Here is a 57,026-nt window from a genome sequence, read left to right as displayed (position 1 = left end):
ATCCCGGGTACCTTTGAACATGGGATAGGCGTAACGTATCGGCTGTTGAGTCACCGCAGCCCACGAACCGACGCGGCGGATGCGTCCGTTGCGCTGGATAGTGCGCACCGGGCTGGGGTCAAGTTCATAGTGAATCAAGTGGCGACAGCAACGATGCAAGTCGACGCCCTCGCTCAAGCGATCAGTTGCGACGAGAACATCTGGGCCGAACGGGCTGTTGAAGAGCGCGAGCACGATATCGGGCTGGCCGGTGTAAAGCGTTTCCAGCGATTCGCCCTGGTCGTCTTGATCCCATGCGCCCATTGCCCGAAAGCCTTCATCCAGCCTTCCGGGGAACCGCGAGCCAAAGCAGGCTTTTCCGATGGAGTTCAACACTGCTCGGGTGGACTTCGACTGCTTGTCAAGAAGCGTGTCACTCAATCTCCTCGCAGCATCGCGGATCGTTGGCACGTCTTTGGCGGAGTGACGTGGCCTCGTATTTTCGAATTGTTTGGCAAGTTCTTCCGCGGTGCGCGCCGGTTCGCCAATCCAGGTAGTCAATTGGGCACGCAAGCCAGGCGAGCAGAACCAGTCGATCAACGGGTTTATGAGTGAATCCTCATTTGGCAGCAGCGTCAGCTTCCATGCTTCCCTCCACACTTCCTCGGATGGGCTGTCACAGGGAACGACAGTTCTCAGACCGATTTCGAGCGCGCCAAGCAATTCGCTAGCGGTTGCGCGATGGTGGCAGAACACCAGCACTTTTTCGCCTCCATCAATCACCGGTCGGATCGCTTCGCATACAGCAGCAATCTTCGGATGGGGATGTGTCTGTTTTTTCAGCGATTCCTGCGCTGATCTGATGTGCTCGTGCAATGCATCATCAGCACGGGCCGATACCCGCTTGGCGGCGCACGCCAGTTCAATTTCAATGTGCTGCCAACCGACGTGAAAACGCGGGTCGTTGCGACGTTCGCCTTTACGCTCTGGCGCCAGTTGAAGAATACGGTCCACCCGCAAAAGAAGCTGAACGTCCTCGTCTGAAGCTGGTGGTGTTTGAATCTCCCATGATTCCCCGATCTCACCATAATGTTTCTTCTCGCTAGGCAGATCTTCCACGCTATGGCGAATGATGTAGGTTTTTATTTCTTCGATCGCCTTTTCCGCTGCTTGGACAAGGCGGGCGGCTTCGCCTTTTGCGTCGTGGCCATCGCCCAAGGTGTAGAGACGTTCCAGATCGTCCGCATACCGTGTCACGGCATCAAAATTCGTCGCGCCGACGAACTTCAGCAAGCTGACAAGTTCTTTGATGCGGATGCTGAATGGCGTGGCTGTGAGAATCAGCTTGCGCTTGGCACTGCCGCCAAGTTTGTTCAGGGCATCGCTAAAAGCGCTTTCTTCGCCTTTCGCGCGGTGTGCCTCATCGATGATCATCAGATCACATCCCGTTTTCTGTTCGCGATTCGTGTGGCTTTTCACCAGGTCAAAGTGCGTCGTGACTTGAATCCTGCCATCATGCAACCTCTTGACACTGCCCTGCTTGCCCTGCTTGATCCGGTCCGCGCTCGCGCCTTTGATGTCTTTGAGCTTCTCTGCCCAGTCTTCGAGCTCCTTTGCCCAGCGTCGCCGAAGCACATCGTTGGGGGCGTAGATGCGCACGCGTTTGCCCTGGCAGGCGACCGCCCAAGCGACAAGCGCACCAACGGTTGTTTTGCCTAGGCCGACATCATCGGCCAAGAGCACGCCCCGCCCATCCTGCATGCATGTGAGGATATGTTTGGCTGTTTTGAATTGGCGCTTTAATGGCTCAAGCTTGAGCTTGAGCGAGCTGTCGCTGTTGATATAAGCATCGGGTTTGTCGAGAAAGCGCCATTTCCGCCCGTCGAGTTTGAGGTCATCCATCAGGTTTTTTCTTTGAGGTTGAGACGCCATTCCAATTCCTCTGCAACGAGCCTATCGGCTGCTTCAATGCTGCGTGCGAAGTAGGCCTGCAGTGCCCGGCCGTCCGCATACACAGACTCGTACGATATAGGGTCGTTTTCCGCGTCAGTCAGGACATTTTGCCACGCATCGACAATTCCGAATCCCTTGCGTGCCACTGTCAACGCCATTACCGAGTAGTCAGCAGGCTGCGCTGCAGAACCATGGGACTTTGGGTTGCCAGGTCTGATTGCCAAGCTTTCCTCGGCGTCTAACCCGCCATAACGCTGCAGCAGAAACGAATCGCGCAGCTTCTGTTCAGCGTCGGGATCGAGGTCGGTTTCGGGTAGTGGGGTCTTCTTGAACTCTTCCGATGGCCGAAGATCAAGGACATTGACCTCAAGGATCGAATTCTCTTGCGTGAACCGTGCGTAGTGCGGCGTATTTTCTGCGTCATTCCACGGAAATGAACCAACGCCATCCATGATCGCTACTGGTTTCTCGACCGGGGCCTTGCTGAAAAATAGAGAGGCTGTGATTTTTGTATCCGGGCTGGAACTGCGGACGTGCAGAGTAACCACCTCGTCTTTCCAAATCGCTTCTGCCCACTCCAATGTTGACGTGCTTTCATCCTCATCGGATTTGTCAACATAACAAGGCGGATCGGACGTATCGAAGGCTTTGTCGATCGATTTGATTGCAGACCAATCGGTCTGGACAACCACGCCAAGCTCGAAGTTGCGTGGGGCCGTCTTTCCACATCCCCATGCAGCAGCGCTCCAATTGGCTGAGGTTACCAGCAGATAAAAGTTGCGTTGCCTGGGTTTGCGCAGCAGGTACAGCTTCGCATGACTCCATCGCTCATCTTCCTTGCGGTGTTGTTCGCTGAGCCAAGGCTCAGCCGGAATGCGCTGGATTTTCACGCGATTGGCCAGGAGTTTTTTACACGCTGACTCTGTCAGGGACCACCCCGGCCTTGCCGCCCATGGATGGCTTTGGGCGATCCACTTCAAATGCAGCTTGTCGGGGCTAACGCCTGCATCGTCACTCCAAGCCTTGATGGTTTTATCGTTCCATTCGCCAATCGTCGGCGTGAGGATGTGCATCTCGCTCGGGGTGAACTGCTTGAGCTGTTTGGCCGCACTTTTGCCGCCAGGGGTACTGACAATGAACGTTACGTCATCGGGGCATTTCGCACGATCGAGTGCGCCGATGAGTCGCTTAAGACGCTCGTTGGCCGTATCGCCAGCCGATTCTGCGAGCGCACTGAGGAATGGCACGAGCTCGCCCCAGGTGGCTGTTTGCTCTGTGGTGTTCAGAGGTACCGTCACCTGCCAGCCGGCTTGCACCTGATGTTTGAATGCAGACTCGGTGAGATTGGTCGAGGAGATGTGCAGTTCAAGTTGATCAACGGCCCCCTTGAACTGCCAGTGAAATGCCCACAATTTGGCATGCTGGACGGCACGTTCTTCGGCACCGACCGTGAAGTGGCTAACGTAACGCCACAGCCACGGGTATTGCGAAGTCTCACGCTCCCCGCGTGGGGGCGACGTGAGTATGGTGATTCGGTTGCGGAACGACTCAAGTGTTGTTCCCAGTTCGCCAAAAAACAGTTTGCGTTCCTTAACCTCCAGCGACAGCGAGTTGTTCATGCCTAATAATGAAGGCAGCAGATGTTCCACCAGCAAACCCTCATCGGGCAGGTCGAAGGCGGTCATCCACGCCTCTTTGAGCCGCCCTCCTTTCGGCGCAGCCGGAAGAACTTCTTTCCAGTCTGGATCATTCATCGTCTGCTTCCTCATCGCCGGAATCTTTTGGGACGATTGCGTCATATGCATTTCTCATGTCACCGACACCACACTGTGCTGCCAGACGCACTAGGGGAAGCAGTCGAAAGCGGTAGGCAGACGCTGAAATACCGTTGTCGGCAACGAGCGGCTTTAGCTTGTCATCCTGAATGCGGAACCAGCGCCGCCCCCCCCATATTCTTCGTGGTGTAGAGACAGGGCACGAATTTGATCGGTGGGCGTCTTGGCTTTTGATAAAGATTCGGCAAGCGCTGTCACTACGTCGTGTCCTTTCGGGAAGCCGCTTTGTTGATTCGACTTCAGCCACGCACACCATTCACGGCCTGCCTTAAGAAGTGGTTCCAGCCCGTTAGATTTCATAGACCCGGCGATGGAATCGATGGTCGGCGTCTGGCTGTCTTTGTTTTGGTTGATCTGAATCCACATCGCGCGCATTGCATCCATTGCCGCGTCAGCGAAGCGCGTGAATGCTGGGAGAGAAGAGAGAGTGTCTGGAAAATTTTTAGCGAGCACATCGCAAATCTCGGCGTGTGTCTTTGCGTTTTCCGCACGGGCAACAATTTCCGCCATCTTCAAACGCGTTGAGTCCTTGTCGAATATCGCAGCGCGGAGGATCTTGCGTTCCTCATTTGGCAATAGTTCAAGGATGGCTTCGTTGGGCGTCGGAAGAAATTGCCTGGATGATTTGCAATTCCAATCTTTCCAGCCATTTTCGACCCAGTAACGAGCTTCATTACCAGACCAACTCCCCCATCTAGTGCTTTTAAACTGTTCTTGTTCAAGCTGCGCGCTCTTGGGAAGATTCTGGTTGACAAGTTTTGCGAGCTTTTGCCCCTCGTCCCCAAGTGTCCATCCGTCGCCCGTCGTCAGCCCCGGCATGCTGCGCAACGCAACGCGGTAGACCCCGTATGTGCCGATTTGCCGATAGCGCCGAAATTGATCGGCCGACATTGTGAAGTTTGCTGGGCGTTTGCGCTCTTTTAGATTGAGCCAGCGCTGCACACCTCTTTTGCCGCGTAGCTGACCAGTAGTTTGTCCTGACTCAAGCGTGCGAGCGACCCACAACAGTTCAAGCGGGCGCAGCCATGCGTAGCGCGCCTTCTGGCCGTCGCGCGTTGAGAGATCGCCCCCTCCGGCCTTGCGCCAGGCAACCCCCGACCATTGCAAACACCACGAAAGGATCGCTATCCAGCGTGCATCCGAGGTGCCATTGCTCAGGCCAGGAGCGATCAGGTCTGCGAAATGGTCTGCGATTAACCGAAACCCGAGTGCATCGCCACGCCGGATCGGGACTGGATCCCAAGGGGCAGTGAAATACCAGTTTTCATTCATTGATTTTTTGATCCGAAAAGGGCATTGAGAGTCGTCCGGTCGATGTATCAATCCGAGGAGTGCGTCACGAGAGTTTGGCGCGTTCTGCTTCAAAGGCGGTTAGGCGTCCCATGATGAAGGCATAAGCATCGGGCAGGTTCTGGGTGAAATACAGCGAATCCGTCCCCGAAAACACATGAAAGCCGGACGACACCTCTTCATAGAAAGTGTCTCCCTTAATGCCCTTGCATGCGGAGTACGAAATGATGTTGTAGATGACGAATCCGGCGGTACCGCCGATGGGTTTGAGAGTAAAGTGAATCATCGTAAAAACTCCACCACCCGCACCATCGCCAGCGTATCCCGCTCGCAATAGGCTAAAAGCGACTTGCGCTTGGATTCTCTCTGATCAGCGTCGATTTTCTGCGACAAGATGTGTCGAAACGCCTCCTGCGCCATCATGCCGCCAGCCACCTCCAGATCGTCATACGCCAGATCCGGAGCAATGGTCGGCAGCACATCCTTGATTGACCAGGAGCCCCTCATGTCGGGGTGGTAGTAGTGCTCGCGGACGAGAGGCCACAAATCGACCATGCGGCCAATGAGTTTTTGAATCTTGGTGGCGAGTTGGGGATACATCTCGGCCAGTTCTCTTAACCGGCTCTTCTCGAAGGTTTGATTCCACACCAGCACGGGGCCGGTTTTGCCCACGGCGTCAAGCAGGGTGCGGATGAATTTCGGACGGGGATCATCATGACCTTCCGCCAGAAACGCTTGATGTTCCACGCTGCCATCAGCCTGCTGAATATGGCACGACCACTGGAAGGGAACCTGCTGATAGGGCCGGGTTCCGGCCCACAGCGGAATGGCGGGGTTGAGGGTTTCGAAGTCGATGTAAATGCGTGGGTACGGCAAAGCGCGCAGGGTTTCGCGAAGCGAAGCGTCGATATAAGGCTTGCCGCTGCGGGTGGCGGCCCACACGCGCACATGGCGTGGGTTGGTGAGGCGTGCTTGGGGCACGTCGCGCAAATCGGCATAGCCCTCGGCCTGAAGTTGTGCCACGAGTTTGCCGCCATGCGGAAGGATGTGGACCGGGTAGCCCTCCTGAGGCAAGATGCAATGGGCCTGGAACGGACAGGGAAAGGGATCGGTGCATTGCGCGCCGGGTTCAATCTTTGGCTCCCGTTTCATGCTCAACGTCTTGCGCGCGGCGTCGATCCACTGGGGCACCTGGGGTTGCAACGCGGCCACGGCGTCGGACTGGTGTTGTTCGATCAGCAGTCCGTCGTAGTTGTCGCCTCCGGGATAGACGAACGCGGTGTTGATGTGGGCAATGCCCTCGCCGCACAGCGGCACCCCGGCCTGACGAAACACCCAGCTCTGGATGGCGGCGTCTTCCACCTGATTGTCCTTCACACGGGCCGAGGATTTGACCTCCACCATGCGCCAGCGCCTCCCCTGGGGAATGAGCACGTCGGCCTGCACCAGCACGCCCGCGTGTTGCACCGTGGCTTCGAAGATTGGGCGGCGGGGTTTGGCGGCCAAGGCCAGCGTGGTCTGGTGCAGGGCTATGCGCAAGTCTTTGATGTCGATGAGAACGCCGTCGGGCACCAGGCTCTGGGCAATGGCGCCGACCTTGTGGCCGGTCTCCATGGCAGCCTTGGTCGCCGTGTCGTCCAAGAGGTCGCGGCGGTTGACGGTCAGCCACAGCCGTTTGGGGCATTGGCGGTTGCTGGTAATGCGGGATTTGCTCAGACCGTGCGACATGTTGTGCTCCGAAGTGTTCAAACGAAACCAATGGCTGCCTTGTGGCCCTGCTTGAGGGCGCATTCGGCACTGAGCGCCTCCACCAAACTGCGTGCGCTGACCATCGGTTGGAAGCGGTGGCAACGAATCACGGCGGCAAAGTCACCCGGCGTGAGCAGACCCAGTCGGTCAAGATGCTTGCGCAAGCCGGGCTCGGGCGACGGCAGATCAAGATGGCTGCATTGACGCCGCAGCAAGGCCCAGGCTTGCTCGGGAGTGAGGTAGTCGAAGCGGGCCTTGAGGTCGAAGCGGCGCAAGGCGGCTTCATCCAGGTCATCCATCAGGTTGGTGGTGGCGATGAATACGCCGGAGAAGGCTTCCATTTGCGTGAGCATCTCGTTCACTTGCGTGACTTCCCAGGAATGCGTAGCCCCACGCCGCTCCTGCAGGAAACTGTCCACCTCGTCGATGAGCAGCACCGCGCCATCACTCTCGGCTTGCTGGAAAGCCTGCGCGATGTTTTGTTCGCTCTCGCCCAGCCACTTGCTGAGCAGGTCGGAGGCGCGCTTGACCAGCAGGGGACGATCCAGCCGCCGGGCCAGCCAGCGAGCGTAGGCGGTCTTTCCTGTTCCTGGTGGGCCGTACAGACACAGGCGGGCACTGCCGGCCTGCTGGATGCCGGCAGCCATGGCGGCCAGATCCGTGTCGGCGTGGATGAAGGCGGGGTCGTAGGTGTCCGGCANGGCCCACACGCGCACATGGCGTGGGTTGGTGAGGCGTGCTTGGGGCACGTCGCGCAAATCGGCATAGCCCTCGGCCTGAAGTTGTGCCACGAGTTTGCCGCCATGCGGAAGGATGTGGACCGGGTAGCCCTCCTGAGGCAAGATGCAATGGGCCTGGAACGGACAGGGAAAGGGATCGGTGCATTGCGCGCCGGGTTCAATCTTTGGCTCCCGTTTCATGCTCAACGTCTTGCGCGCGGCGTCGATCCACTGGGGCACCTGGGGTTGCAACGCGGCCACGGCGTCGGACTGGTGTTGTTCGATCAGCAGTCCGTCGTAGTTGTCGCCTCCGGGATAGACGAACGCGGTGTTGATGTGGGCAATGCCCTCGCCGCACAGCGGCACCCCGGCCTGACGAAACACCCAGCTCTGGATGGCGGCGTCTTCCACCTGATTGTCCTTCACACGGGCCGAGGATTTGACCTCCACCATGCGCCAGCGCCTCCCCTGGGGAATGAGCACGTCGGCCTGCACCAGCACGCCCGCGTGTTGCACCGTGGCTTCGAAGATTGGGCGGCGGGGTTTGGCGGCCAAGGCCAGCGTGGTCTGGTGCAGGGCTATGCGCAAGTCTTTGATGTCGATGAGAACGCCGTCGGGCACCAGGCTCTGGGCAATGGCGCCGACCTTGTGGCCGGTCTCCATGGCAGCCTTGGTCGCCGTGTCGTCCAAGAGGTCGCGGCGGTTGACGGTCAGCCACAGCCGTTTGGGGCATTGGCGGTTGCTGGTAATGCGGGATTTGCTCAGACCGTGCGACATGTTGTGCTCCGAAGTGTTCAAACGAAACCAATGGCTGCCTTGTGGCCCTGCTTGAGGGCGCATTCGGCACTGAGCGCCTCCACCAAACTGCGTGCGCTGACCATCGGTTGGAAGCGGTGGCAACGAATCACGGCGGCAAAGTCACCCGGCGTGAGCAGACCCAGTCGGTCAAGATGCTTGCGCAAGCCGGGCTCGGGCGACGGCAGATCAAGATGGCTGCATTGACGCCGCAGCAAGGCCCAGGCTTGCTCGGGAGTGAGGTAGTCGAAGCGGGCCTTGAGGTCGAAGCGGCGCAAGGCGGCTTCATCCAGGTCATCCATCAGGTTGGTGGTGGCGATGAATACGCCGGAGAAGGCTTCCATTTGCGTGAGCATCTCGTTCACTTGCGTGACTTCCCAGGAATGCGTAGCCCCACGCCGCTCCTGCAGGAAACTGTCCACCTCGTCGATGAGCAGCACCGCGCCATCACTCTCGGCTTGCTGGAAAGCCTGCGCGATGTTTTGTTCGCTCTCGCCCAGCCACTTGCTGAGCAGGTCGGAGGCGCGCTTGACCAGCAGGGGACGATCCAGCCGCCGGGCCAGCCAGCGAGCGTAGGCGGTCTTTCCTGTTCCTGGTGGGCCGTACAGACACAGGCGGGCACTGCCGGCCTGCTGGATGCCGGCAGCCATGGCGGCCAGATCCGTGTCGGCGTGGATGAAGGCGGGGTCGTAGGTGTCCGGCAGGCGGTTGGGGTCGCTCGCCTTCACCCGTGCATGGCCTTGCGCCTGCAGCGTGTTGTTCACCAGTTGCAGCAGCGCTGTGTTGCTTTGGCCGGTCGGGATGCGGGACTGGATTGTTTGCAGCACGGACGCAGCGCGGGTGAGCACGGCGGGCGCCAGGTCGTTGCTGGATGCCAGTGCGCGCAGGGTGGGCGCATCGGCCAGCTCCCCGACGCATTCGGTAGCGATGGTCTCGCGCACGCGCTGCGGCGGCACAGGCAGTTCCAGCACGAAGTCGAAGCGGCGGATGTAGGCGGCGTCCAGGCTGCGGATGGAATTGGTCAGCCAGAAGGTGGGCACGGGGTTGGCTTCCAGACTCTTGTTGATCCAGCCCTTGCGCTCGCGGCCGCCGCCAGATCGGCGGAACAGGCCGTTGAACATGGACGGGGCCTCCTCGGTGTTGAACACATCCTCGATTTCATCGAACAGGATCATCACCCTGCGGCGTTCCAGGAAGCGCTGCGCTGCGCGATAGGCACGCAAGCGGGCTTCGCCGCCAATCGGGTCACCCTCGTCATCCTCGGTGGACACTTCAAAGAGATCACAGCCCAGTTCGTGCGCCAGGGTGCGGCTGAGTTCGGTCTTGCCGGTGCCGGGCGGGCCGTAGAGCAGGATGTTGACCCCGGGCTTGTGCTGCGCCTGGGTTTCCTGCAAATACCCCTGGAGCATCTGCAGGTTCAAGCCCAGATGCGGATAGTCGCTGAGCTGCAGCTTTGACGGCGGGCTGGGCGTGACGACACCTCGTAGCAGCGACAGCGGCTCGGTGTCTGGGGCGAGGATGGCATCGGCGAAGTTGTCGGACAACAGATCGAGCTTGCCTTTCAAGGTGCAGTGACCATTGCGCGCCAAGGTCAGCAACCCGCAGCGCGCCAACTGGCTGCTGGAAGACAGGGCTTGTTTCACCTCAGACTCGGGCAGACCCAGGAGTTTTTCCAGGACACCCAGGGTTCGGGATGTCGATAATTGCCCCAGACTGTCCGCAGTATCGTCCAGGTCGCGCACGGCATGCAAAAGGCTGGCGAACTCCAGAATGCGGCACTCGGTTGGGGAAAGGTTCACCAACGCGGCCAGCCGCCCGATGTTGGCGACGAGGGCTTCGGATGGCGTGAGCTTGTGGGCGGTGCGCTCGGCACGCTCCCACATCTGTTTGACCAAGGTACTGGCCTGACGGGCTTGGGCATTGAGGCTGCCGCCATCGTCAATCGCAGAGGATGAGATGCCTAGCTGGGTCAACAGGTCGGGAACACCGATCGACTCCCGGATCAGAACACGTAACCCACCCATGGGGACCAGCATGCGCAGCATCCATAAGTGGACGATGGGCTCCTGGGGGCTGTTGTCACGCCCGATCAGGGACTCGAGTTCATGGCGGCTGCGTCGCATGCTGTTCTCCGGTGGTGTGAGAACATTGTGCGAGGCTGGTGCGACAGGATATGTCGCGAGTCGATGTCGTCAGTTAGGTCCTTGTTCCGCGCATGCACCATGCGGATACATGCCGGGTCAAGGCTGATCAGGTGTACGGGGGGTATGCGAGCCACGAGCCTCGGATCGAGTGTCTCGCACGCGCGCCCGGCCTTGGTCTTGCCTCGCGTGGTGACCGGTACTTCCCCGTACAGTTGCATCGTCCGTCCAGACATCGGTCAAGGCACTGACTGAGACATACCGGTCGCCAGCACCTCGATGGCTTCCGCGCGGCGCTGCCCCGGAACTCCGAACCCATGGCGACGCTGAACTCGACCGGCCTGGGCGCGCTGATTCATGAACCTGCCGTGACCACCAACCGCCTGCTGGAGCGCCTAGGGCTGCAACAGCGCAATGCCCGTGGCGACTGGGAACTCACCGAAGCTGGCATGCGGCACGGCGAGGCCTACCCCTACACCAACGGCCGCCATTCTGGCTACCAGATCCTGTGGAAGCCGTCCGTCGCCGTCATCCTGCGCGACCCACAGTTCAACCTTTACATCCAGTGAGCGCGGCCATGACACCACTTGAATCCAGCCTGGTCGATGCCGGCAAACAACTCAAGATCGCACAGTCCAGCGCCATCGTGGACCGCGCCATGCGTGCGGATGGCGCCGTTGGCCCCGATAAGCGCGCCCGGTATCTCGAAAAACTGGGGCGGATGCGCAGGCGTGGATTTTTCTCGATCGAGGAAACCAACTTCGGCGGTGACTCCGGCGGCCACCTGCTGCAGTTCATTGGCGCGCCCGTCGCCGCAGCACCCGCCGCCAACCCGCCCCGTGACCGCAGCGGCCTGGGTTGGGTTGGCACATCGGCATCGACCTTCAAAACGCCTGGAGCCGCCGCATCCGTCGCTGAACCCATGTGTTCACGCTTTGCGCCCCCTTGCCATAAGCCCTCAGCAACTCTCAATCCCCCAGGAGCACCACCATGGCCCAAGCCAACCCTTACCTGAATGCCCGCCGCGAGTGGGATGAACGCTACGGCGATCAAATCTCCCGGGCGCGAAGCTGGCGCATCGCCGCCATCGCCGCGCTGTCCGTGGCCGCTGTGGCCGTCGTGGGTGTTGCCTACATCGGTGCCCAAAGCAAGATCAAGCCCTTCGTCGTCGCCATCGACAGGATGGGCAGCCCCATCGCGGTGGCGACCCCCAGCGACGGCTCCGGTGTCACCCAACGCATCATCGAGGCGCAGCTCGCCAACTGGATCGTCAACACCCGCATGGTGCTGCCCGACCAGAGCGCGCAGCAGACCCTGCTGAATCGCAGCTACGCCATGTTGTCCAGCAATGCTGCCAACACCCTGAACGACTGGTTCAAGGCTCACAGTCCGTTCGGCGCCGCCGACACCGTCAACCCCCAGGTCAACAGCGTGCTGCCGACCGGGGCCAACACCTATCAGGTGAACTGGACCGAGACCAAGGCCACTCCTGGACAGAACAGCACGACCACCCACTGGAAAGCGCAGATCACCGTCGGCGTGGACGCCAGGCTGGCTGACAAGCCGCAAGTGATGCTCGACAACCCGCTGGGCATCTTCATTCAGTCGCTCAACTGGACGCAGAGCGTGTCCTGATTCCACAAACCCCCATTCTGGAGAACCCCCATGAAACGCACTCTCGTTGCCGCCTCTCTTTTTGCGCTCTTCACATCAGCCTTCGCTGCTGACCAACCCGTGATTGGCTTTGTGCCTGTCCGGCGCACCGCCAGCACACCGGCGGTCGGCACACCTGACAACGGTCGCACCAGCCACGAACTGATTGATCAAACCCCACCTGTGCCCCTGTCTGACCGCGCCACCGACGCCGCCGCGCAGCAATGGCTGCAAACCGGTGTTGCAAACGACATCATCGGCACCAACGGCTCCGTCATGTACGCCTACGGCCAAAGCCACCCGACGATCACCTGCGCGCCGCTGCATGTCTGTGTCATCAACCTGCTGGCCGGGGAGCACATCACCAGCCTGAGCATCGGCGACTCGGTGCGCTGGCTGGTGCAGCCGACCGACGCCGGCAACCGCCCCGTGGTGATCGTCAAACCCACCCAGGCCGGGTTGGTCACCAACCTGGTGGTCACCACCGACGCTGGCCGGGTGTATTACATGACCCTGGTGAGTGATGCGCACAACTATGTGCCGCTGATTGGGTTCTATGACCCGCAGGCGCTGGTCATCAATCTTCAGCAGCAAGCCGCGCAAGAGCGCGCAGCCGAGCAGGCCAAGGTCGAAGCACACCAACAAGCCGTGGTCGCGCCTCTCGGTGACATCGACCCGGCCAAGTTGGATTTCAACTTCCGCTGCAAAGCCGACGACAACCATGCCGATCTGGACAACGCGGATCTGATGCCGACGCGCGTGTTCGCCGGTGGCGGCCACACCTATCTGCAGATGCCCAGCACGATGAAATACACCGACGCACCTGCCGTGTTCAACACCACGGGCGGCAGCACCGAACTCCTGAACAGCCGCCTGGTGCATGGCTATTACGTCATCGATGGACTGCCGACCCGGTTCAAGCTGGTGCTGGGCGTGGGCAAGAACTCCCGCGCCGTCACCTGCCATCACGAGCAGGTGAACGCCGGATTCTGGGCACGTTGATTCAGCAAACCCAAGTCAACACAGGGGCATAGACATGAGTGAAGCAATCCAACCCGTAGGCGCCATCGAGGGTGCAGCCTTGCCGCAAGCCTTGCCACCCATTGCCGATGTCATCGGCCCCGGCAAGGTCGCCAAGGCGGGCAAGAACGCCAAGGGCATGAAGCTCAAGGCCGACCCGAAGCAGGGCAAACGCCTGTCGAAGAAAAGCAAGACGCTGATCTTCGGTGGACTGAGTGCCTTGTCGGTCTTGATCCTGGTCGGCATCGCCACGTCGGGCAACAAGGCTGCCGCTCCAGCAGGAGCGCCAGCCAGCAGCACGGATCAGGTGGGCATGACGCAGGCCCCGGCGCCAACGTCGGCGCAGCAGCGTGCCTTCAAGGTGCGGGCGACGGCGGCGAATGCTGGCGAGGGGGGCTCTATTCCGTCCGTTGTCGGCGGCACATCGGCATCGTTGGCGCCCCGTGGCGCGAGCGGCGCCGATGCTGAGTTGACACAGGGCGTGGCGCTGCAGGCTGGACAGACCCCAGGCCCGACGCCTGCCGAGAAATACCGCCAGTGGCTGGTGGACAACCACTACAAACGGCTTGAGGGCCTGGTGCTGGCCTCGCAGAGCGCCAACCTGGCGAAGACCAGCGCGGGATCCATGCAGTCCTCGCAGGGCGGCGGCCCGTTCGCGCAGCAAGCCAGCCCGACCGGAATCCTGGCCTTGCAGAAGAAACTCACCGAGACCTTGGCGCAGAACCCCCGGGCCGCGAACGACCCCAATGTGCGCAAGCTGTTGGCGTCTCTGGGCGGCATGGGTGGACTCCCCGGCGCACCAGGCGCAAGCCAGCGATCCGGCAACCAGGGCTTCCTCGATGTCCAGCAGCACCAGGACGGCAACGGCTATCTGGCTGCGGTCGTGCAGCCCAAAGCCTCGAACCACGAACTGTTCGCCGGCTCGGTCATCCCGGCCGTGCTGCAAACCGGCATCGACAGCGACCTGCCCGGCACGATCACCGGCATGGTGCGGCAGACGGTCGATGACAGCCTGAACCCCGGCATCGTGCTCATTCCCCAAGGCACCCAGGTCATCGGCGCCTACAGCAGCTCCGTGGCCTACGGTCAGAGCCGCGTGCTGGTGGCCTGGAACCGGCTGATCTTCCCCAACGGATCGATGATCGACCTGAAAGGCATGGTCGGCGCGGACGGGCAGGGCGAGAGCGGCCTTGGCGACGAGGTGAACAACCACTTCACGCGCATCTTTGGCAGCGCCATCCTGATGAGCCTGCTGGGTGTCGGTGCGCAGTTGAGCCAGCCGCAGAATGCTGGCGCCTTCAACACGCCGAGCGCCAGCGCGCAGGCGGCAGGAAGCTTGTCGCAGCAACTCGATAGCGTCGGCACGAACCTGCTGAACAAGAACCTGAACCTGCAACCCACCCTGAACATCCGCCCGGGCATGACGTTCAACGTGCTGGTGAACCGGACAATGATCCTGCCGCCGTATCCAGGGAATTGAGAGGCGAGACTGTGCCTCCGCAACGACGGATGCAAGGGCTGTGGGTGGACGAAGACGGGCGTCTGGATCGCAACGACCAGCCCCGTCTTCGTTATTGTTGCGGCAGTGAATCGATGGAGGCCAGGGCAATCGCTTGTCCAGCTTGCATTGGGTCCAGCGCCTGGAGCGGCTTGCCGGCCCTGAACCTTGGCGACCGCATGGCCGGCGCCATGAACGTTTCGCCGGATCGCGGGTTGCGCACCATGCGCGCCCGGCGTTCGGAGGCGCTGAAGGCTCCGAAGTTGCGAATCTCCACGCGCTTGCCCTCGGCCACGGCCTGCATGATGGCGTCCAGAATGACCTCGACGCTTTGCTCGGCATCCTTGCGTGCGAGGTGAGGGTGGCGCTCGGCAAGGCGGTCGATCAGTTCGGAGCGGAGCATGGTTGGAGTGGAAGGGGGCGGGATTTTCTCGACACTCACCTGGCATGACACCGGGCGTACACCATCAATCGAGCAAGGGAACCGAGAACGCCAAGCCATTGATTCGTGGTCTTGGCGGTTCTCGATTCAATCGTTCTCAGAAACGGTGGTTTATGGACAGGATTTCTGTGAAGTAGTTCACGGTATTGCCCAATCGATTCGAGTTTCCCGATGGTCGGCATCGAGGATCCATCTATGCTTTCTCCAAGGAACAGGCACCTTCGCAGGCGAACGCCAGGAGATAGCCGNCAGTAGTGTCCGGTTAAATCTCGAACAGATTCAATTGGTTAGCGATCGAGACCAGTTCGGGTTGGGTGCGATCGGGCTGCAAGGCGCATGAAAGCTGGGTTTTCTCGAAAACCGAGACCGACAGAATCTGTAGACATGTGTAGAGCGAGGCATCGAGGTGAAGCTCCTGTTTGATGATGGCAATCAGCACGTAGGTGGCGATGGCACACCAGATTTGCGTTTTCACCGCGTTCTCGCTGGTGCCCAGAAAACGCTTGATCCGCAGATGCTGCTTGATCCATTTGAAGAAGAGTTCGACCTGCCAGCGGCTCTTGTAGAGTGCGGCGATCGTCAAGGCTGGCAGGCTCGTGTTGTTCGTCAGGAAGATCAGCGTCCTGCCCGATTCGGGGTCTTTGAAACGAATGCGGCGCAGATGCTCGGGATAGTCCCGGCTGGCGTAAAAGCCGTTGAAGCGGATGCTCTGATCGCAGATCACCCCCGTGCTGCGGTCGGTGGCAGCCGAGTACACCCGCCGCGCGTCCATGCCCTTCTTGGCTCGCGTGATGAAGAAGGCGCCGGCCTGATGCAGTGCATACAGCCGCGCGAAATCCACGTAGCCCCGGTCCATCACGTAGAACGCTCCAGCCTCCACGGGCAGGACGTCGAGCACGTTGACATCGTGCAGTTTGCCGTCGCTGATGTGAATGAAGGCGGGAATCGCCCCACGCAAGTCCAAGAGCGTGTGCAGCTTGATGGCGGCCTTGGTGGAGCGAAATGGTGCCCAGTCGAACAAGCTCAGGCACAGATCGATGGTGGTGGAGTCCAGCGCGTAGACCGTGGCGTCGAGCCCCAGGTCCGAAGGCTCCTGCGCATACAGCGCCCGTGCCCGGGCGATCAACCGCTGCGCCAGCGCGTGATAGATGCGCCAATCGCGCTGAGTCAACGCATCGGACAGCGTGGAGCGCGCAGGCACAGCTTTGATCCCCATGTGGAACAGCTTGGTCTGGTTGGCCGCCAGACACGCCTCGATGTCGCGCAGCGATTCGCGCCAGGTGAGTTGCGCGAACGCCAGGACGCGAAACACATCGGCGCACCCCAGCGTACGCACACCGGCATCGCCCTGGTGCCGCTCGATGATGCGACCAAACGTCTTCCATGGCACAAACTCCATCACCTGCGCAAACAGCGTCTTGCCGATGTTCATGCATCACCTCGGGTCGTGCAAACCCGTCAGCATCGCAAATCGGCAAACCGAAATTCAAATCGTGGACACCCATGAATCGCTCAAAACCCGCGTCAACATTGGCTCGGCGGCTCGCTGACATCCAATCAACCGGACACTACTGACCGCCGGGGGGTTCCAGCCCTATTTGCGGGCCATCGACCAGCGCCAGTTGATGCCGCGGGTGACCGATCCGGGCACGCACGCGCAACAGCTTGCCTACTTGCGTGCCTGGCGCAGCGAAACAATCGAGACGACGACCAGCTATGCCGGCAACCCCGCCGTGGCCGATCTGCACGACGCCGCCCAGGCCGCCGGCATCCGCAGCAGCGCGGCAGTCCCGCTGAAGGATGCGCAGGGCCATGTGTTCGCCGTGCTGATCCTGTTTGGCCGCTACCCCGGCGTGTTCGAGACCCCCTCGGCGCGAACGTTTCTGGCGGCTCTGGGCCTGCTGGTGAGCGAGCGGCAACATGAGACCTCGCGGGAACAGCAATTCGCGCCGATCTCCGCCGAACGCCGGCATGCGCTGCGGGATCGCCTGTATCGCGGGGCTCTGGAGCTGCACTACCAGCCGGTGGTGGATTTGCGCTCCGGCAAACCCGATCTGGTCGAGGCCCTGGCGCGTCTGCGGCTGGAGGACGGCACGCTGGCCAGTCCCGCGGAGTTCCTGCCCGGATTCGGCGAAACCGAGCTTGTGCGCCTCTTTCGGGATGGATTGCACCAGGCCCTGACCCAGCTTCAAGCTTGGGACGCGCAGGGGCTGAAGCTTGTCGTGAGCCTGAACCTGCCCCCAGCCGTGCTGATCCATCCCGAGTGCTCCACCTGGGTGCAACAGGCCTTGCAGGAGCATGGGCTGGCGCCGTCCCGCCTGCGTCTGGAGCTGTTGGAAGCCGAAGAACTGTATGACGTCTCCAGGCGGGATGCCGCCATGGCGGCGTTTTCCACCTTCGGCGTGCATCTGCTCATGGATGATCTCGGCGCGGGCTACAGCAGTCTGCTGCGCCTGCGCACGCTGCCCTTCTCCGCGGTGAAGATCGATCAGGGGCTGGTGCGCGAGGCTCCGCGGGATCCCTTGCGGGTCATTGGCTTCATCGGCTCGCTGGTGCGTCTGGCGCAGAGCCTGGACTTGCGTGTGATCGTGGAGGGGCTGGAAAGCCCGGCGCTGGTCGAGACCGCGGCCATTCTGGGCGCCACCGCCGGCCAGGGCTATGCGCTGGCGCGTCCGATGCCGGCGGCCGAGGTGCCGGGATGGATGCAGGGTTTTGAGCTCCGACTGGATCCGCAGCATCCGCAGACGGCCTTGGGCGCCTTGGCCGGGCACTGGAGTTGGGAGCATGGGGTGCGGTACGCGGGGGCGCGCGCGATGCATGACGAGGGCACTTGTGCGCTGGGCAGTTTCATCGTGTCGCAAGGACTCGGCGGATCCGCTCTGGATAGCGCCCACCGGCAGATGCATCAAGCCGCTGTCGAGCACGGGCCCGAGAGTGCCCAGTACCGGCAGTGGGCGCAGCGGGTGGTCGCCGCGCTGATGGCGCTGAGCAACGGGTCCATGGGAGCACCGACAGATTAAGGAGGCCATCATGGTTTTTCCTTCCGGAAAGTCCTGGGACCCCACGTCCCAGCAGTTCGACTACGACCCCAACGATCCGCGGGTGCAGGAGCTGTTCGCCCAAATCGAGGACCTGCGGCTGGAGAACCGGGGGCAGTTCAAGCCGGAGCGGGTGCAACTGCGCGGGGCCGGACATGTGGCGGGGCCGTTGAAGGATGGGCAGGGGGCCCTGATCGTCAACGACGATGGCCAGGGCGCGATCACCTTGCTGGCCTCAATGCCCCTGGAGGAGCATCAGTCGTGCTTTGTGAGGCGCCATCTGGGGATGCCCGGGGAGAGCGAGCGCCTCTACGATGTGCTGCGCTGCCGCCTGGGAACACGACCCCAGGATGCCGAGAACAGGATCTGGATCGCCGATCTCAAGGCGATCTCCCGTCATGGGCCCAGCATGAAATTGTAAAAATTGGGCTAAAGAAACCGACCCCAAACTCTGGGAATACGGGAGTTCGAAAACGCTGACGCCAGCATCGGAGTCGTCGAAAACAGCGAAAAAGTGAAGCCTCGCGTGTGATGTCGTCCAACGAAGCTTGAAATCGTCGGCAGAAACCCATGATTTGAATCCTGGCGGTTCACAAGTGCGAAATGCAACGGTGCCAGAAACGAGACGTATTGCGCCATTCTGTCCCGTTTTGCGGGCACCAGACCGGCCCCCACAGAGGGAAAGCGTGCAGTAGGCGCGGTGCCGGAAACGTAAGGCAATAAGTTGAACAGCCCAGCTCAAGCAATCGAAAACGCCGTGATCTCCTTGCCCGCCGCCATCTTCGCAGCCAGCCACCGCGGACGCTTGCCGCGTCCCGTCCAGATCTCACCTGTTGCAGGGTGGCGGTATTTCACGGGCGCGGGGCTGCCCTTGCGAAAGCTGGCGCGCTTGCCGCCCAGGTCTTCCGTGGTGATGCCGTACTCGGCCATCTTCTGTCGGATCTCGGCCACCACGCGGGCCAGTTCGGTGCGACGGGCAGCCTCGGCCTGTGCGGTGAGGGCGGCAATCTGGGCTTGCAATTCGGCGTAGGTGGGCATGGGCTCGCTGTTGTGTTGATGGATGGGATGTTTCACTCTCAGCCTATCGATGGCGCTGGTATTTAGCAAGATCAGATCAGGGGCCCCTCAGCCCGCCTTGACCACCGCCAACGCCTCCCCGCACGCCGTTGACCGGGACGACTGCCGCTCGCGCTTCATGCAACAATTCTCCGCAGTGCCGGTCGCGCGTGGCCGCAGCGTCCCCCGCACCCAACGCGCATGGACCGCATCCATCGTCGCGTTGCGCTGGGGGCTCATGTCGTCCCGTGCCAAGGATCCCACCATCGGCAATCGGCTGATCAATGCCTGGAGCGAAACGGCAGCCAACACCTGGATGCAGCCCCCGCCTGCGCGCATGCCGGCGATCCTGGAGGGCGACGATCGGATCGCTTGGCTCGACAGCCCGAACATCCTCGACCCCTTGCCGTCCCCGTCCATAGCATGAATGCGCGCCGCATCGCCCACCTGGACATGGACGCCTTCTTCGCCTCGGTGGAGTTGCTGCGCTATCCCGAACTGCGCGGCCTGCCCGTGGTGGTGGGTGGCCGTCATGACTGGCATCCCACCCTCCAGGCCGACGGCACCCACCGCTTTGCCCGGCTGCGCCAGTACGTCGGCCGGGGTGTGGTGACCACCTCCACCTATGAAGCCCGAGCCTTCGGCGTGTTCTCCGGCATGGGCATGATGAAAGCCGCCCAGCTCGCCCCGGACGCCATCCTGCTGCCGGCCAACTTCGAGGCCTACCGCCATCACTCGGCCTTGTTCAAGGCGGCGGTGGCCCAGATCGCACCGCTAATCGAGGACCGCGGCATCGACGAGATCTACATCGACCTCACCGACCTGCCCGGTGACACTCACACCCTGGCCGTGCGCATCAAGCAGGCCGTGCACCAAGCCACGGGACTGACGTGCTCCATCGGCATCACCCCCAACAAGCTGTTGTCGAAGATGGCCTCGGAGCTGGACAAACCCGACGGCATCACCATCCTGACCGAGACGGACATGCCCACGCGCATCGGGCCACTCTCGGTCAGCAAGGTGGGCGGCATCGGCCCCAAGGCCACGCGCAAGCTCAAGGACCTGGGCATCCACACCCTGGCCGATCTGGCAGGGGCCGATGCCGGTGTGCTGCAGCAGCACTTCGGCGCCACCTATGCCGCGTGGTTGCAGGATGTGGCGCAAGGCATCGACGATCGGCCCGTCGTCACCGTCCGCGAGACCAAGTCCGTCAGCCGCGAGACCACCTTCGCGCGCGATCTGCATCCCCGCCATGATCGCGCCGCGCTCTCCGCGGTGTTCACCGAACTCTGCCAGCGCCTGGCGGATGATCTGCAGCGCAAGGGCTTGGTCAGCCGCACCATCGGCATCAAGCTGCGCTTCGAGGACTTCCGCACCGTCACGCGGGATCTGTCCCTGGACGTGGCCACGGACGAGGCCCCAGTGATCCGCCGTGCGGCCGGGCAGTGCCTCAAGCGGATTGCGTTGCAGGGGCGGATACGGCTGCTGGGGGTGCGGGCCAGTGGGCTGATGACTACGCAAGATCAGAAGCGTTCAGGCCCATTACAGAGGCAGCTTGAATGGATCGATGGGGTTCGATGATGGCCAGTGCGCTTCCGGACACTGGCAGGACACGGTCAGGGCAGCAGTGGGCGGCTCCAGTATTAAAGCAGCTTGGCGGCAGCGCCTAGCCACCTTCAAACCCCGCCAGCTTCCACAACCAGTCGCTCCACGCCCGCATCATCTATGTGTGCTCTTCAAGATGCTTGGTGCGGTTGTAGGCCCGCCCCAGGGGGCACGCACGGAATGCGCAAGCTGCGCCTCGATGACCTCGGGATGGACGCGTAATGTTTCATCGAGGACTGCGCTGCACCGCAAGCACTTCAGCACGCTCCACCACCCCCCAATTCCTGCTGTCAAACGAATCTTTCGGCAACCCTGAGCCATACGTCCAATACTGCCCAGGCCTGAGCCTCGTCACGCCGAAATCCACCGGCAGCATCAAGCCAGGCCAGTCCTTCGGATGCGCAATCGGCCGACTCATCGGCAACATCCGTCCGTTGATCGTCACCCCTGCCGCCGTCACATCCACCACGTCGCCCGGCACGCCGACCACCTCCTTCAAAAAAGGCGCACCCTCGTTCGGACACGAACCCGAAACCATGAATGGCTCCAGCTTCACGCGCGGGCAGAAGGAGATCAGATCGCCGCGCCGGATCACGGTGCCTGCAGCGACCGGCGTCATGCGGTAGACCCCAACCGGCTCACTCGGCGTGAGGTTGACGCGCCAGCCCGTGGCCCAAGCCGAGCCGATCGCGGACGCCACAACCGCGCCGGCGATCAGCGGCCAGCGCAAGCGGTTCCAGTGGGGACGGCGAATGTTGAGGTTCATTTCGCCCCTTCAATCCTTGCCCCTGCCCGTCTCCACCGGCGCCGCAATCGCGCAGCGCGCGGCGAACTCCGGGTCTTCGTAATAGATGATCTTCTTGGCATAGATCGGCGCATGCCCGGCGACGAACACCAGTTCGTCCTCGGGCGGCAGGCGCATGCACTCGTCCGCCGTCAGCAGCGGACGCGACACGATCTGCTCGTTGGTGTTGACGTTCTGCAGCACCACGGCCAGGCGGTTGCCCGAATACTGCCGCTGGGTGTGCTCCACCGTGGCGGTTCCCGCCATCTTCGACAGCAACTCCGCCGTCTCGAGCTTGTTGGGCGCGTAGGCGATGCGGATGTGGCAGTTGCTGATGATGGATTCGTCCTTGGTGTAGGCCGCATACAACTGGCTCAGGTCCTGCACGATCAGCAGCGCCTTCATGCCGTAGCCCGCGATGAACGCGAGAGCTTCCTGGAACACGTCCAGCTTGCCCAGCGAGGGGAACTCATCGATGGCCAGCAGCAGCCGGTGCGGATAGCGCGACTTGCCACCGCCGGCGTCGAAGTCCATGCTCTCGGTCAACCGGCGCACGGTCTGGTTCAGAATCAGGCGCAGCAAGGGCTTGAGCCGATCCTTGTCTGACGGCGACACCACCAGGTACAGGCTGGTCGGCTGCTGCATCAGCGACTCCAGGGTGAAGTCCGACACCCGCGTGTTCTCCGCCACGATCGGGTCGCGGTACAGCGACAGGAAGGACAACGCGGTGGACTGCACGCCCGACGCCTCATTCCCCGCCTTGTTCAAAAACGACTGCGCCGCCTGTGCCGCGGCCCGCCAGCCATGCGCGGAAAACTCGTCGGCCAGGCCGTCATTCAGCATCGCGTGCGCCGTGTCGCGGATCGCCGTCATCACCGCGGCAGGCCCCTCCATGCGCTTGCCGCCACCATCCTGGTCTTCCGCCGCTTCAGCCAGTTGCTCGGCCAGCTCGCGGATCGGCCCGCCGTCGGACAAAATGGACTGCACCGTCGCCAGCGACTTGTCCTGGATCGGGTCATACAGCAGCACGAACAGCACGATCCCGGTCATCAGATCGAAGCCGGTCTTGGCCCAGTGATCGTTCAACCCCTTGCCGTCGGGGTCGACGATCATGGTGGCGATGTTCTGCACATCCTTGATCAGATTGCCGTCCAGCCGGATCTCGGCCAGCGGGTTGAACCGCGCCGACCCTGGATTGGCGGGGTCGAACTTGATGCAGCGCTGGCCCAGGGCCTTGCTGCGCCAACCCGCCGTGAAGTGCCAGCACTCGCCTTTGATGTCGTTGACCAGCACCGAGTGCTTCCAGGACAGCAGGGTGGGCAGGATGATGCCCACGCCCTTGCCTGAGCGGGTCGGAGCGAAGGCCAGGATGTGTTCCGGCCCGGCATGCCGCAGATACTGTTCGTCGTAGTTGCCAAAGAACACGCCGCCCGCGTTTTTCTCGCTGGGCAGCAGGCCCGTGGCTTCGACCTCTTCAGGTTCCGCCCAATGCGCCGAGCCGTGCAGATCGTTCTTTTCGCCCGCCGCCTTGCGCGTGCGCCGGAACGCCAGAGCGACCGGCATCAGCAAAGACAGCAGACCGCCCACACCCATGATCAGGTGCGCGTTCTCGAACACCTTCATCACCGCCAGACCGTACTCCAGCGAGTTGAATTTCCACGTCCAGATCAGGATGTCGAACGGGAAATACACGGCAGGCGCAAGCATGGGTTTGCCCAGCATCGGGCTCCATTGCAGCGCCCAGGCGGCGTATTCGGTCGCCGCCCATAGGGACGCCAGCACGATGAGGGTGAACAGGCCCAGGGCCGTCCAGACGAAGCGGGTGATGTCCTTCTGCGCGCGGGGGATGTGGTACAGATCGGGTTGGTGTGCGCTCATGTTCTTTGCCCCTGATATTGGATATGAACTCTCCGGCCACTAAGCGCCTTCAAAAACCAACGCCGACTTCTTCTGATCGGCGTGGGCGTGATGGTTCGCGCTTCTGCTCGCGCTCGACGGCCTGCGGCGCGGCTTCCGCTTCCCGGTAGCTCGATTTGCCGCCCAACCCCAACCCGTCAGCAAGAACGCCATCCAGCGACAGCGACCGCATGCCGCGCGTGCCCGCGACGTAGAGCAGGTTGGCTTCTTCCACGGACCAGCGCTTGTGGCCTGGCGTGCGAAAGTCGCCCGCCAGCCGCACATCGGCCCACTCCAGCCCCTTGCACTTATGAGCGGTGGAGATCACATGCGAATCAGGTTTGGCAACCCGCGCCGTTTTCTCCAGCATTGCGGCCAGTGGTTCGATGCGGTCGCCGTCTTCGGTGAGCTTGAACAACGCCGCGAGGTCATCGGCTTCCGATGCGGCATGCATGACGAGTTCCTGCCACCCCTTGAAATGGCACAACTCGGGGTTGCCCGTGCGGTCGTTGTCACGCAACTCCCGCATGCCATTCAGCAGCCCGACGATCTGGGAGACGCCGCCGGCGACGTGCGCCCTGGACAGATCGGGGGTCAGCATCAATTCACGCACGACCGAAGCGTTGGTGCGGCAGAGCGTTGCCACCCGCGGCTTGCCGCCATGGCTGAAATCGCGGCCTGCCGGCGCCTTGCCGGTGAGCCGCAGATCGGAGCCACAGAGTGCGAGCGCGTGGTTGGCGAACTCGGCGATCTCAGGCCCAAACCGGAACGACTCCGTCAGCCTGGCCTCGTGGTCGGTCTGGATGCTCTGCATGGCGTTGACGGCGTCGCGCCAGGCATAAATCTGCTGGTTCGGGTCGCCGACGTAAACCTTCTGCGCGGGTTGGTTGCCGACGATCTGCAGCATCAGCGCATTCGCGTCCTGGGCTTCGTCGAACAGGATGAAATCGGCGGCGATCTTCGGATTCGACAGCGCCCACACCTTGAGATAGGTGTCGTGCTGCGCGGGGAACGCATCGCGCGGATTGCGCATGCGCTCCCATAGCCTGTGCGTCGCGGGCAGCAGCGTGCCCGCGATCTCCCGCGCCGCACTCCAGTCTTGCGGCGTCGCGGCCTCGCGCTCGATGCCCATGATGGCCAGCATGCGGCCAGCCGGCGCGTTGTCCTTGCTGATCTCGGCCTCCGCGCTCATGCAATGCCGGCGCACCCAGTCCAGCATGAAGTAGCCCGCCGTCGCCTGTGAAATGACCAGCCTGTCACCGTCCTTGTTCTTGCCGGGCAAATCGATCATGGAGCGGATGCCGCCAGCCTCGGCGGCCATTCCGGCGGGCAGGCGCGAGCCGATCTTGGTGCGGAACCCGGGGTCAACATGCCGGAACGCCAGGGAGTGCGCGGTCGAGGCGGAAACGTTCGGCGGCATGCGGCGCTTGGCGTCATCGGCCATGGCGGTGTTGAAGGCGATGTAGAGGCCACGCCTGGAGGTGGATTCGCCGATCAGCTTGAGGGTCGAGGTCTTGCCCGTGCCCGCGCCGGCGATGATCTTGAGACTGCCGCTGGCGTTGAACGCTGCGACGGCATGCGCTTGCTCGTCTGTTGCACGCAGTTTGTCGCGCCCCAGGGCGGCGATCACGCTGGACGTCGCGGCATTGCGCTTGAGGGCGCGGCTGGTTTGGGGTAACGCCGTTTGCTGATCGATCTGCTTGTCCATGCCGCCTCTCCATCAAGAAGTTCCGATAGAGGGTTATTGCAAGCATCCGCAAATGGAGGAAGCCCGCACGCGGCGCTGTGAACTTGCTTCGGGTCGAGGACCGCTACGGCCTAGCGCCTGGCGCTACCAAAGCGATGAAAACGCCGGCAAGCTCACCGGCAGCGCGGTCTGGCGCAGGGAGGAAGCCGCGCGATGAGACAGAATGGCTCCGATTGATGGGCCTGATCGCCGGGACCCGCAAACCCTGAAAAAGCCCGCCGGCACATCACGCGCGGGCGGGCTGGTGCAGACTCAGGGCTTACGGGCAGTCGCCTTGGCCAGAGGCCAGTCCGCGGGTGCCGCCGTCACAGATCGTGCCGCTCATCACCCAGGTCATGGCGGTGCTGCCCATGGTCGGGGTGTCGGTGAACTTCAGCGCCGTGCCAGCGCTTGAAGTGGCGCTGCTGGTGCCGGTGATGACGCCAGCATTGCCGCCCGCGCCGACCGTCACGCCGATGGCGTTGGCCGTGGGCGTCACGACCGCAGGGATGCCGTGGGCACCCTGAACACACTGCGCCAGGTTGCCCGTGGTCTGCGCGCACAGCGCAACGTCCGTTTTGAGACTTTCGATCTCGGAGACGGTGCCCGACGCGTGCGCGCGGCTGGTGTAATTGCCGTACATGGGAATGGCGATGGCCGCCAGGATGCCGATGATCGCCACGACGATCATCAACTCGATCAGGGTGAAACCCTGTTGCTGCTTGTTGTGCTTCATTGGATGCCTTTCGAAAGGACGGGCGACGTTGCCTGCACGGTTATGGTGTGGACACGGCAAACCGGATCGCTGGCGATCGCCGACACGAAAAACCCGCCGCAGCGGGTTGAGGGATGGCGTGGAAACGGGATCGCGCCGAAACCGCCGAAACATCCCCCAGCTTTAGCGCTCAACCCCCCGGGTCTTGCTGGCGCCAGCCCGTGGAACCCGCTCCTCCGGCTCCTGCTTCTTCGTGGCGGGCTGCTGGCCCGGCGCAGTCGCCGATGACGCGCTGGCGCTCCAAGCGCCATCTTCGCCCCGGACGATCTCGGTGTGCTGGCCATCGGCAGCCACGGCCTGAAATTGGGTCGAGCCCAACTTCTCAGCCACGCCGATCATCGTCTCCGCGCTCGGCCCGGCGTACAACGACGCGCTGTGCTCATCGAACACCTCGTAGCGCTCGGCTTGGGGGATGTTGGCAAGGTCGGGCCTCTTCACAGGAGCCGCGCTCACCACCAGCGACCGGGCGGCGCGCACCCGCTCCACGTCAGCTTCAGGCATGCCGACATAGCGGGCATAGTCGTGGCCGCTGGGGTCGATGTGCAGGGTCTGGCGATCCGGCGCGGTGACCTCGACGACATGGCGCTGGTCGCTGCCGTCGTCCAGGCGCTCGACGCCACCCTTGCCAGCCAACCAGGACTGTGACTTGAAGAAATCCGCGGTGAACGCGTCGTACTCCGCCGCGGAGAGAGCCTTGGTGTCAACCACCTTCACCGCATCCGACCCTTGCGTCCCGGCACCCGGCAGGTTCACCACGTCGTCGCAGATGTCTTCGACGTTGCTCACCTTGCGCCAGAACATGGTTTTCTGGGGCGGGGCAAGCTCTTGAGCGGCTGGTGGATCGGCGGTATGCGCCCGCCGCACCTCGCTCTGGAACTTGTCCATCGCGGCGTCCAGTGCGGCTTGGCCCTCGTGCGCCGGCTGGTGCGCATCGATCACACCCGCCCACAGCTTTTGCAGCCCCGGATACTCCGCCAGCACTTGCGCAGGCGGCATGGATTTGCGCAGGAATTCAGGCGATTCAGGCTGATTGCCGTACAGGGCATTGTTCACCTCGCGCGCATGCACCTGGCGCAATGCGCCATCGATCGTCGGCCCATCGGCAAAGCCCAGCGACTCCTTGCCCATGAACACTTCCCATTGCCGCCCATGGCTCGGTCCCAGCTTTTCAGCATGCGCGATGCCAGCGAACTCCGCAAAGGTCAACGCATGAGGTTCTTGCGACAAGTCAATAACCTCCGGCCCGACAAGCTGGCCGACAAGCTGACCATCAATGCGATCGATCTTCTGCAACAAGTCCTGTTCCTGGCCCAGCACATAGTCCACCGCCTTGCCCGCCTCGGACGCCGCCCGGAACATCTCGTTCTTGTCCTGCTTCAATGCCTTGGCCCACGACTGCAGATACGCCGTGTGCTGGTCATCGTCGTGCGGGATGCCGGTCTCGGCCGCCATGAAGGCCGAGAACAGTTCGGCCCGCAGCTCTTCGCGGGCATAGCCCTCGGAGCCGAAGCGGTGGCCGCCGGTGATGCCCTCGCGGTTCAGGCGCTTCTCGGCGCCGGTGGCGTGGCCCATCTCATGCAGGGCGGTGCCGTAGTAGCCCTCGACACTCTTGAACGTGTCGTGCGGAGGCAGGGCGATCAGGTCTCCGGCCGGGGAGTAGTACGCCCGCGATCCCTGATGCACGAAGCGCACGCCGTCTTCCTGCATCGCCGTCATCAACTGCTCGCCACGTTCCAGCACAGGAATGTTCTGGCGCGGCGCCAGCGGCTCCAGCTTCAGCTTGTCGCACTGCTCGGCATTGAAGACGACGTAGTTGCGCCCCACCAGCAGATCCAGCGCGCGCTCGGCCTGCTTCCAGGAGTAATCCTTGCTGTCATGCTTGACCGTGAAAGACGCAGGCGGAACAACGGCGCCGCCGACCAGATGCACGCCGGCCGCATCGACGCCGCGCTTGCGATCGACACCAACGATGCGCCCCTGGTGAACAAGCTCCACATCGCGCCGCTGCCAGAACGGCTTGCTGTCCCAGCGCTCGATCATGACGCCTTTCTCGCCCTTGCGCACGTGGCCGCCGAGATCGTTGGACTGCTTAACCGTCACCCAGCGTGGATCGGCGTAGCCCTTCTCCAGCATCACCAGGCCCAGGATCACGCGATTGCCGCCCTGGTAATGCTTGCCCGACACCGCGTTGCGCGGCAAGCCTTGCAACGTGTGCCAGGGCTTGTTCCACGGCAATGATTGGCCGGATTCGATCGCCACAATCACCTTGTCGGTGAACTCCTGGCGGAAGTCACGTGCCGGGGCTTGCCCTGGTTCAATCCCTTCTTTTGCCCCTGCTGTTGGGTTCTCCAGATGGATGACCGGCTCGGGCTGAACCACGCCACCGGCAAGGTCCACCAGGTTGACACCGGCGTCGTCATCCGTCCTGCGTGCAACATCGGGACGCGGAAAATACGCAGGCTGCGGGCTCGGCAGATCAACCGACACCGCGCCGTCCGCGCCGAACGTGACGCTGCCGTCCGGCAACTCCCGGAACGCCGCAGCGATGACCCGTGCGTTCGCGGATCGATAGCGCTCGCCGATGATGTCGGCGAACTGGGGGAAGGTGTAGGTTCCAGGCCCCTTGTCGGCGACCAGAAACGCATAGGCCTGCACGCCCAGGCGCAGGTCGGGGTTCAGTTCCTCGATGGGGATGTTCATGTCACACCCCCAGGCCGACAGGCTCGATGCCCAGATCCAGGGCGTCCAGCAGCGCTTGGTCGTGCGTTCGTTCACCGCCTTGCGCCTCGTCCTGTTCGTTCACGGGCGCCAGGTCGTGATCGACGACGGCACCCAGACGTTGCGCATCACGCGCGGGGATTTCAAGGGTTACGGGTTTCATCATTTGCTCCTGTTTCACAAAGCGATTGACGCGCTGGATGAACACGCTGATCTCGCGCTCGATGCGCCAGGGGATGCTGTCCTGCCAGTCGTAGCCCGACAGGTTGCGGCCGACCCACTCGGCCAGCAGCCGAACGAGCCGGTCATCCTGGACGAGCGACTGGCGCACCAGCGCCTCGCGCTGCGCTTGCGTCCGTTCGCGCATGGCGATCAGAGTCCGATACCCTGGCCCATGTCCATCGTCTTGCCGGTGCGCCCGGAGCGGAAGACGGCGGGGCCGGGAAGTGCGACCTCTTCCGACTTGATCTCGCGCTTCTCGTCCTTGACCTCGCGGCCTTCCTTCTTGGCGGCGACAGCCTCCAGCTCTTCATCGACGTTGCGCACCCGCAGGCTCTTGGCGTCGGCATCCTGTTCGGCAGCCTGCCCCTGCGCGCGTTCGGCCTCGTGCGCCCTGGCGATGCTGGCGGCGACCTCTTCGTTTTCACGGGCGCGTTCGCCTGCGGTCCTGTAGGCCACGCCGATCACCGGCGCTAGCTCAGGACCGAGCGCTTCGCGGGTGCGGATCACGCGGTCGTCGCGCACGATCACCACGTCCCGCGCCAGTTCAGTGAGTGCGCCATCGCGGGTGAGGTTGGGCGCCAATTCCTTGAGCTTGCCCAGGTCGACCCCGCCGTCCGGCTTGCGCAGGTCAGCTTGCGCCAGCACGCGCAGCGCGGCATTCTGGGTTTCGCGGAACGCGGCCCCGGCAGCCAGCACCCGCTCGGCAGGCATCACCACCACGCCGTCGCCGTTGGGGGTCACCCCCAGCTTGTCGGCCTGCTCGATGGTGAGCGGATCGGCGCGCAGTTGCACCGGGCCGGTGCGCTCGGCAATCGGACGGGCCACCGCCAGATCGCCGGTGATGCCGCGCTCGACACTGGGCACGACCGCGCGCTTGAGCTGTGGGTTCAGGTCGCGGCCTTTCTTCCAGGCCATCAGCACTTCGGGTTCGCTGTTCTGCAGCGGGTAACCCAGACGGCCTGCGATCTCGGCGGCCTTGACCTTGAACGCCAAGTCGCCGGTGAGCATCAAACCTTTTTTCAGATCGAACTTCTGTGCCGAAATCTTCAGCGCCGCCCCGATGTCGCGATCATCGTTGCGCTGCACGTCCAGGCGGGAGCCGCGATCATGGATCACGGTGCGCAGGCCGCGCTTGTAATGAATCTGGCCGTCCTGGTCGATGCTGTGCACCAGGTCGGCCAGGGTTACGGCCTTGGGTGGCACACCGCCGAAGCCTTCGATGCCGGGATCAGGCGCTTTCCTGGCTTCTTCCAGCAAGGACTCCAGAACCGGGTCGCCAGGGTTGTCCTGCGCCTTCTCGCCCAGGAAATCGACCCAGCGGGCCGGGCGCGGCATGGTCTTGTCCATGTCGCGCGCTGCGGCATCCTTGCGCGCCTCGAAGTCTTCCACCAGCGCGGCGGTTTCTTTCGCCAGGACACTGTCATGCAGATGCGCAGCCACGCCCTCGGCGGTCAGGGATTCAGCCCGCTTGGCGCGGGCATCCTCGACGTCGCCTTGCAGCTTCATCCAGCGTTCGCGCCAGTCGGCATCGAACCCATCAATGGCGGCGTTGCGCTCGGTGCGCGCCGGGGCGCTCAGTTCCTCGTACTCGTGCAGCAGATCAAGGCGCTTGTGTTGCTCCACCGACAGGTCGGGGTCGGCAGCCGCCGGCATGGGTGTTGCGGCCACAAGATCAGGGGCAATGGAAAACGTGGCGGCAGGAACTTCCTGCGCTTCGGGTTTCGGTTCGGCGTCGGCTTTGGCCTGGTCAACCAGGTTGTCGAGGGTGTCGAGTGCGTTCATGGGGTTCTCCGGTTTCCGACATGTGCGGGTGATGGGCTTATGGTGTGGACACGGCAAACCGCTACCGCCCCACTTCCGCCTCGGGCTGGCGCTGCGCGACCACCGGGCGGCCGTTGCTGAGGGTCACGGTTGTGAGCGTCACCGTCGGGATCGGCACCTTGTCCCACTTCGCCGCGTTCAGCACGGGGTCGCGGATGGTGCGCTTGGCAGCGCCCTGGACCGACCGATCGCGCTTGGCTTCGTCCAGCATGTTCTCCGGCGCGGGGAACAGCTTGTCGCCCCATTTGCGGGCTTCGGCCATCACCCCCAGCAGGTTCTTCTGCTCCGGGCCATAGTCGATCTGCGCCACCTTGCCATCCACGGCCTTGGCCGCCTCGCGCGCCGCGAGCCTGGAGGCGTGCGAGTTGTCGGGCACGACCACGATGTCCTTGGCCTTGAGCGTGTTCTTGGCGAACTCGGCCACGGCCTTCATGTTCTCCGGGGTGAAGGCCGGCATGACGATGGCGCGCTCGCCGGTGGCGTGGTAGATCGCCAGGGCCGAGGCGACGGAGTGCGTCACCACCACCTGGCCACCGAATTCGGCGGGATCGGGCGCGTCCCTGGCCGTCATCGGCTCACCCATCATCATCTTGAAGCGCATGGCCTCGGTCACCGGGATGATGGAGAACGATCCAGAGCCGAATTGCGAGCCGGGATAGACCGCGGCCTTGTCGGGGTTGACCTCGACCTTCTGCGCACCGTCCAGGCGCATGGTGTCGCCCTTGATGCGAAACATCGGCACGACGAATTGCGCCGGCTGACCGCGCATGGCGGCGGCCATCGCCTGGCGGGTGGACTCGGGGCTTTGCCTGCCGAAGTCGGCTTCGAATGCGGGGTTTTTGAACATGGTGGTCTCCGGGGTTCAGCGTTCGATGCCGGCGGCAAGTTGGCGGGCGGGCGTCATGCTTTTCATGCCTGGCGTCCATGGTTTGGCATCCGCAATGGGCGAGAAGACAACCTCATCGCTCGACGGGTAGAGGCCGCGCGCATGAGCGTGGGCGTCGATCAAGGCGTTCAGGATGTTGGTTTGGCCCGGCTGGTACGGCGGCGACGCGACCTTGACGCGCTCACCCAGGGTGCGGGCGGCGTCACGGGCCGCAGCGCGCGACAGATCGCTGTTGTCCGGCAGGATGACGACCTCCTTGCCTTGTGACAGTGCCCATTGGGCAACCGGCCGGATGTTGAGGTGGTCGAGCGCGGCGATCGCGATGCCGCTTCCCAGGGTGTTGACCGCCAGCGCGGACGCGGCGCTGTGGGTGACCACCATGCGGTCCAGGATGTCGCTGAGCCGCAGCGCGGTTTGCGCGACATGGCCCTTCGTGCCGAGACGGTTGTACAGCGCCGGGAAATGGCCCGCGACGGCGAACGCCCCCGCCGGGACGAATCCCAGCGCTGTCGTTTGCAAGGTCCCGCGATGCGGTCCCTGCTGCAGGCGCAGATCCTGCACCGCGACCAGGTCATACCGGGCGCCATCCACGGACGGCGCGATGACGGGGAAGGAGAACTGCGCGGGCTGCTGCGCGAGCGCGGCCGTCATCGCCACGTTGAAGTCGCGAGCGTTGAAGGATTTGAGTTGTTCGACAATGCGCTTCTGATCCATGGTTGGCTCCAGTTGATGGGGGGTGGTCTATGGGCTTCAGCGCTCGATGTCGTTTCCGCCGAAGCGCACCTGCGCTTGACGAAAATCGATGCGGCCACGAGAAACTTTTTGCATTGGTGTGACGCATTGCGCAGCCTTCAGCGGATCGAGAATGCTGTGCATGATGAAGTCGTACCTTGCGCGTTCCGCGGCCTGCGGATCTGGCGTTGGCCGCGCTCGGCCTCGCTCGTCTGCTGCTTGTATTGCGTCGATAAGCCCATGCATCAGGTTGATTTGCGGCGCCGTCGGGTCCATGCCGGTCACCTTGCCGCTGACGGCGCGGGCCGAAAACAGCGCAGCATTGCGCGACGCGGGGGTGTTGTCGGAAAACAGGACGATGGCGGCCTTGCTGCCCAGCACGCTTCTGGCATAGGCCGCAGCCGGGAACATGTTGTCTGGGGTGATCGCGCACAGTACCGGCTCGCCGGTGGCGTGATGGATCGCCAGGGCTGATGCCGCGGAATGCGCGATCACCAGGCGCGGCGATTTAGCGTCGACCAGGTTGCGCACGTCTTCCGGCGGGATCTCTTCGCCGGCAAGAATCTTCTGCCGGATGGTGACAGCCAGGCCGCCGGACGCGATCAGGCCGAACGCGTTCGACATCCGTGAACCGGGGTACACATGACAATGATCGTGATCGGGGTTGATTTCGACCTTTTGCGCGCCGCAGAGAACCAGATCATCCGTGCCGATCACCCGATGCAGAACGGGGATCGCGAACGTGGCGCGTCCGCCGGCAACCACGTAGTGCAGTTGCTTGTCAAATTCCTTGTGGTTGAGCGTGTCGTAGAGAGCATCAAAATCAGCATTGATGTAGGTCATGGGGGTCTCCGGTGATCGTCCGCATTCGCGGCTCAGGGTGGATATGCCGTGGACACGGCAAACCGTGTCGCCTGTCGCGCAGCACACGCATCGCGAAGCGGCACAGCAGCGCGGAACCGACGGTGAAGGCCGGCGTCCAGATCAGGCTGTCGGCCCAGCGCGCGCCACCGACATAGGTCAGGCCGTGCAGCGGTGAATCGCCGAAGTTGTCGATCGCCATCAGGGCCGACCCCGCCGCGTCGAACGGCAGGATCGACGCGAACGCCAGGGCCGCCAGCATCCAGGGGCGCGTTGACCAGGCGCCGCCAGGCTCCCTGCCGCACGAGACAGCCCACAGCTCCAGGCAAGGCAGAAGCGGGACGGCCGACAGCACATATGCACGCCGCTGGTGTTGGGCACCGGCCCCGGGAACCCGGCACGCCACTGCAGGCCGATCAGCAGCATGTTGCCGCCCGCGGTGAACGCCAGCGCGGCGGCCATCGCCCGGTCGATGTCGCGCCGGCGCAGGCGGCTCAGCACGATGAGCGACAGGGGCAGGACCAGGGTCAGAGAGGGATTCAACGCGACACTCCCGCATCGCCACCACGGCCGATGTCCTTGCCCCTGCCTGGGTCTTGACTTGGCACTGGCGACGCGAACGCATCGGCCTGATCGGCGCGCACTTGCTGCGGCGAACGCGCGGTGTCGATGAACTCCCGGACGGCAGCCAGCCCCGCCCGCAGGTCGTGCTTGCGCTCCTTGAGGATGTCGTGGGCGTCGAACCCGGGCTTGTGGTTGTCCACCAGCGCCACCTTGCCGCCGCAGATTTGCGCTGCCTCGACGGCCTTGCGAATACCAACAAAATCGGACTTCTGCAGGTCGTTGTCGGCCGCGAAGACGATCTCATGCTTTGCCGCCAAGCCGGACGCCTTGAGCCAGCGCGCCACCGCTGGCAGGTTGTTGGCCGACAGTGCCGCGAGCACGACCGTGTCCTTCACGCTTCCCGCTGGCGATCCCCAGCCAGCGGTTGCCGTTCGGATGGCCTGCCCCGTGCGCACGCCTTCAACAACGACGATGCGGGCGCCGGGCCGCAGCCAGGACGCTCCCAGATCGCAGGACGGGGCAAGCTGCGCCAACAAGCCAGGGTTCGACCGGCCCTCCATATTCAGCGCCGCGCGCAAGTCTGGCTTGCACCCTGGGGGCGTGAACATCGCATCGCGCGTCGGCAGCGGCAGCGGCACGAACGCCCCGGACATCTTGCTGCCGGCGAGGACGTACTTGTCCGGCGTGGCTTCGGTGTTGCGCAGCAGTTGCTGGCCGCCGCACAGCTCGACGGAGCGGGAAGTGGGTGAGACGGGGCGGAACAGTGGGGCCAGCAGGTCGCCAGCGTTTTTGTGGTCCACCGGGAACTCGCGCAGACCGCTGGGATGCACCCAGGCGCCGCCCTTGACAAGCTGCGGATGATCATCGCGCGGGACGGGGCCGGCGTACCACGCCGCCAGCACACCCGCCACGCAGTCCGCATCCAGGGGATCATGGGCTGCAACCGCGACGTGTGCCTGGTCGGCAGCCCGTCTTGCCGGCGGCGCGGGTGGGCAACGGGGATCTGCCGCGACCTCGATCCCAAGATCGCGCGCGGTGATGTAGCGGGTCGGAGACCCGTCGCTGGCCTCGCGCCCTTCGCGCCAGGGCTTCGGCAGATCGAGACTGCCACGGTGCGAGGTGATGACGGCGATGCCGCTGTCTTTGATCAGAATGGCCTGCGCCTCGGTCGATCCGCCGCCATCGTTCGCCCGGTGCATGGTGCCTTCGCGGGCCTGGTGCGACTTGCCGATCTTCCAGCCTTGTGCCTCAAGGTTGGACAAAACCGCGTGTTGGAAAGCGGACATCGAAATCCCCGGTGAGTTGTGTCACCAGGGATATGCTCAAGTGCCGCAAATGATGCGGCCGCGCGTCCCTCAAGGAAACGCCGGGCCGCCCCTGGGGCGCTCAAAAGCCATTGGCAATCCGCTGCAGCCGTGTTTCGAGCCTCTGCGGGTTTTCGGCGTCGGCGATGCCTGCCAGCCCCTCAGCCACGATCTCTTTGAGCCTCGCATCCCGCGCGGCGCTTAGCCCCAACAAGGCGCGGATGTCGTCGGGATCGGCGCCGCTGCTGAGCAGGCGCAGACCCATCCGGCCGAATGCATCGGGCATCAAGTCTGCGTGCTTACGCATGCCGCGCGGCCCCTCGCTGCGCGCAACGATGGCAAGCTGCATGATGGTTTGGTTTTCGATGCTCATGGTTTGGCCCCCGACGCTGCTGCAGGGGGCAGCGAAGCCGGCAGCTTGGGCATGGTTGCCAGAAATTTCGTCTGGATGGCCGTGGCCTTGGCGGACGTCTGCAGGCTGGTGTAGGCCGCGGTGCCGATGCCGCCAAACGCTGCGATGCTGAGCATGGCGGCGACGATGCGGGCCGTGATGTTGTCCATGATGTTTCCTTGTTGTGTGGTTAGCCCCATGGCCAACATCCTTTAATCGTCCACATCAATCACCGCCCGCTCCCCGGTGCCCGGGTCCAGGCCGCAGTTTTCGGCCCAGAAGCCGAGCCTTTGCGCGGCTTCCGGGTACTGGTGCGCCAGCGTCGGCACGCCGTCGGCGTGGTCGGCGAGCATCGCGCCGAGTTCCCAAAGTTCGGCTTGCGCCAGGCCCATCCAAAGATCGGCCAGGCTCCAGCCCGACAGCGCCTGCAAGCAGGCATCGACATTCACTTCCCGGCTCATGATTTCGCTCCCGTGGGCTTGTAGTTCGGGCCAAATAGCGCCCAGATCAGCGGGTCGCGGCGTGGGGCAAGCTCCGGCATCGGGCCTGACTTCTTCTTGGTCTTGAGCAACACAGCGTTGCGATAAAGTTTGCTTTTGGCGTCCATGATGTTTCCTGGTTGATTGCAAACCCAGCACCGCCGGGCTTGCCTGGTTACGCGTAGGGGCCGCAAATCAGAACTGCCAGCTCACACCACCGGCCGCCGCCGTCTGCCCCGCCGTGCTGAACGCGGCGCTGAACCGGACCAGCATGTCGGGATGGTGCTCGGGGACGTGGCTGATGCCGATGGCCAGGGCTTGCTGACCGCCCACCGTGGCGATGCCGACGCCCGCCGCGGTCTTGCCCGACAGGGCAGGGCCCGCAATCTGCGCCGCCGCCATCCCCATCGCGCCCATGCCGTTGATCTGCTGCTGCAGGTTCTGCTGCATCCCGGAGAGCGCCGAGTTCAACTGGTTGACGTTGACCGCATCGGTGCCAGAGGTGCCTGGGGCGACGTTGGTGATCTGGCGCTGCTGCCCGGTTGCGGCGTTGCCGACCGACACCGAGTTGGCACGGTTGGCCACCGACCCCTGGCCGACGGCCACCGAGTTCGTGCCGTTGGCCGTGGCGTTGGCACCGAGCGCCACGCTGTTGTTTGCTGCTGCAACAGCGTTGTTGCCCACTGCCGTGGTCGGGTCGGCGATGGCCTTGGCGCCATTGCCGATCGCGACTGAGCCCGCGTAACTGGCAACCGAGTTGGTGCCGTAGGCAATGGTGTTCGCCCCGGTGGCGCTCGCGCCCTGGCCGATGGCCACCGCGTTCGTGCCGCTGGAGGCCGCATGCTGGCCCTGAGCCTGGGCGTTGGTGCCGGTCGCCGTGGCGTTGGTGCCTTGTGCGATGGCGTTGGTGCCGTTGGCCGTCGCGCCATTGCCGCACACCACGTTGGAGCCGTTGGTGGTGACGCAGATGCCGTTGGTGTTGCTGACGTTGGTCGTGCTGCCTTGTGCACCGGCGGGTCCAGGTGTTGACTGGATGCTGCTGATTTGGCTCTGCACGGCCTGCTCGGCGGCGTACAACTGCCCGCCGTTGACCGCCTGCGTGCTGCCTGCGGCGACGGCGCCTGGGGCGACGTTTGAGATCACGACAGGAGAACCCCCCGAAATGCTGCCCGGATTGCCCCCCATGATGAACATCGGATTGCTGCCCCCACCGTTGGTCATCAAGCCAGCAAGCTGGCTCACGTTGACAGCATCGGTGGCCTGGACGCCCGCGCCGACGTTCGAGAGGGTGACGGGCGTACCGGTGCCGCCAGTGCCGACCAGCGCCGCCGCGTCGGTCACGGATGACGTCGTCGCCCCATATTGATCCAGATACTGCACCGCCGCGGGCGCGGCCGGGCCCGAAGACCCCAGCCCGGCATTGAGCGCGTTGATGGCCGCACCGACGTTGTTGTAGCTGGTGCCTTTCACGGTATAGCTCGGCGCGGAAACGCCGTTGCCACTCACCGCTGCGCCGCCACCCAGGGCGGACGCCGTGCTCAGGGCCAAGCCATACAGTTGCGAGCCATTGATCGCATCGGTGCTGCTGGCCGAGACCGTCCCGGCCGTCAGGAAGATGATGCCCCGCGTCTGTCCGGCGCCGCTCCCCGAGCCGATGCTGACGACGGAAGACCGTCCATCGTCATAGCTCCCGGCGCCGAGGGCAACCGACTGATTTCCGCTCGCGGTCGAGCCCATGCCAATGGCGACCGATCCCATCCCCCCGCCGCTGGCGTAGGCCGCCTGCCCAACCGCAACGGAATTGGTGGTTGAAGCGGCATCGATGCCGATTGCAATCGCATCTTGCCCGGCTGTTGTTGCGGCCCCCGCCTGGGTGTTCGTGTTCGGGCCGCCAAGGCCGCCAATCGCGATGCCGCCCGCGCCGTTGGCCACGGCGCCCAAACCAAGCGCAAGCGCCTGGGTCGACGATGCGGAGCCGCCCAGGGCCATGCTGGACGCCCCACTCGCAGTGCCATAGATCGCGACCGACCCGGGGCCGCTTGCGACGCCGCCGTTGACCGCCAGGCTGGAAAAGCCGGACGCCTGCGACCCCGCTCCAATCGCCGTCGCGTTGGGACCCGCCGAAGCGTTTGCGCCGACGGCTGTCGACAGGCTGCCGGCCGCCGCTGCGCTCACCCCGAATGCCGAGGCGCTGGGGCCGGACGCCGACGCCGCCGGTCCGACGGCCGTTGCTCCCACGCCTTGGGCGTCAGCGTTCGATCCCGCCGCCAGCGTCCCCCCGGTGGCGGACTCCTGGCCGTCGATGGCGGTTGCCCCGCTGCCCAGCGCGGTGTTGTCGCTGCCGGGCGTTGTCGCATTGGGGTCGAACGTGGTGGCGTTGGCACCGATCGCGGTGTTGTTGGCGCCGATGGCGCCGGATCCGTCCGCGCCGCTCGCATTCGCGCCATAGCCCAGGTAGCTGTTATTGCCAGGGATGGGGTTGGTCGGCCCCGGCTGGTTGGTCGCGGACGGGATGAACGGTGCCGAGGTCGATGTGGACGAACCCAGGCCCGATGGCGTGGCCGAGGATGGCGACACCTGGATGGCTTTCGACCCGCTCGGGGCGCCGGTTGAGGCCCCGACGAACGACGTGGACGCAGTGCCGGCACCGGTGATGGCCCAGGCCGGGCTGGTGTTGAGCGCCGCAGCGATTGCCGCGACGAGAATGATGTTGCGCATGTCAAGACTCCAAGGTTCGGTGGCGACCCGCCCCACAGGGCGATGGCCTTGGATGCTTATTGCGGGTTGCCGCAAACCATGAAAAAACCCGGCTCACGTCGCCGTGGCCGGGTTGGAGGGTTGGAAAGCGCTGGGCCGAATCAATCGATGTGATGCATCCGGATGCTCACGCCACCGCTCTGACCGTCGTGCGACAGCCCAGGCTTGCGCTTGTCGGATTCGTGCTGCAAGGTCGCGGCGCCGTCATGCAGCCGGTCGCTCAGGCTCGGTCCCTTGTCCTTGGGTTTGTTGTCTTGCTCGAACTGGCGCTGCGCCGTCGCTTGCTCGGCGCCCGACGCGGCCGAAGCCCCGCCTTCACCCCCAGGGGCGGAGGCGAAGCCATTGCCACCTGGCGTGCTGGCCGTGGTCGGCGCGGAGGACAACCCGGCTTCCTGCGTCGTTGGCGCCGCCGCCTTGCCGAGTTCGGCGCCGGACTTCACGGCATCACCCGTTCCGGTCGTGGCCCCCGTGTTGGCCGCAGGGCCATCCGGCTTGAAGCGCGCGGCAGTGGCGGCAGAGCCGGAAGCATCAGCCCCGGCACTGGGCGCCTTGCCAGCAGCACCCGCTCCGGCCGACACAGGGCCGGCGCCCGGGATCGCACCCAGCGCTGACGATGCGCTCTGGATGCCAGCGCCAGCAGCCTTGCCCGCCCCGGCCGCCAGGGATTCCAGCCGTGAGGTGCCCGACACGCCACCCACCGGGCCGCCCGGCAGCAGGGAGCTGCCGCCGATGCCGCCCTTGGGAGCAGACCCACCGCTGCCGAACGGCGCAGTCGCCAGGGCAGCAACCCTGGAGAGCGCAGCGCCACCCGCCAGACCTGCCGCGAGCGGAGCCGCGGCCATGCCGCCAGCGGCAGCGCCGGCGTTCGACAGGCTCATGCTCGGCGAGCCGTTCATCATCGATCCGGCGATGCCCGGAACCATGTAGCCGACCGCGCCGTAGGCCAGGGCGGTGACGCCCGCCGTCATGAAATCGACAGGGCCGACCACGTTGTTCGGCGGCGCCGCGGCGGCGACGGTTGCCCAGTGGGCGATGATGATGTTGGCAAGCTGCCCGCCGAATCCGGCGACGACGTAGATGGTGAACAGCTTGATGCCGACGCTCACCGCATAGCCGAAATACTTCTCGGCGAACGGCAGCGTCCAGCGGCTCCCGGCGAAGCCCAGCATCAAGGCGCCGGCGCCGATGACGATGTAGCTTTCGATCGTGGTGATGAGAAGCTGCATGGCGATGGCGAGGTAACCGAGCAGGATCATCAGGCCGGTCAAGCCGATGAAGATGGCCGACAGCAGGTTGGAGCCGAGCGCGGCGATGGATTTGCCGGGGGAAAGGAGGCTGACGCCAGCAGCCGTCTGGCCGTTATTGATGCCGTCGGCTGTGGAGACCACGTTGCCCGCTGTATTGATGCCCTCATTGAGGATTTCTGAGGGGCCGATCGCGGATGAGATCGAGGTCGGTCCGCCGCCGCCCACCGTCTGGCCGGCTTGCGTGAAGCTGTTGATGATCGGCGGAATCCAGGTCGGCGCCTCGGTCAGCAGCATGGCGAAGAAGGCGATGCCGAGAATCTTGAGGGTCATGGAGGTCAACAACTCGCCCAGATCATTCTTGCGCAGCGTGTAGTTGATCGCCGCCCAGGAGAACTCGATGGCGGCCAGGCCGAAGAACAGGGGCCGGGCCAGGCCCAGGGCGGACGTCATCCATCCGGTCGAAGCGGTCTGGAACGTGCTCTGGATCTGGTCGAGCACACCGTTGCCGGCGTCGGCGGGCGCGCAGGCCAGGGCGAGCAGGAGCGGCAGCAGCCAGCGCGCGGAGCGGTTGAGTTTCATGGGTTCACCTGTCGAAGAGGGTTGACAGGTGCTTATGCGCTGGGGGCGCAAAGCGTGATGGGTGGCGCGGAAAACAAGGCACCCGCGCTGACGCGCGGCACAAAGGCACGGGCAAGAAAGGTGTGGCTTGATGTGCGCCTTGGCTGAGTGGCGCAAAGCCCGCCTAAAGACGAAAAACCACACTGAACTTGATTAAACTTGATTTTTACGGCGGATCCTCGATAATCCTTTTGCTATGCAAAAAAGGATCCACAGCCAGAATCTCCAGCAAGCGCTTCAAGATCGCGGCTGGAGCCAAAAGGATCTTGCCGCCGAGATGGGCTTGTCGGCGCAAGCGGTGACGAATTGGATCAAAGGCGCAGACTTTCCTCGCCCCGACAAGCTGCTCAAGCTTGCGACGACCCTGAGGCTGAGCTTTACCGATCTGGTGATCACACCGTCGAAGGATCAACCGGTCATTGCTTTTCGGAAGAAGGGCGGCGCAAAAACGACAGACGCGCACGCCCTCAAAGCGATGGCCATGGGGACGCTGCTCAAGCCGCTGGTGCAATTTTTACCTGAACCGCGATCACTGAGGGCGCAAATTCCGTCGCCATCGTTACAGTACGACGCGTTGCAAGTGGTCGTGGCAGAGGTACGCGCTCGAATTGGACTGGGGGTCCAAGCGGTCTTATCCTATGAGCACCTCATTGGTGAGTTTGGATGCAATGGTGCTGTCATTGTGCCTGTGCTCTGGGGTGAAAAGAAAAACCACAAGAACGCGCTCCACATCTTGCTTCCCCAAGATCAAGTGACGTTCATCTTCCTCAATTTGGACACCAGGTTGGAGGACTTCAAGTTCTGGATGGCCCACGAGCTTGCGCATGTCTATACCCCGGACTTGGCTGGTCAGAATGAGGGCGAAGACTTTGCGGACGCATTCGCGGGAGCATTGCTTTTCCCTAAAGCCTTGGCGAAGGCGGCTTATCACCAAGCTGCCGGGCAGCGCGATGCGATGGGCGAAATCAGGGAGTTGCAGCGTGAAGCAAGCGCCCACAGCATTTCGCTTTACAGCGTGTTCTGCGAGATCAACAACTATGCCAAGGCGGAGGGACTGGCCTTGCTGCGTTGCAAGGACAGCGAAATTCACGCGATCCGCAACAACCAGCGTGGAAAGCTGGTCAGCGAGATCCTGTTCGATCCCACGCCGCCCGAGCCCGCTGCCTACATGGCCGCCGCACAAAACGTGTTTCGCAGCGCGTTCTTCCCATCGTTGCGACGCATGGTCAAGAGCAAAGGGACGGGGCCTGGCTACATCCAGCAGATCATGGACATCCCGATGCAAGATGCGGCGGCGCTCCACGGAGATCTCAGCCGTTGACGCTGGTCTTGCTCGACACGAACGCCTACCTTCGGCTGGCCAAGCGTGTCAGGCCAGCGGTCGGCATCAAGTTCGGTCAAAAGGGCTATGTCCTCACAATTCACAGATCCGTTGAGGACGAGGTTCATCGAAGTGCTCGGCTCAGATTCAAATACCCCTGGTTTGATGCGGCGAATTTCGCCGCCGAGCGCCTGTCCAAGCAGGTTCGGTTAACCAGCGAAGAGAAGGCAAGCATTCAGGCGGCACAGAGTGTCCTGCATGGCTGGGTTCTTGCTGATGTCGACAGGTACGCCTCTGGGGGCCGATCCCCTCCGGGGCCGACTGATTGTTGGTTGCTCGCCCTGGGGCAGGTCAAGCCGGCGATTGTCGTGACCGATGATCTCGGGATGCACGCGCTGGCCCAGGACTTCGGCATCGCCGTCTGGCATGGCTATGAACTCCTGGACAAGCTCCGGTCAGCCAAAGTGGTCGACGGACCGATCATCCGAGATCTCTACGATGCGTTAGAGATCAATGGCGATCTGCCAAAATCGTGGCAAGATGCGAGACACACGGTCTTTATAAAGATCTTCGGGCCCAAGGCAAGCTGAGACTGCCCCAAACGATGGCATTGGGGCCGATTCAGCAAGAAGTCGACACCGGGAAAGGCCGGATCAGTAAAACCCCGCCCCGGTCGTCTCCACCGCGAAGCATGCACCCGTGGTGTTGCCTGTGGCCCGGCACCAGCCGCCCTCGATGCCGCGCTGCTGCGGATGCGCCTTGAACCAGGCGTGCCCATGTCCGGCATACGGCCCCTGTGCCAGGTTCACGCCGCGATAGAAGTTCTGGCAGGACACCGTGCCCTGACGCTTCGCCACGGCATCGGCGCTCACCGTGGCGTTGTCTTGGGCATCCCGTCCGGCACACCACAAGCCTTCCTGCCAGGCTGGATCGGCGGCGGACCGCGGGCTGGGATGGCTGTTCAACTGGGCTTCGTACCAGGCGACCGTCTGCCCACCGAACGGCCCCTCGCTGGTGTTGACCTGGGCGCCAGCCACCTTGCCGATGCCGGGGGCAGTGATGGATGACGCCTGGTGCCCGCAGCCGGCCAGCAGGCCGACAGCGCAGGCGAGGACGAGGGTTGAGACGAGTTTGTGCTCAGACGGTTTCATGGTGCGCTCCTGGCGCGAGTGGAATGGATGGAGATGCAAAGGGGCTGTTTCGATGAGTCGCCCCGCACTCGCGCCCGAAGGCCGTCTGAATCTCGATCGTAGCCCGGAACAAGGGGACAAGGATCCCAGAACCTGGACTCAATAGAACCCCGCCCCGGTGGATCCATCGAGGAACTGCTGATTGATCTGGTTCTGTTGCAGCTTCGCGGCGTTGTTGGCCCCGATGGCATTCATCTCGACCTGCCCGTTGGTCATCATCGTTTGTTGCAGGCCCTGCAACTGGTTCACCAGCATCCCCGAGATCTGATTGCCCGCCTGCAGCACCTGCATGCGCCCAGCCGCGGACTGACTGGCGTTCTCCACCTGGTTCAGCGCCTGCTGCTGGGTCTGGAAGTCCTGGGCCTGCAGGCCGTACTGATTGAGCGCCTGCTGGATCTGGCTGGTCAGATTGCCGTTCCACTGCGACAGGTTGGCTTGGTAACTCTGGCCATTGACGCCGTACTGCTGCTGCACGCCCGCAGCCGTGTTCTGCGTCGCATACGTCAAGCCCTGCGCGGAGCCGATCAGATGGATGAGTTGCTGCAGATTGCCCGAGACATTCGGCCACATCTGCGTCGGCAGGCTCTCCAGACTGAGCGCCTGGTTGTAGACCTGCTGGAACTGCGCCTGAAGCTGCTGCGCCTGGGTCGCGTATTGCTCGACGGCCGTCAGTTCCTGCACGATCTGCTCGGGGAACGTCGCCCCGGCGATCATGCCCGTGGCGTGGGCCGGAACCATGGCAATGGCCGACATGGCCGCAAGGGCCAGGATGCTTTGCTTGAATGCGTTCATGGTGGAAACTCCCGTATGGGTTGCTGGCCTTGTGTTACCGACCTTGCGGCACGCCGGTGGCGGCGCCAATCTGCTGCAACGTGTTTGTGCTATTCGCCGTGGCAGCGGCGCTTGCGGCCGAATCAAGGGTGTTGCCGACGCCTGGGGCTTCGGCGTTGGCTGCGGCGTTGGTGGCGTTACCGTCATTCGTCGCATGGGTCTGGATGACCTGCTGCTGGCCGTAGATGGTCTGCTGCTGGTCCGCCGAGGTCTGCGCAATCGCCGCCGCCGATGTCCAGTTCGGGTCACCCGTCGACGATGCCATGCTGTTGTCGTAGCTGGCAATCGTGTTGGCCGCGTTCTCGGAATACTGAGCGGACACGCCGGTTTGCCAAGCCTGGGCCGAGGTCTCTGCATCGGTTTGGTTCTGCTGACCGGCCGCGTTGAGTGACGCCTGCTGCGTGTCGGCAGCGTGGGTGTAGGACGTGTCCGTGCTCGGAGTGGTCGCAGCCTGCCCTTGCTGCACGCCTGTGTCGGCCGTGGTCTGCTGCAAGGCATCCTGGGTGGTGGTGGCGCCCGCAGTCTGCCCCTGCTGCACGCCCGTCATGGACTGGATTTGCTGCAAGGTGCCGGATGCGCTGTTGACGGCCGATGCAGCGGCGGCGACATCCAGCGCGCCAGCCAACGCCGGTGCGGCAGACACGCCCCCCGCATCGTCGGCATTGGCTTCGGCCTGCTTTTGCAGGTTCACTGCCGTTTCATAAGCCGCCCCGCCGTAGTTGTAGGACGCAGCGTCGGCCGCCGCCTGCAGCGCGGCCTTGTAGGCGTCGATGTTGGACTGGTAACCGTCGGTTGCCTCTCCGCTCATCATCGCCTGGGTTGCCGCGCCAGCCGCAAGGTATTCAGCGGTGTTGTTGGTCACCGTCGGCTGGCCCTGCGGCACGCCGGTGCTCTGGGTGATGCTGGCGTTGGAGGCGGACTCGCCGCTCGAAGCAGAAGTCTGCGCGGCGCTGTTGTCGTTCTGGGCAACGACGGGCGCCTGGGCCGACTCGGTGCTGTACGCGCCGGCTTGCGATGACGAACCCTGCTGCTGCACGGTCACCTGCGCGTCAACCAGGTTCTGCTGGTCGTTCGCCACGCCCTGGGCCTGGGCGGCAGCGTCCTGCCAGGCCGTGGAGCCGGACAGGCCCACCCCATACCCGCCACTGCTGGCGTTGGCCGCGTCCTGGTTGGCAATGTCCTGCGCCGTGTTGGCTGCGTCCTGATACGCCTGCTGATCGAAATACGCCATGCCACCCGAATAAGCACTGCTGCCGTTCTGCGTGGCGGCCGTGCGCATCGTGGTCTGCGCATCGGGCACGGGAGCAGGGGCGGGCGGCAGGGTCTGCGCCAGCGCCAGCGGCGAAGCCAGGAACGGCAACGCCGCCAGAGCGGCGGCAAGAAGGGTTTGACGCATGGCGGATGCTCCGGTGGGTCTGGATAGATGGATATGGTGTGGACACGGCAAACCGTGATGTCCACACACCTGACCACCCGCCCATCAACCCATCGGCAGCACGCGGGCCTTGCCGCCGTACAGATTGCCGATGATCTCGACGCGCTGACCCACGGCAAGCTGCACATCGGCGGCCTGGGTCACGGCGATGGCCTGTCCGTCGTCCAGCCGCACGGTGATCTGCAGGCCTTGCTCGCGGGTCGCCGCACCCTCGGCGGCACTGCCGGCGATGCCGCCGGCCACCGCGCCAAGGATGNCGGCCGCCGCCTGCAGCGCGGCCTTGTAGGCGTCGATGTTGGACTGGTAACCGTCGGTTGCCTCTCCGCTCATCATCGCCTGGGTTGCCGCGCCAGCCGCAAGGTATTCAGCGGTGTTGTTGGTCACCGTCGGCTGGCCCTGCGGCACGCCGGTGCTCTGGGTGATGCTGGCGTTGGAGGCGGACTCGCCGCTCGAAGCAGAAGTCTGCGCGGCGCTGTTGTCGTTCTGGGCAACGACGGGCGCCTGGGCCGACTCGGTGCTGTACGCGCCGGCTTGCGATGACGAACCCTGCTGCTGCACGGTCACCTGCGCGTCAACCAGGTTCTGCTGGTCGTTCGCCACGCCCTGGGCCTGGGCGGCAGCGTCCTGCCAGGCCGTGGAGCCGGACAGGCCCACCCCATACCCGCCACTGCTGGCGTTGGCCGCGTCCTGGTTGGCAATGTCCTGCGCCGTGTTGGCTGCGTCCTGATACGCCTGCTGATCGAAATACGCCATGCCACCCGAATAAGCACTGCTGCCGTTCTGCGTGGCGGCCGTGCGCATCGTGGTCTGCGCATCGGGCACGGGAGCAGGGGCGGGCGGCAGGGTCTGCGCCAGCGCCAGCGGCGAAGCCAGGAACGGCAACGCCGCCAGAGCGGCGGCAAGAAGGGTTTGACGCATGGCGGATGCTCCGGTGGGTCTGGATAGATGGATATGGTGTGGACACGGCAAACCGTGATGTCCACACACCTGACCACCCGCCCATCAACCCATCGGCAGCACGCGGGCCTTGCCGCCGTACAGATTGCCGATGATCTCGACGCGCTGACCCACGGCAAGCTGCACATCGGCGGCCTGGGTCACGGCGATGGCCTGTCCGTCGTCCAGCCGCACGGTGATCTGCAGGCCTTGCTCGCGGGTCGCCGCACCCTCGGCGGCACTGCCGGCGATGCCGCCGGCCACCGCGCCAAGGATGGCCAGGGCCGTGGAGCCGTTGCCGTTGCCGTTGCCGATGCGCGAGCCGAGATAGCCACCCGCCGCAGCGCCGCCCAGCGTGCCGATGGCGGTGGAGTTCGAGGCGATCAGCACCGGCTGGATCGCCAGCACAGTGCCGAACTGGACGGCCTGCGCTTGTTGCGATCCCTGGACGGTGGTGCCGAGCGCGGATGAGCCTCTTGCAAAACTCTCGGCGCTGAGCAGTTGACGCGGGACTGATCGGTTTTTTGGGCGGTTTGGGGTCGCATGCCCAGTCAGGGGGATGTCACGGATCCACGTTTGGCCTGTTTTCTCTGGTTTCGGGGTATGCGCTGACCTGCGGCATGATCCGCATGGGGGTGAATTCGCGCGCGAGTCGATGGGAAGGGGTCACTGTCGCAATCGCATGAGTTGATCGGCGGACAGCGCAAGGATGCCGAACATCAGATGGCTGGCGACCTTCTCGGCCCCTTGCACGCGCAGGGTGTTGCCACCGAATTCATCCTTGAATCGGGCGTTGGTGCGCTCAGCCACTGTGCGCTCACGATAGCGCACGGCCTGGGGTGGATCAAAGGCGATCTTCTCGCCCCGGCGCGGGTTGTGATCGATCAGGGGCACGTGCCCCAAACTGCGGCAATGGGCGCGAATGTCTTCACTGCAAGACGCCGCATCCATGAGGTCATACAAGTTCGTCACGCGCTGGGCGCTCAAGTGCGACAGGGGGATGGCGGCCAGGCTGTCATGCATGGAGGCGCTGGAGAGCACTGCGGCAATGGGCACGCCACAATCGGCGGTGTCGATGTGCAGCTTGTAGCCGTTCCAACTCGTCTTGTAACCCTGCGCATTGCACTTGGTGCCGCGGTCGCAGGCCGTGGGCATGGCCTGGAGTATCTGCGCCAAGGTCTGCTGGCGTTGCCGTGCCACGGCGGCGACCGCCGCGTTGGCCGCGGGGCTTGGCAGCCTGTGTTCTGGCCTGGGGGCGCTCTCGGGCTTCGATTGCGGTGCCGTCGCGGCTGATGTGTCCGATGAGCGCGTCGCCCAGGTGCTCCTTGATCAATGCTTCATGCACACGCTCGGCCAGTCGGGTTTGGGCAAACTCGGCAAACGCGCGCGAGAACGTTGCCTGCGATGGCAGGTGCCGGTGCAGGGGAAACCCACACAGTTGCCGCAAGGCCCGATCCACCATCAGCCGCTCCATCAGTCCCACCGTGGTGCCAATGCCCAGCACGGCCTTGGCCACAAAGGCGTTGGCCAGCCATGCGCGCTCCTGCGGCGGGCGTCCGACGCCCACCCACGACGAACCGACAAACGCTTCGATGCGCACCCACTTCAGCACATGGATGACTTGCTCGAGCTTGGGTGTCATCACCCCAAGTTCGGCTCGCAACGTCGGGATCAAATCGTGTTGAACTGCCTTCCAGCGAGACAAAAACTGATGAGCCTTGATAGCATGCATTGGCGGGCGTCAGATGTTGAATTCGATCACTGCATCCTGCCAGAAATGGCCGCCTGCGCCCACCCTCCGCCACGTCCTGCCGTGTGGAAAATCAAGCGACCATCAAGAGTTTTGCAAGAGGCTCGGATGCATCAGGCACGCCGGGGTTGGCGCAGGCGGACAGCAGGGCAGGGGCAAGAAGAAAGAGGAGAAGACGTTTGCGCATGATGGACTCACAAGGTTGGGTTGGTATAGGCTGATCACCGACCCCCGCAAATGACAGGGGCCACGTCTTCGGCGTAGCCTACCGCAGCCTTTCCCGCACCCTCCACACCATGCGCCGCCGCCAATTCCTCAGAACAGTCCTTCAAAGCCAAGCTGCCTCCGCTCTCGGTCCATTCGCGGCGCTGGGTGGAGCAACAACGTGGGCATCTGTCGCCCAAGCCAAGAACCCAGACGCGGCAGCGAATGCGTCTCCCAGCCAGGCGAGAAGCGGGTTACCCGCCGTCGCCCTGTACTACGCCAACGCGATTCCGATCGACGAACTGCGCGTGTTCGACTGGGTCGTGCTCGATCCCCACAACGCCCTGCAGCAAGATCCCAAGATCATCCAGACCTTAGGCCCCCAAACCACGGTGCTGGCCTACGTCTCTGTTGGCGAAGTTGATCCGGGAAGCGACCTCGACAAGCGCATCCCCGCGGTCTGGACCCCTGTGCAAAACAAAGCCTGGAAGTCCCGCGTCATCGACCAGACTCAAGCCGGCTGGCCCAAGGTACTGCGAGAGCGCATCGTGCAGCCGCTATGGGCCGCAGGCTTTCGGGCATTCTTCCTCGACACCCTCGACTCCTACCGCCTGCTTGGCCAAGACCCCGGCCAGCGGCAACAGCAGGTGGCGGCACTTCAGGCCACGCTGCATGCACTCATCAGCGCCTTCCCGGGGATCCAGTTCATCCTCAACCGCGGGTTCGAACTCATCGACGCCCCGATCGCCCACGCCACGATGGCCGTCGCAGCCGAATCTGTTCTGCAGCAATGGGATCCCACGGGCAACACCTACTCGACCGTCTCCCAATCCGACCGTGGGATCCTGTTGCAGCGTTTCGCCGCCCTCAAAACGCAGTGGCAGATCCCTGGCATCGCCATCGACTACGTGCCGCCCGAGCAACGTGAGTTGGCACGCACCACCGCGCGACGACTTCTCGCGCTGGGCCTGATTCCCTGGGTCACCGACCCGGATCTGAGCAGTCTTGGGGTGGGTGGTGTCGAGGTCGTGCCCAGACGCGTTTTGGCGCTGCACTCCTGCAAGGAAGGCAACAGCCCCGCGCTCGTCAACGAGTCCATGCACATCTATGGAGCCATGCCTTTGGAGTATCACGGACTCCATGTGGATTATCACTATGCAGGCGCCCCCATACCCGAGAAGATCCTCACAGGGCGCTATGCAGGCGTGGTGGTTTGGCTGGATCACGGGATCGACGGCGATGGCCGTCTCGCGGACTTTCTGAACCATGCCAAGGCCCAGGGTGTGCCGATCTTGATCTGGGGGCTATCGGCGCGACCTCTGCTCGAAAGTCTGGGCTGCGAAACAGGCGATGGCGCGTTGCAGTCCCCGATCCGGGTGACGCGCAGCGCTGGCACCCAGGCGGCCGAGATCGTCCCCTTGATCCGCCAGGACGACACGTTTGCGCTCAAAGCGCCGCCTTCCTCTCGCGTGTGGTTACAAGCGCAAGGCTCCGATGGGCAGGTGATGCAGGGCGCCGCTGTGACCCCCTGGGGCGGATACGCCATCGGCGCGTTCGGCGTCATGAACCTGCCGGGCGACTTTGCCGCACGCTGGTCGGTCGATCCCATGGCGCTCGTGCAAGCCGCGTTGCGCTTGGGGGATGATCCGATGCCCGACTTCACAACGCGCACCGGACGGCGGGTGTTGATGTCCCATTTCGACGGCGATGGCTGGGTCAATGGCTGCCAAAGACCAGGCTCTGCGCTGGCAGGGCAAGTTCTCGTGGAGGAGTTTCTGACCCGGTATGACATCCCGATCCTAGGAAGCATCATCGTCGACGAGGTCGATCACCACGGCGAATATCCCGCCACGGCCACGGAAGGCCAGGCATGGGCACGCAAGATGTTTGCGCTTCCCAACATCGAGGTCGGCAGTCATACCTGGTCGCATCCCTTCAACTGGATCGAGGCGGCGAAATGCCACTGTCGGGGACAGATCTCGAAAGACTACCCCTACGGGAATTTCCTGCCGTTTCCGGGTTACGCGTTCAGCACCCACCAAGAAGTGATCGGTGCGCGCGACTACATCGAACAAAAACTCGCACCACCCGGCAAGCCCTGCAAGGCCTTGCTCTGGCCCGGGGACTGCAACCCGCCGAACCATGCCGTGGCGCTGTGCGATGCATCAGGCCTGCTCAACGTCAACGGCGGCGGGGTCACGATGCGGCCTCAGAACCCGTCGCTCACCGCGGTGTGGCCCCTTGGGGTGCCCAAGGGCAAGTGGTTCCAGGTCTATGCGGCGTGTTCCGACGAAGAGGATTACACGAACAACTGGAAAGGCCCCTATTTTGGGTTTGAGAACGTCATCGAGACGTTCGAGATGACCGAGAACCCAAGACGGCTGAAACCGGTGGAGATTTACTTCCACCCCTACATCGTCACGCGGGATGCCGGGGCGGTCAGTCTGCACAAGGTGTTTCAGTGGGCGCTCTCGCAGCCGCTGCACCCCGTGTTCGAGACCCAGTGGTTGCGTTCGGTGCTCGACTGGCGCCATGCGGCTGTGGCACGCCGCGTCGACGGCCACGGCTGGCGCCTGCAAAGTGGGGCGCATTTGCGTCAGTGGCGGCAGCCCACGCAAGCATCCAGGCCCTGTCTTGGCCAGAGCTTGGGGGTTGCGGGTTGGAACGAGCATGCTGAATTTCGCTATCTCCACATTGCCGCGAACCGCGCAGACGTGACGACGGGCGGACAAGATCCCGACGCGATCCCAAGGCTGGTGGACGCGAACGTGGACGTCACGCATCTGTCGGTGACCGATCGGCATGTGGCGATCGGTCTGGCTGGCTACGCTCAGGTCCAGGCGCGTTTGGCGTTGCCGCAGGGATGGTCGGTGAAGCCGACGCGGGGCATCCACTTGGCGCATGACGGCGCTACGGTGGTGGTGACAAGCGAGCAGCGATCGGTCCGTATCGAGATGGTGCGAACGGTGTGATCGCCCATTGCTGTGCTCCGGCCAAGAACGCTGCATCAGCCCCGTCGATCAGTGATAGCGCTCCCACATCTGCGCCGCGTCGAACTGCCCGCGTTCGCGCAGCCACTGCGCCGGCCAGGCATCCCCAAGCTCACCGCGCAGTTCCCGGATGCGGGCGATGTCGTCCTTGCCCGACGCGCCGACAAAGGCGATCTCCGGCGCCGACAGCCCCAGCTCGAACAAGCGCCGCCCGTCGGGATGCATGACGTAATACTGGCGCTTCGGCGTGGCCATCGTCAGGATCTCGATCTGCCGCCGGTTCAGGCCGATGCCCTCGTACAGCGGCCGGATGTTCTCCGTCATCGCTTCCGGGTTGGGCAGCAGGATCTTGGTCGGGCAGGACTCGAAGATCACATCGGCGATGCCGGATTTGGTCAGGTCGGTGAGCGACTGCGTGGCGAACACGACCGCCACGTTCGCCTTGCGCAACACCTTCAGCCATTCCCGGATCTTGGCCTTGAACGCCGGATGGCCGAGCATGACCCAGGCCTCGTCCAGCACCAGCAGCGTGGGTTGGCCCTTGAAGCGCTGCTCGATGCGGTGGAACAGGTAGGACAGAACCGGCAGCACCAGCTTGTCGCCCTTGTGCATCAGGTGCTCCATCTCGAACACCTGGAACGGGTCTTCGGCCAGCGCATCGGTTTCGGCGTCCAGCAGATGTCCCGCCGCGCCGCTGACGGTGTAGTAGCCCAGCGCCTCGCGCAGCGTCACGTCCTGGAGCTGGATCAGCAGGTTGGTCATGGTGCGCTGCGCCATGGTGTCCGTGGACTGGCCCAGTTGCACAATGGCGCGGTAGATCTTCTGCCGATGCTCCGGCAGGATCTTCACGCCTTGCAGTTCGCACAGTTGCTCGATCCACTCGGCGGCCCACACTTGTTCATTCGGCTCGTTCACACGGCCCAGCGGACAGAATGCCAGCTCGCCATGCTCGCCGCCGATGTCATCGTGCTGGCCACCCGCGCCCCAACACAGCGGGAGCATGGAGTAGCCCTTGTCGAAGGCAAACACTTGCGCGTTTTTGTAGCGGAACTGCTGCGCAACCAGGGTGGACAGCAGGGTGGACTTGCCCGAGCCGGTTGGCCCCAGAATGACGGTATGCCCCAGGTCGCCCGCATGCAGGCTGAGGCGGAACGGCGTGGCGCCGTCCGTCTTGGCGTACAGCAGGGGTGGGCTGCTCGGTGGATAGAACAGGCAGGGATTCCGGTCCGGCCCGGCCCACACCGCGGTGAACGGCAGCAGATGCGCCAGATTCAGGGTGTTGATCAGCGGGCGGCGCACGTTGGCGTGGGTGTTGCCCGGCATGGTGCCGAGGTAGGCTTCCACCGCGTTGACGGTCTCGATGCGGGCACCGAAGCCGGCGTTCTCGATGATCTTGCGCACTTCGCGGGCGATCTCATCCAGCGCCGTGCTGTCGTCGTGCGCCAGCAAAATGACGCTGGTGTAGTAGCCGAAGCGCACCGCGCCCGACTGGTTCTCGCTGATCGCGTCCACCGCGTCATCGGTCTGCGCCACCGCGTGCATGTTCAGGTGGGTTGCCGCACCCCCTGAACTCTCGCGCACCATATTCATCATGGATTTGCGCTTCATCGCCCACTTGCTGCGGTAGCTGTTGAGCACCTTGTCGGCCTGGCTTTGCGACAGATAGATGAAGCGGTTGCTCCAGCGGTAGGCCACCGGCAGGCGCGACAGGAAGTCGAGAATGCCGGGGGCGCTGAAGCCGGGGAAACCGTCCACCGCCAGGCACACCATCGGCTGGTTGTCGAGGCGCGGCTCAAAACCGGTGGTGAAGTCATGCTGGCCGATCACCGCATCCAGATACATCGGCACCTCGACCATCTTCACCGGGCGCGGCGCCTGGAGCGTGACGCAGGATTCGAGATAGCCCAGCAGATCGCTGCTGACCGCCTCGGTGTCCCCATCCACCCCATCCACCCCATCCACGGTGTCCACCATGCGATGGATCCTGACCACGGTGGACAGGCGCGATTCGACTTCGCGAATGCCATCGCGAAAGCGCTGCAGGTTGCGCGCGGCCACCCCCGTCTTCTCGCCACCGTCGATGAACAGGGCCGCAGCCTTGTCGGCGGCGTCCGGGTCGGGGAACCAGGAGAGGGTGAGCGCGAAGCGGCTCTCGAACCCGGCATGCTGGCCTTCGTGCTTGGCCCGGCGCATGTCGTCCAGCAGCCGCGTGGTGCGGTCGGGGAAGGCGCCCCTGGCGGCGTAGCCGGGCGCCTGCTGGCGGATGGCGTCGCAGTTCACCACCCAGCCATCGTCCAGCGACAACGCACTGTTGATGCGTGCGGCCATGCCCCGGAGTTCGCCCTTGGTGGCCGAATCCAGGTCTGGCCCCTGATACCACCAGCCGGCCAGCAGCGCGCCGGACTTGGTGAGCACGACACCGTTGTCCACCAGCGCGGCCCAGGGCAGCAGATCGGGCAGACCGGCAGAGCGGTCACGGAATTCCTGGAGAGCGAGCATGTTGATTCCTTGGGATTCTTGGGATTACTTCCATTCACGCGACTTGCCGAACGGCGTGGCGCGACCGGGGTAGAAGCGTTTGAACGCCAGCGAGCGGCGTCCGGTCTTGGAGAGTTGCGGGTCGAACAGCGCGGCGCGGGACAGCGCCCAGGTGCCGAGCACCCAGAGACCGATCCCGAGCCCCGCCGCCCACAGCTTGGCCAGCGAGAACACGAAGACCCCCGCCAGCGTCATCAGAGCCAGCACCAGGGTGCGCTCACCGCCCAGCATCAGGAGCGGGCGGTTGAGCGAACCGTGGATCGGCGCGGAAATATCGTCCTGCTCGTCCATGGCGCGGGCCTCAGATCACGGCGCCGGACAGGCCCAGGGCGGAGAGGAACTTGTTGCCCATGACGATCATCGCCACGCCCAGCACCACATAGAGCGCCTTCTTGGCGATGCCGCCCAGCTCTTCGCCGAACACCAGCGCGGCGCCGGCGGCGAGGAAGGCGATCACCGAGATGCCGGTGGCCACCGGCCCGGTCAGGTCGTTCTGCAGGGTCTGGATCGGGGTGTCCCAGGGCAGGCCGCCGGAGGTGGAGGCCATGGCTTCGACGCTGGTGGCCAGGAACACGGCGGCGGCGAGGCTGAGGCGGCGCACGACGGCGGCGCGCAGGTGGCGGACGGTGGCGAATTGGAGCAGCTTCATGATGGATCCTTTCAAGATCAGTGGCGCAGCCCTCCAACGCGAGGGCCGCTTGGATGGTTATTGCAGTGAGCCGCAAACCGTGATCACCGCCCGCGCGGTTCGCGCCGCGGCCCGCGTGACGGCGTGCGCTCGGCGTCGATCTGCGCGCGTTCCTGCTCGACAACGTGCTGCAGATCGGCATCCTGGACGCCCACACCCAGGCGCGCGGCCTGGCGGGCGGCCTGCTCGCGGAACGCGGCATCGCCGGTGATGAACACCTCGCCGCCGAACTTCTGCGCCGCCAGCAGCAACCCGGCGTCAATGGTGTCGGCGTCAGCCATGTGGACGTCGATGCGGGGGCCGGAATCGGTCAGGCGCACCAGGCCCTCGCGGTCGTGGTACTCGATGCGCTGCGCCAGGCGGTCGATCCGGATGCGGGCGTCTTCCAGGGCAAAGGCTTTCCTTGCCCCTGGGGTTGGGTCGGGAGGTGCACCGCCGATGGCGCCGGCCGCAGAGCCATGCGCACCCGCACGCAACGGATCGAGGTCTTCGCCCTCGAAGCCGTTCTTGCTGCCCTTGCCACCTTTACTGCGCTTGCGCCCGTCCTGGTAGTGGATGCCACGCAGGGCCGCAGCCGCCGCTTCGTCACCGGCCGCGGCCTGGCGCTCCAGCCATTCGGGCCATTCCAGACGCGGCGCATCCTGGGTGATCGATGTGCGCTCCGCCCGTTGGCGGCGCTGCAGTTCCTGGCGGCGCACCACCGCTTCAGCGGCCCACAGCCCTTGTGCGATCGTCTTGCTGCCGTGCTCGGCAGTCAATTGCGCGAGGCGCGCGGGCTTGATGGCCTTGAGTTCCAGACGCAGCGCGATGCGCTCGTTCTTGTGGTGCGCGCGCAGGCCGCCGACCAGGGCCTTGCGCGAGAGTTTCTGCGCCGCCTGGTCATGCTTGTAGGCATCGGCCAGGGCTTTGCGCGCCAGGGCGCGGGCTTCGCGCTTGGCCTGGCGCTCGGGCGTCGATCCGGTGTGCCCGGGGATGTCCTGCATGCCGGGTTCGGTGCCGGCGCGGACATTCTCGACGAAGTGGGCGTAAGTCTTTGCCGTCTTCGTTTGGTGCTCAAGCAAACCCAAACCGGGGGCAGGAAAGGATAGGCCGAACTTGGTTTCCAGCCGCCCCAGACTCAGGCTGTAATGCACACCGCTGGCCTTGGTGCTGGTGGTGCGCCCATCGGGCAGTGCGGTTTCGATGATCAAACCGCCACCATGCAGCCGCAGGGCGCAGCCGCGTTCGGCCAGCATCTGGTGCAGTTCGCCCCAGGACCGGGCGGCCAGCAGTTCGTCTTGGGCGCGCTTGGTCAGCCAGTCGGCCAGACTGGGTACACCGTGGTTGACTTCCGCGGCCCTGGCGCCAGGTGTCGGTGCGCGCTCCTGTTTGCCGCCCAGCCCGAGTTGCTGGCGTTGGGATTTGCTCAGGCGGGTGATCGCGCCGTCGATGACGACGTGCGGGCCGTTGTCGTGCGCCCAGCCCTGGGCAAGCTCCAGCTCGCGGCAGGCCTTGTCCAGCACCAGGAAATCCAGCTTGGGCGGGCCGGCCAGGTGGAGTTTGTCGGGGTGAACGCGGTTGGCGAGGATGTGAATATGCCAGTGATGATCGCGGTCGGTGTGCAGACCCCAGACGGCCTGGTTCTCCTGCAGGCCCAGGGCCTTGAGGGTGTGCGCAGCGGCTTGCTGGCATTGCTCCGGGGTCGGATGTTCGCCATCGCGCCAGGACAGGACGTAGTGATAAAAAGGATTGCTGGTGAACCGGTTGCGCACCCGGCCCGCTTCCGCGGTGTAGTCCATCATGCGGATCGCCAGGTCGCGATCCAGCGGGTCGGTCAGGTCGAGGCCGCCGAGTTCCAGATGGAAGCTGCCGCCGGCGACGTCGCGCTCCAGCGCATGCTCCTGCGCGCCTTGGCGGAAGATGTAGTGCACGCCATGGTGGGCGGACACCTTCCCGCCGCGTCCGTTCGACAGTTTGACGACCTTGGCGAGCATCACGCATCCTTGGCCTGCTCACCGCCGGCATCGTCCTCACCGGAGAGCTTGCGGGCGTGGGCCAGGACAGTTTTCATCGCGGCCCAGTGGGCGCGCTTTTCTTCGTTCGTCCAGTTCGATTCCTTGGGGTACAGGCTCTTGAGCATGGCCCCGAGGCGGCGCAGCTCGAACACGGCGCTCGCATCGACGCGGGACACGAGGCGCAGGTTGCCGCCGGACAGGGCGAGGTCGCGCACGAACACGCCGGGACGCATGCCGGCCTGCGCGGCGTGGCGGTTGATGGCGTCGATCTCTGGGGTCGAGGCGCGGAAGTGAAAAAAGCGGTCGCGCGGGGTGTGCGGGGTGCGTGGGGGTTTGGCTGCGGCAGGCATGACATGCTCCGTGATGGTGTTGCTCTCACGGGCTTATGCACGGTGGGCGCAAAGCGTGGGTGGGTGCGGGGCGGCGGCAGGCAAGGCACCCGCTGCGCGGCGCCAGGACGAAGGCGGGGGCAAGAACGATCACAACCAGCAGCCGGGACAATCGACCGGCACCGGCTTGCCATGGATAACCAAGTAGGTTATTATTGCCGGATGGAGAAAAGCACGCCCCATTGCAAGCTGTCGGTCATCAAGGC

General features: G+C 63.9%; 50 protein-coding genes and 1 pseudogene (2 of these 51 running past the window's edge). 12 read left to right on the top strand and 39 right to left on the bottom strand.

Going from position 1 to position 57,026, the window contains the following annotated elements; genetic code table 11:
• The 7 genes from THIX_RS16080 to THIX_RS16050 all read right to left on the bottom strand — a co-directional run.
• Positions 1 to 1,911, bottom strand: partial view of an SNF2-related protein gene (locus tag THIX_RS16080; RefSeq protein ID WP_112486318.1) — the 5' portion only. The gene continues 180 nt to the left of window position 1, outside the view; the window shows 1,911 of its 2,091 coding nt (coding positions 1-1,911); its start codon is at positions 1,909 to 1,911; its stop codon lies off the left edge, out of view.
• Complete coding sequence (locus THIX_RS16075) at positions 1,881 to 3,731, bottom strand: hypothetical protein (protein ID WP_158540864.1); 1,851 nt, start codon at positions 3,729 to 3,731, stop codon at positions 1,881 to 1,883. Before THIX_RS16075 ends, THIX_RS16080 begins: the two co-directional genes overlap by 31 nt.
• A gap of 108 nt (positions 3,732 to 3,839) precedes the next feature.
• Complete coding sequence (locus THIX_RS23125) at positions 3,840 to 5,039, bottom strand: hypothetical protein (protein WP_146748522.1); 1,200 nt, start codon at positions 5,037 to 5,039, stop codon at positions 3,840 to 3,842.
• Between the two features lie 64 nt (positions 5,040 to 5,103).
• On the bottom strand, positions 5,104 to 5,343 hold the full coding sequence (locus tag THIX_RS16065; RefSeq protein ID WP_112486315.1) for a hypothetical protein: 240 nt from the start codon (positions 5,341 to 5,343) through the stop codon (positions 5,104 to 5,106).
• Positions 5,340 to 6,785, bottom strand: coding sequence for a DUF2779 domain-containing protein (locus THIX_RS16060; protein ID WP_112486314.1), 1,446 nt, complete (start codon positions 6,783 to 6,785; stop codon positions 5,340 to 5,342). Before THIX_RS16060 ends, THIX_RS16065 begins: the two co-directional genes overlap by 4 nt.
• 17 nt (positions 6,786 to 6,802) lie before the next feature.
• A complete protein-coding gene (locus THIX_RS16055; protein ID WP_233224523.1) occupies positions 6,803 to 8,302 on the bottom strand; it encodes an ATP-binding protein in 1,500 nt (499 codons plus the stop codon).
• Between the two features lie 17 nt (positions 8,303 to 8,319).
• Complete coding sequence (locus THIX_RS16050; protein WP_233224522.1) at positions 8,320 to 10,443, bottom strand: ATP-binding protein; 2,124 nt, start codon at positions 10,441 to 10,443, stop codon at positions 8,320 to 8,322.
• A 335-nt stretch (positions 10,444 to 10,778) separates the two neighbouring features.
• Between THIX_RS16050 and THIX_RS16045 the strand changes: the two genes are divergently transcribed.
• From THIX_RS16045 to THIX_RS16025, 5 genes are read left to right on the top strand one after another with little or no spacing between them, the layout of a single operon-like run.
• Positions 10,779 to 11,030 (top strand): hypothetical protein, encoded by a 252-nt coding sequence (locus THIX_RS16045; protein ID WP_112486310.1) that lies wholly within the window; start codon positions 10,779 to 10,781, stop codon positions 11,028 to 11,030.
• Between the two features lie 8 nt (positions 11,031 to 11,038).
• Entirely contained in the window at positions 11,039 to 11,476 is a 438-nt protein-coding gene (locus tag THIX_RS16040; protein ID WP_112486309.1) for a hypothetical protein, read from the top strand.
• Positions 11,452 to 12,096, top strand: coding sequence for a type IV secretion system protein (locus THIX_RS16035; RefSeq protein WP_112486308.1), 645 nt, complete (start codon positions 11,452 to 11,454; stop codon positions 12,094 to 12,096). Before THIX_RS16040 ends, THIX_RS16035 begins: the two co-directional genes overlap by 25 nt.
• Positions 12,097 to 12,126: 30 nt before the next feature.
• Positions 12,127 to 13,116 carry a TrbG/VirB9 family P-type conjugative transfer protein gene (locus THIX_RS16030; RefSeq protein WP_112486307.1) on the top strand — a complete coding sequence of 330 codons (990 nt, stop codon included), beginning with the start codon at positions 12,127 to 12,129 and terminating at the stop codon, positions 13,114 to 13,116.
• Between the two features lie 34 nt (positions 13,117 to 13,150).
• Positions 13,151 to 14,614, top strand: a complete 1,464-nt coding sequence (locus THIX_RS16025; protein WP_112486313.1) for a TrbI/VirB10 family protein — start codon at positions 13,151 to 13,153, stop codon at positions 14,612 to 14,614.
• A gap of 91 nt (positions 14,615 to 14,705) precedes the next feature.
• On the opposite strand, the gene THIX_RS16020 is transcribed toward THIX_RS16025, so the two are convergent.
• Together THIX_RS16020 and THIX_RS16015 are read right to left on the bottom strand one after the other, a co-directional pair.
• Positions 14,706 to 15,035: an HU family DNA-binding protein gene (locus tag THIX_RS16020; protein WP_112486312.1), complete on the bottom strand. Its 330-nt coding sequence runs from the start codon at positions 15,033 to 15,035 to the stop codon at positions 14,706 to 14,708.
• Between the two features lie 301 nt (positions 15,036 to 15,336).
• On the bottom strand, positions 15,337 to 16,506 hold the full coding sequence (locus THIX_RS16015) for an IS4 family transposase (protein WP_112484535.1): 1,170 nt from the start codon (positions 16,504 to 16,506) through the stop codon (positions 15,337 to 15,339).
• Positions 16,507 to 16,672: 166 nt separating this feature from the next.
• Here THIX_RS16015 and THIX_RS16010 point away from each other — a divergent pair, with 166 nt between their 5' ends.
• Both THIX_RS16010 and THIX_RS16005 read left to right on the top strand, forming a co-directional pair.
• The gene (locus tag THIX_RS16010) at positions 16,673 to 18,094 is read left to right on the top strand and encodes an EAL domain-containing protein (RefSeq protein WP_112486978.1); all 1,422 of its coding nucleotides are present in this window, start codon (positions 16,673 to 16,675) and stop codon (positions 18,092 to 18,094) included.
• A gap of 10 nt (positions 18,095 to 18,104) precedes the next feature.
• Positions 18,105 to 18,533: a hypothetical protein gene (locus THIX_RS16005; protein WP_112486977.1), complete on the top strand. Its 429-nt coding sequence runs from the start codon at positions 18,105 to 18,107 to the stop codon at positions 18,531 to 18,533.
• 317 nt (positions 18,534 to 18,850) lie between these two features.
• On the opposite strand, the gene THIX_RS16000 is transcribed toward THIX_RS16005, so the two are convergent.
• Positions 18,851 to 19,150 (bottom strand): H-NS family nucleoid-associated regulatory protein, encoded by a 300-nt coding sequence (locus tag THIX_RS16000; protein WP_112488420.1) that lies wholly within the window; start codon positions 19,148 to 19,150, stop codon positions 18,851 to 18,853.
• A gap of 87 nt (positions 19,151 to 19,237) precedes the next feature.
• Positions 19,238 to 19,384, bottom strand: coding sequence for a DUF4113 domain-containing protein (locus THIX_RS24955; RefSeq protein WP_371413012.1), 147 nt, complete (start codon positions 19,382 to 19,384; stop codon positions 19,238 to 19,240).
• Between the two features lie 207 nt (positions 19,385 to 19,591).
• Here THIX_RS24955 and dinB point away from each other — a divergent pair, with 207 nt between their 5' ends.
• Positions 19,592 to 20,749 carry a DNA polymerase IV gene (dinB, locus tag THIX_RS15990; RefSeq protein WP_112486976.1) on the top strand — a complete coding sequence of 386 codons (1,158 nt, stop codon included), beginning with the start codon at positions 19,592 to 19,594 and terminating at the stop codon, positions 20,747 to 20,749.
• Between the two features lie 250 nt (positions 20,750 to 20,999).
• On the opposite strand, the gene THIX_RS15985 is transcribed toward dinB, so the two are convergent.
• The 18 genes from THIX_RS15985 to trbL form a co-directional block, all read right to left on the bottom strand.
• Positions 21,000 to 21,539 carry a S26 family signal peptidase gene (locus THIX_RS15985; protein ID WP_112486975.1) on the bottom strand — a complete coding sequence of 180 codons (540 nt, stop codon included), beginning with the start codon at positions 21,537 to 21,539 and terminating at the stop codon, positions 21,000 to 21,002.
• A 9-nt stretch (positions 21,540 to 21,548) separates the two neighbouring features.
• Positions 21,549 to 23,435: a type IV secretory system conjugative DNA transfer family protein gene (locus THIX_RS15980; protein WP_112486974.1), complete on the bottom strand. Its 1,887-nt coding sequence runs from the start codon at positions 23,433 to 23,435 to the stop codon at positions 21,549 to 21,551.
• Between the two features lie 49 nt (positions 23,436 to 23,484).
• The gene (locus tag THIX_RS15975; protein WP_112486973.1) at positions 23,485 to 25,161 is read right to left on the bottom strand and encodes a UvrD-helicase domain-containing protein; all 1,677 of its coding nucleotides are present in this window, start codon (positions 25,159 to 25,161) and stop codon (positions 23,485 to 23,487) included.
• A 298-nt stretch (positions 25,162 to 25,459) separates the two neighbouring features.
• Complete coding sequence (locus THIX_RS15970; protein WP_112486972.1) at positions 25,460 to 25,915, bottom strand: prepilin-type N-terminal cleavage/methylation domain-containing protein; 456 nt, start codon at positions 25,913 to 25,915, stop codon at positions 25,460 to 25,462.
• 162 nt (positions 25,916 to 26,077) lie between these two features.
• Positions 26,078 to 28,654 (bottom strand): ArdC family protein, encoded by a 2,577-nt coding sequence (locus THIX_RS15965; RefSeq protein WP_112486971.1) that lies wholly within the window; start codon positions 28,652 to 28,654, stop codon positions 26,078 to 26,080.
• Position 28,655: 1 nt separating this feature from the next.
• Positions 28,656 to 29,039, bottom strand: coding sequence for a hypothetical protein (locus tag THIX_RS15960; protein WP_112486276.1), 384 nt, complete (start codon positions 29,037 to 29,039; stop codon positions 28,656 to 28,658).
• 5 nt (positions 29,040 to 29,044) lie between these two features.
• Complete coding sequence (locus THIX_RS15955; protein ID WP_112486275.1) at positions 29,045 to 30,676, bottom strand: LPD7 domain-containing protein; 1,632 nt, start codon at positions 30,674 to 30,676, stop codon at positions 29,045 to 29,047.
• Between the two features lie 61 nt (positions 30,677 to 30,737).
• The gene (locus THIX_RS15950) at positions 30,738 to 31,562 is read right to left on the bottom strand and encodes a hypothetical protein (RefSeq protein ID WP_112486970.1); all 825 of its coding nucleotides are present in this window, start codon (positions 31,560 to 31,562) and stop codon (positions 30,738 to 30,740) included.
• A 15-nt stretch (positions 31,563 to 31,577) separates the two neighbouring features.
• The gene (locus tag THIX_RS15945) at positions 31,578 to 32,258 is read right to left on the bottom strand and encodes a hypothetical protein (RefSeq protein WP_158540924.1); all 681 of its coding nucleotides are present in this window, start codon (positions 32,256 to 32,258) and stop codon (positions 31,578 to 31,580) included.
• 93 nt (positions 32,259 to 32,351) lie between these two features.
• Positions 32,352 to 33,176, bottom strand: coding sequence for a hypothetical protein (locus tag THIX_RS15940; RefSeq protein ID WP_112486968.1), 825 nt, complete (start codon positions 33,174 to 33,176; stop codon positions 32,352 to 32,354).
• Entirely contained in the window at positions 33,157 to 33,456 is a 300-nt protein-coding gene (locus THIX_RS15935; RefSeq protein WP_112486967.1) for a hypothetical protein, read from the bottom strand. Before THIX_RS15935 ends, THIX_RS15940 begins: the two co-directional genes overlap by 20 nt.
• Before the next feature lie 277 nt (positions 33,457 to 33,733).
• A complete protein-coding gene (locus THIX_RS15930) occupies positions 33,734 to 35,044 on the bottom strand; it encodes a hypothetical protein (RefSeq protein ID WP_112486966.1) in 1,311 nt (436 codons plus the stop codon).
• A gap of 100 nt (positions 35,045 to 35,144) precedes the next feature.
• Positions 35,145 to 35,411, bottom strand: a complete 267-nt coding sequence (locus THIX_RS15925) for a hypothetical protein (RefSeq protein WP_146748514.1) — start codon at positions 35,409 to 35,411, stop codon at positions 35,145 to 35,147.
• A 20-nt stretch (positions 35,412 to 35,431) separates the two neighbouring features.
• On the bottom strand, positions 35,432 to 35,623 hold the full coding sequence (locus THIX_RS15920; protein WP_146748513.1) for a hypothetical protein: 192 nt from the start codon (positions 35,621 to 35,623) through the stop codon (positions 35,432 to 35,434).
• A 42-nt stretch (positions 35,624 to 35,665) separates the two neighbouring features.
• Positions 35,666 to 35,914 carry a hypothetical protein gene (locus THIX_RS15915; protein ID WP_112486269.1) on the bottom strand — a complete coding sequence of 83 codons (249 nt, stop codon included), beginning with the start codon at positions 35,912 to 35,914 and terminating at the stop codon, positions 35,666 to 35,668.
• Entirely contained in the window at positions 35,911 to 36,060 is a 150-nt protein-coding gene (locus tag THIX_RS23520) for a hypothetical protein (RefSeq protein WP_158540857.1), read from the bottom strand. The genes THIX_RS15915 and THIX_RS23520 overlap by 4 nt, the downstream gene beginning before the upstream one ends.
• Before the next feature lie 67 nt (positions 36,061 to 36,127).
• Positions 36,128 to 38,650, bottom strand: coding sequence for a YadA family autotransporter adhesin (locus THIX_RS15910; protein WP_112486965.1), 2,523 nt, complete (start codon positions 38,648 to 38,650; stop codon positions 36,128 to 36,130).
• A gap of 140 nt (positions 38,651 to 38,790) precedes the next feature.
• Positions 38,791 to 40,515, bottom strand: coding sequence for a P-type conjugative transfer protein TrbL (trbL, locus tag THIX_RS15905; RefSeq protein ID WP_112486964.1), 1,725 nt, complete (start codon positions 40,513 to 40,515; stop codon positions 38,791 to 38,793).
• A gap of 235 nt (positions 40,516 to 40,750) precedes the next feature.
• On the opposite strand from trbL, the gene THIX_RS15900 reads away from it, so the two are divergent.
• On the top strand, positions 40,751 to 41,875 hold the full coding sequence (locus tag THIX_RS15900; protein ID WP_112486963.1) for an XRE family transcriptional regulator: 1,125 nt from the start codon (positions 40,751 to 40,753) through the stop codon (positions 41,873 to 41,875).
• Positions 41,872 to 42,465 (top strand): hypothetical protein, encoded by a 594-nt coding sequence (locus tag THIX_RS15895; RefSeq protein ID WP_112486962.1) that lies wholly within the window; start codon positions 41,872 to 41,874, stop codon positions 42,463 to 42,465. Before THIX_RS15900 ends, THIX_RS15895 begins: the two co-directional genes overlap by 4 nt.
• Before the next feature lie 63 nt (positions 42,466 to 42,528).
• Here THIX_RS15895 and THIX_RS15890 read toward each other — a convergent pair whose 3' ends face one another.
• From THIX_RS15890 to THIX_RS15870, 5 genes and pseudogenes are all read right to left on the bottom strand, one after another.
• A complete protein-coding gene (locus THIX_RS15890) occupies positions 42,529 to 43,026 on the bottom strand; it encodes a hypothetical protein (RefSeq protein ID WP_112486961.1) in 498 nt (165 codons plus the stop codon).
• A gap of 138 nt (positions 43,027 to 43,164) precedes the next feature.
• Complete coding sequence (trbJ, locus tag THIX_RS23515) at positions 43,165 to 43,857, bottom strand: P-type conjugative transfer protein TrbJ (protein ID WP_158540923.1); 693 nt, start codon at positions 43,855 to 43,857, stop codon at positions 43,165 to 43,167.
• A gap of 34 nt (positions 43,858 to 43,891) precedes the next feature.
• Entirely contained in the window at positions 43,892 to 45,292 is a 1,401-nt protein-coding gene (locus tag THIX_RS23510) for a hypothetical protein (RefSeq protein ID WP_158540922.1), read from the bottom strand.
• Between the two features lie 1,041 nt (positions 45,293 to 46,333).
• The gene (locus THIX_RS15875; RefSeq protein ID WP_112486959.1) at positions 46,334 to 46,675 is read right to left on the bottom strand and encodes a glycine zipper 2TM domain-containing protein; all 342 of its coding nucleotides are present in this window, start codon (positions 46,673 to 46,675) and stop codon (positions 46,334 to 46,336) included.
• A 258-nt stretch (positions 46,676 to 46,933) separates the two neighbouring features.
• Positions 46,934 to 47,999: pseudogene (locus THIX_RS15870) on the bottom strand (transposase).
• 314 nt (positions 48,000 to 48,313) lie between these two features.
• On the opposite strand from THIX_RS15870, the gene THIX_RS15865 reads away from it, so the two are divergent.
• Complete coding sequence (locus THIX_RS15865) at positions 48,314 to 51,193, top strand: bifunctional glycoside hydrolase 114/ polysaccharide deacetylase family protein (RefSeq protein WP_112486958.1); 2,880 nt, start codon at positions 48,314 to 48,316, stop codon at positions 51,191 to 51,193.
• A 48-nt stretch (positions 51,194 to 51,241) separates the two neighbouring features.
• On the opposite strand, the gene THIX_RS15860 is transcribed toward THIX_RS15865, so the two are convergent.
• The 5 genes from THIX_RS15860 to THIX_RS15840 all read right to left on the bottom strand — a co-directional run bounded on the left by THIX_RS15860 (position 51,242) and on the right by THIX_RS15840 (position 56,781).
• Positions 51,242 to 53,710: a transporter gene (locus THIX_RS15860; protein WP_112486957.1), complete on the bottom strand. Its 2,469-nt coding sequence runs from the start codon at positions 53,708 to 53,710 to the stop codon at positions 51,242 to 51,244.
• 24 nt (positions 53,711 to 53,734) lie between these two features.
• A complete protein-coding gene (trbD, locus tag THIX_RS15855; RefSeq protein ID WP_112486260.1) occupies positions 53,735 to 54,040 on the bottom strand; it encodes a conjugal transfer protein TrbD in 306 nt (101 codons plus the stop codon).
• A gap of 10 nt (positions 54,041 to 54,050) precedes the next feature.
• Complete coding sequence (locus THIX_RS15850) at positions 54,051 to 54,398, bottom strand: TrbC/VirB2 family protein (protein WP_112486956.1); 348 nt, start codon at positions 54,396 to 54,398, stop codon at positions 54,051 to 54,053.
• 83 nt (positions 54,399 to 54,481) lie between these two features.
• A complete protein-coding gene (traI, locus tag THIX_RS15845; RefSeq protein ID WP_112486955.1) occupies positions 54,482 to 56,410 on the bottom strand; it encodes a TraI/MobA(P) family conjugative relaxase in 1,929 nt (642 codons plus the stop codon).
• Complete coding sequence (locus tag THIX_RS15840; protein WP_112486954.1) at positions 56,410 to 56,781, bottom strand: hypothetical protein; 372 nt, start codon at positions 56,779 to 56,781, stop codon at positions 56,410 to 56,412. Before THIX_RS15840 ends, traI begins: the two co-directional genes overlap by 1 nt.
• Positions 56,782 to 56,982: 201 nt before the next feature.
• Between THIX_RS15840 and THIX_RS15835 the strand changes: the two genes are divergently transcribed.
• Positions 56,983 to 57,026, top strand: partial view of a type II toxin-antitoxin system MqsR family toxin gene (locus THIX_RS15835; RefSeq protein ID WP_112486953.1) — the 5' portion only. Its footprint extends 253 nt past the window's final position; the window shows 44 of its 297 coding nt (coding positions 1-44); it begins with the start codon at positions 56,983 to 56,985; its stop codon lies off the right edge, out of view.

Origin of the sequence: Thiomonas sp. X19 (assembly GCF_900089495.1) — a bacterium.
In the GTDB taxonomy this organism is placed as follows: Bacteria; Pseudomonadota; Gammaproteobacteria; order Burkholderiales; family Burkholderiaceae_C; genus Thiomonas_A.
Note: the sequence above shows the minus strand (reverse complement) of the source record. Positions and strands in the feature narration are given on the sequence as shown.

What these genes read in the sequence shown, in the direction of transcription:
- THIX_RS16075 (WP_158540864.1), bottom strand. Translation starts at nt 3,731, where the DNA reads ATGACGCAATCGTCCCAAAAGATTCCGGCGATGAGGAAGCAGACGATG.
- THIX_RS23125 (WP_146748522.1), bottom strand. Translation starts at nt 5,039, where the DNA reads ATGAATGAAAACTGGTATTTCACTGCCCCTTGGGATCCAGTCCCGATC.
- THIX_RS16065 (WP_112486315.1), bottom strand. Translation starts at nt 5,343, where the DNA reads ATGATTCACTTTACTCTCAAACCCATCGGCGGTACCGCCGGATTCGTC.
- THIX_RS16060 (WP_112486314.1), bottom strand. Translation starts at nt 6,785, where the DNA reads ATGTCGCACGGTCTGAGCAAATCCCGCATTACCAGCAACCGCCAATGC.
- THIX_RS16050 (WP_233224522.1), bottom strand. Translation starts at nt 10,443, where the DNA reads ATGCGACGCAGCCGCCATGAACTCGAGTCCCTGATCGGGCGTGACAAC.
- THIX_RS16045 (WP_112486310.1), top strand. Translation starts at nt 10,779, where the DNA reads ATGGCGACGCTGAACTCGACCGGCCTGGGCGCGCTGATTCATGAACCT.
- THIX_RS16040 (WP_112486309.1), top strand. Translation starts at nt 11,039, where the DNA reads ATGACACCACTTGAATCCAGCCTGGTCGATGCCGGCAAACAACTCAAG.
- THIX_RS16035 (WP_112486308.1), top strand. Translation starts at nt 11,452, where the DNA reads ATGGCCCAAGCCAACCCTTACCTGAATGCCCGCCGCGAGTGGGATGAA.
- THIX_RS16030 (WP_112486307.1), top strand. Translation starts at nt 12,127, where the DNA reads ATGAAACGCACTCTCGTTGCCGCCTCTCTTTTTGCGCTCTTCACATCA.
- THIX_RS16025 (WP_112486313.1), top strand. Translation starts at nt 13,151, where the DNA reads ATGAGTGAAGCAATCCAACCCGTAGGCGCCATCGAGGGTGCAGCCTTG.
- THIX_RS16020 (WP_112486312.1), bottom strand. Translation starts at nt 15,035, where the DNA reads ATGCTCCGCTCCGAACTGATCGACCGCCTTGCCGAGCGCCACCCTCAC.
- THIX_RS16015 (WP_112484535.1), bottom strand. Translation starts at nt 16,506, where the DNA reads ATGAACATCGGCAAGACGCTGTTTGCGCAGGTGATGGAGTTTGTGCCA.
- THIX_RS16005 (WP_112486977.1), top strand. Translation starts at nt 18,105, where the DNA reads ATGGTTTTTCCTTCCGGAAAGTCCTGGGACCCCACGTCCCAGCAGTTC.
- THIX_RS16000 (WP_112488420.1), bottom strand. Translation starts at nt 19,150, where the DNA reads ATGCCCACCTACGCCGAATTGCAAGCCCAGATTGCCGCCCTCACCGCA.
- THIX_RS24955 (WP_371413012.1), bottom strand. Translation starts at nt 19,384, where the DNA reads ATGGATGCGGTCCATGCGCGTTGGGTGCGGGGGACGCTGCGGCCACGC.
- dinB (WP_112486976.1), top strand. Translation starts at nt 19,592, where the DNA reads ATGAATGCGCGCCGCATCGCCCACCTGGACATGGACGCCTTCTTCGCC.
- THIX_RS15985 (WP_112486975.1), bottom strand. Translation starts at nt 21,539, where the DNA reads ATGAACCTCAACATTCGCCGTCCCCACTGGAACCGCTTGCGCTGGCCG.
- THIX_RS15980 (WP_112486974.1), bottom strand. Translation starts at nt 23,435, where the DNA reads ATGAGCGCACACCAACCCGATCTGTACCACATCCCCCGCGCGCAGAAG.
- THIX_RS15975 (WP_112486973.1), bottom strand. Translation starts at nt 25,161, where the DNA reads ATGGACAAGCAGATCGATCAGCAAACGGCGTTACCCCAAACCAGCCGC.
- THIX_RS15970 (WP_112486972.1), bottom strand. Translation starts at nt 25,915, where the DNA reads ATGAAGCACAACAAGCAGCAACAGGGTTTCACCCTGATCGAGTTGATG.
- THIX_RS15965 (WP_112486971.1), bottom strand. Translation starts at nt 28,654, where the DNA reads ATGAACATCCCCATCGAGGAACTGAACCCCGACCTGCGCCTGGGCGTG.
- THIX_RS15960 (WP_112486276.1), bottom strand. Translation starts at nt 29,039, where the DNA reads ATGCGCGAACGGACGCAAGCGCAGCGCGAGGCGCTGGTGCGCCAGTCG.
- THIX_RS15955 (WP_112486275.1), bottom strand. Translation starts at nt 30,676, where the DNA reads ATGAACGCACTCGACACCCTCGACAACCTGGTTGACCAGGCCAAAGCC.
- THIX_RS15950 (WP_112486970.1), bottom strand. Translation starts at nt 31,562, where the DNA reads ATGTTCAAAAACCCCGCATTCGAAGCCGACTTCGGCAGGCAAAGCCCC.
- THIX_RS15940 (WP_112486968.1), bottom strand. Translation starts at nt 33,176, where the DNA reads ATGACCTACATCAATGCTGATTTTGATGCTCTCTACGACACGCTCAAC.
- THIX_RS15935 (WP_112486967.1), bottom strand. Translation starts at nt 33,456, where the DNA reads ATGCTGGCGGCCCTGGCGTTCGCGTCGATCCTGCCGTTCGACGCGGCG.
- THIX_RS15930 (WP_112486966.1), bottom strand. Translation starts at nt 35,044, where the DNA reads ATGTCCGCTTTCCAACACGCGGTTTTGTCCAACCTTGAGGCACAAGGC.
- THIX_RS15925 (WP_146748514.1), bottom strand. Translation starts at nt 35,411, where the DNA reads ATGCAGCTTGCCATCGTTGCGCGCAGCGAGGGGCCGCGCGGCATGCGT.
- THIX_RS15920 (WP_146748513.1), bottom strand. Translation starts at nt 35,623, where the DNA reads ATGGACAACATCACGGCCCGCATCGTCGCCGCCATGCTCAGCATCGCA.
- THIX_RS15915 (WP_112486269.1), bottom strand. Translation starts at nt 35,914, where the DNA reads ATGAGCCGGGAAGTGAATGTCGATGCCTGCTTGCAGGCGCTGTCGGGC.
- THIX_RS23520 (WP_158540857.1), bottom strand. Translation starts at nt 36,060, where the DNA reads ATGGACGCCAAAAGCAAACTTTATCGCAACGCTGTGTTGCTCAAGACC.
- THIX_RS15910 (WP_112486965.1), bottom strand. Translation starts at nt 38,650, where the DNA reads ATGCGCAACATCATTCTCGTCGCGGCAATCGCTGCGGCGCTCAACACC.
- trbL (WP_112486964.1), bottom strand. Translation starts at nt 40,515, where the DNA reads ATGAAACTCAACCGCTCCGCGCGCTGGCTGCTGCCGCTCCTGCTCGCC.
- THIX_RS15900 (WP_112486963.1), top strand. Translation starts at nt 40,751, where the DNA reads ATGCAAAAAAGGATCCACAGCCAGAATCTCCAGCAAGCGCTTCAAGAT.
- THIX_RS15890 (WP_112486961.1), bottom strand. Translation starts at nt 43,026, where the DNA reads ATGAAACCGTCTGAGCACAAACTCGTCTCAACCCTCGTCCTCGCCTGC.
- trbJ (WP_158540923.1), bottom strand. Translation starts at nt 43,857, where the DNA reads ATGAACGCATTCAAGCAAAGCATCCTGGCCCTTGCGGCCATGTCGGCC.
- THIX_RS23510 (WP_158540922.1), bottom strand. Translation starts at nt 45,292, where the DNA reads ATGCGTCAAACCCTTCTTGCCGCCGCTCTGGCGGCGTTGCCGTTCCTG.
- THIX_RS15865 (WP_112486958.1), top strand. Translation starts at nt 48,314, where the DNA reads ATGCGCCGCCGCCAATTCCTCAGAACAGTCCTTCAAAGCCAAGCTGCC.
- THIX_RS15860 (WP_112486957.1), bottom strand. Translation starts at nt 53,710, where the DNA reads ATGCTCGCTCTCCAGGAATTCCGTGACCGCTCTGCCGGTCTGCCCGAT.
- trbD (WP_112486260.1), bottom strand. Translation starts at nt 54,040, where the DNA reads ATGGACGAGCAGGACGATATTTCCGCGCCGATCCACGGTTCGCTCAAC.
- THIX_RS15850 (WP_112486956.1), bottom strand. Translation starts at nt 54,398, where the DNA reads ATGAAGCTGCTCCAATTCGCCACCGTCCGCCACCTGCGCGCCGCCGTC.
- traI (WP_112486955.1), bottom strand. Translation starts at nt 56,410, where the DNA reads ATGCTCGCCAAGGTCGTCAAACTGTCGAACGGACGCGGCGGGAAGGTG.
- THIX_RS15840 (WP_112486954.1), bottom strand. Translation starts at nt 56,781, where the DNA reads ATGCCTGCCGCAGCCAAACCCCCACGCACCCCGCACACCCCGCGCGAC.